Genomic DNA, 57671 nt, shown 5'->3' with positions numbered 1-57671 from the left:
GCGCCGCCGGGGCCGACAATGGTGACCAGTCGCGCATCGGACAGCAGCGCGGTCAGTTCCTTCAGCTCGTCGTCGCGGCCGATGAAGCCGGTCAAGCGCACCGGCAGTGCGCGAGCGGCGGGTTCCCTACGCGGAGCGGGGATTTCGAGTTCGCCGCGCAGCAGCGCCAGGTGCGTGTCGCGCAACGTGGCCGACGGGTCGATCCCGAGTTCCTCGTCGAGCCGGGCCCGCATCTCCTCGTATACGCCCAGCGCATCCGACTGTCGTCCCGCGGCCGCCAGCGCTCGCATGCGCAACGCGGCCAGCCGCTCGCTCAGCGGATTCTCCGCGGCCGCGATCTCGAGATCGGCGAGCACCTCGGCGTAGCGGCCCAGGTGAATCTCCGCCTCGCAGCGATCCTCGACCGCCGACGCCCGCAGCTCGTCCAACCGCGTCGCGGTGGCCTGCGCGAACGGCGCGTCCAGCACATCCCCGAGTGCGGGGCCCCGCCACAGCGCGAGCGCCTCACCGAGCAGCCGCGTGGCCGCCTCGGCACGCCCGGCCGCGAGCTCCGCGCGCCCCTGCCGCACCAACTCCTCGAACCGGTCGACATCGACGCTCACCCCGGGCAGCCGGTACCCGCCGGTCCCGAATTCCACCGCGCCCACCCCGCGCACGGCCTTGCGCAGCCGGGACACCAGCGCCTGCAACGCCCCCGCCGCATCCGCGGGCGGCTCCTCACCCCACAACCCGTCGATCAATGCCGTGACCGGCACGTCCCGCCCCGATTCCAGCGCCAAGCGCGCCAGCAGCATCCGCACCCGGAACCCCGGTATCTCGACCGGGCTTCCGTCCTCCGCATGGACCCGAACCGGCCCCAGCACACCAACCTGCACCGGCCGAGTCTGCCAGAACGGCAGGTTCCGGGTCGCGCACCGCGAAGTCGGTGCATTACCTGCCAGGTAATCGACTCTCGCCCGGCCATCGGGCACAGTCGATCTCATGACCGATATCGCCATCGACCCCGTGGCCACCCAGATGTTCGCGACCATGCCGTTCACCGAGGGACTCGGCGTCGAGGCCCTCGACTGCGGTCCCGAGCTGGTGCGCAGCCGCCTGGCGTGGCGCGAGAACCTGTGCACGCTGGGCGGATCCATGCACGGCGGCGTGCTCATGTCGCTGGCCGATGCGACGGCGGCCGTGTGCGCCTTCCTGAATCTGCCCGAGGGCGCGCAGGGTACGACCACGGTGGAGTCCAAGACGAATTTCGTGCGCGCCCTGCGCTCCGGTCACGCCACCGCCACGGCCACGCCGCTGCACAAGGGGCGCAGCTTCATCGTGGTGGAGACCGAGATCCGCGACGACGCGGGCAAACTCGTCGCCAAGGTGACCCAGACCCAGGCGGTCCTCTAGGCGTACAGCTCTTCGATGAGGTCCGCGTAGCGCGCGTGGATCGGCTTGCGGCGCGGCTTCATCGTGGGCGTGAGCAGTTCGCTGCCGGGAGCCCAGAACTCGGGCACGATGCGGAATTTCCGGATCTGCTCGACCCGCGACAGCTTGGCATTGGCGGCGGTGACGGCCGCGCTGATCAGGATCTCCATCTCGGGATCGGCGGCCAGTACGACGGGATCGGCTGCCAGCCCGTGCTTTTCGGCGAATCCGGCGACGGCGTCGGGATCGAGCGCGATGAGGGCGACATTGTATTTGCGGTTGTCCCCCACCGCGATCGCCTGCGCCACCATCGGGCTGAATGCCTTGACCCAGTTCTCGATGGTGGCCGGTGACATGTTCTTGCCGCCCGCGTTGATGATGAGTTCCTTCTTGCGGTCGACGATCCGGAGGTAGCCGTCGAAGTCGAGGTCCCCGATATCGCCGGTGTGCAGCCAGCCGTCGGCGTCGATGACCTCGGCGGTCTGCTCGGGCCGGTTGAGATAGCCCTTCATGACAATCGGCCCGCGCACCAGCACCTCGCCGTCGTCGGCGATCCGAACCTCCAAGCCCTCCAGGGGCTTTCCGACGGTGCCGAGCTTGATCCGCCCGGGCGGGCAGATGGAGCCCATCCCCGATACCTCGCTCATGCCCCAGGCGTCGCTGACCTCGATGCCGAAACCGTTGAACCAGCGCAGCAATTCGGGTGAGACGGGGGCCGCGCCGGAGATGGCGATCTTGAGGTCGTCGAGGCCCAGCGCGGTGCGTACCTTGGACAGCACCAGCCGATCGGCGATGGCATGCTGTGCCCGCAGCGCTGCGCCGATGTGGTCGCCGTCGAGTCGCAGATCCGAGTACCGGCGGCCCACGCCGACAGCCCATTTCGCGAGCGCGGCCTTGGCGCCGGTGGCCTCGCCCAGCTTCTCCTCGATGCCGGTGCGCAGCTTCTGCCAGACCTGCGGCACCGCGCCGAGCAGGGTCGGGCGGCAGTCCGCCAGTCCGGGCGCGAAGCCGGTGCGGTCGGCGACGGTGGTGATCGTATTGCCCACGCCCATACCCAGATACAGCGCCGACCAGCGATCGGCGATGTGCGCGGAGGGCAGGAACGACAGCACCCGCTCGTCGGGGGTGGCGTCGGCGAGGTGGATGCTGGCCTCGACCATGGCGACCATATTGGCGTGCGTGATCTGCACGCCCTTCGGGGATCCGGTGGTGCCGGAGGTGTAGATGAGGGTCAGCACATCGTCGGGTTCCACCGCGCGCCAGGCGGATTCGAAGTCGAAGTCGGGATCGGCCAGCGCGGCGAGTCCGTCCAGGTCCATATCGCCGCCACCATCGAGGCACACGATGGACCGCACCGCGGTGCCCTCGCGCCCCTTCTCGATGGCGGGCAGGAACTGCGATTCGCACACCACGACGGTGGCCCCGGAATCGCTCAGCAAATGGTTGATCTGCTCGGGCGAGGAGGTGTTGTACATCGAGAACGGCACTCCGCCGAGGTGCACCACCGCGGTATCCACGGGGTAGAACTCCGGGCGATTGGTCATCATGAGCGCGACCTTCGACTCGCGTCCGATGCCCAGTGCCGCGAAGCCTCCGGCCAGCGCCCGGGCCCGCGCGTTCCACTCCCCGAAGGTAAGGGTGACCCCGTCTCCCGCGGTGCGCACCGCGATCGCCCCCGGGTTTCGGGCCACGGTCGCCTGGAATGCCGCGCACATGGTTTCGGGTAGGGCTGTCATGACCTCGGTCGCTCCCTCGTTGGATCGAATCGCAAGGTCAGCATACTCACGGCAAACCTACGGTTACGTAGGGGTATTGCGGGTGAGATCCGGAACACTATCCCGCGATGATCGGCACCAGGTACTTGCGCGCGAATTCGCCCAGCTCATCCGGTGTTTCGAGATCGGCGGCACCGCCCTGTACCAGGATCAGCGAATGCACCACGCGGCAGCCGACTTCCGCGCGCGCCGCCAGATCGGCCGGAGCCTCGAATACCCCGGCCCGCGCCGCGCGGCCGAGGATCTCGACGGTGGCGGCGACGGACATGGCGAACACGGCCGCGCCATCGACGGTGAGCTTCACCAGGATTCGCTCGGGCTCGACCGCGAGCAGCCGCTCCACCAGCGGATGCGCACGCCAGCGGGTGATGACCGTCACGAAGACGTCGGCGACCAGTCCCTCGAGATCGGTGTGCCGCTCGGGCATGCTCGCCAGCTCGGCAAGCAGGGTCGCGACCTCGCGGCTGACGACGGCCTGCACGAGATCGTCGCGCGAGCCCAGCCGCCGGTAGACCGTCACCCGGTCGACCCCGGCCTGCTTGGCCACATCCTCGATGGTCGTCTTCTTGACCCCGACCTTCTGGAACTGCACCAGCGCCGCATCGAGAATGCGCGTCTCGATGTCATCGGTGCGCGTCTCGGCGTCACCGACGGCATCCGTGCGGGTCAGCGGCTTTTTCGAGGCGGTGGTCACCGGACCAACGCTAGCAGCAGACCCGCCGGATGCAACAATCTCGGACAATTTGTGGCTGCAACATTGCCATACATTTTGTTGCGCTGTACGGTTCGGTCATGGCTGACAAGGCTGGCGCAATGAAGCGTCACTACAGCGACGAGGCACACGCCATTGCCGCCCGCGATGTGCGATTCGACTTCGAATCCGTTCCACTGCACTACATTCCGGGCGAGGTGCTGGCCACCCACATCGTCGACGTCATGCACTTGGTGCTCCCCGAGGGCGAACGGGCCATGGCCCAGGCGCTTTCCGAGGCCCTCCCCTACATCGAGGACGAACGCCTGCGTGAGGAAGTCACCGGCTTCGTCGGGCAGGAGTCCATGCACGCGGCCAGCCACGAGGCGGCACGGCGGCACCTCCAGGAGCTCGGGCTCGACGTCGACTCGTACGTGAAAAGCGTTGCCTGGCTGGTGGATCGCATACTCGGCGATCACGGCCTGAGCGGACGAGCCAAGGAGCAATGGCTCAAGGAACGACTCGGCCTTTTCGCGGGCATGGAGCACTACACGGCCGTCCTCGGCGAATGGCTGCTCAACGCCGACATTCTGGAGGCCAAGGGCATGCACCCGGCCATGCTCGACCTGGTCCGCTGGCACGGCGCCGAGGAGGTCGAACACCGCAGCGTCGTCTACGACGCGTACATGTACCTGGACGGCGGCTACCTACGCAAAGCCCGCACCGGACTGCTGGCCAGCGCGACCCTGCTACCACTGTTCATCCTCTCGGCGGGCTACCTGTACCGAAAGGATCCATCACCGAACAAGGGCCGCTTCTGGGGCTGGCAGTTCCTGAACGCCACCCGGCGCGGCGTGATCCCGAGCTGGACCGTCTTCTTCACCGAGATCCCACGCTACCTGCGGCCGGGATTCCATCCCTCGCAACTGGGTCCGATGGATGTGGCGCTGCGGTACCTGGCGCACTCCCCGGCGGCCAGGGCGGCGGCCGAATGAGCACGGGCGCAGCCGCGGGCGGCCGTCCCACGCCCCCGTCCGCTCACGACCCCGGTCATTACCCCCGTCATTCCGGCGTGCGTTTGGCCGGAATCCACAATGGTGGGGTGGATCCCGGCCAAACGCACGCCGGGATGACGAGTGGGAGCCACCCGCCACTAGGCCTGCGGGTGCTGGGCGGCGTCATGGACGTCTACAAGCGGGTATTCACCGCCGGTGTCGCAGCTCCGGTACTGTCGCCACAGAATCCGGTGCGGCACAGTGGATTCGATCTCACGACGGTGGTCGAGAAGCTGGAGCGGCCGGTGCCCGATGTGCTCGCGATCACACTGCGGGCGGTTGGTGGGCGGGAGTTGCCGAGCTGGCAGCCGGGGGCGCATGTGGATGTGTTTCTGCCGTCGGGGCGGCAGCGGCAGTACTCGTTGTGCGGGGATCCGCGGGATCGGTTGCGGTATCGGATTGCGGTGCGGTTGATTCCGGATGGGGACGGCGGGTCGCGGGAGGTGCACGAGGGGTTGTGGGTCGGCGATCGGCTGCGGATTCGAGGGCCGCGCAACGCTTTTACGTTGGTGGATGCGCCGTCATATCTGTTTTTGGCGGGTGGGATCGGGATTACGCCGATACTGCCGATGGTGAAGGCGGCCGGGGCGCGCGGGCATCTGGTGTACTCGGGACGGTCTCGGGAGTCGATGCCGTTTCTGGATGAGCTGCCCGGGGCCGAGATTCGGCCCGACGACGAGTTCGGCGCACCGGAGGTGGCGGCGATCATCGCGCGCGCCGAGCCGGGCGCGGCCGTGTACGTGTGCGGGCCACCGGCGATGCTCGCGGCGGCGCAGCGCTGCCGGTTCGAGCTGGATCCGACGGGGTCGCTGCATACGGAACGTTTTTCGGCGTCGCCCGTGGTGGACGGGCGAGCATTCGACATCACGCTGGCACGCAGCGGGCGCACCCTACGCGTCGGCGCGGAGGAGACCACGCTGTCCGCCGTGCAACGCGTGCTACCGGATGTGAATTACTCCTGCCGCCAAGGCTTCTGCGGCACCTGCAAGGTCGGGGTGCGCGCCGGCGCGGTGGATCATCGCGATCGGCTGCTCACCGCGACCGATCGGGCCGACCGAATGCTGCTCTGCGTTTCCCGCGCCGCGGGTGACGCGCTCGTACTCGATCTCTGAACTCGGAAAGATTCATGTCGATTGAAGCGGAAACCACTGTGCCCGAACACGTCCGGATCGCCATTGTCGGCGCGGGGTTCGGGGGCATCGGCCTGGCGGTGAAGCTGCGCGAGGCCGGATTCGATGATCTGGTGATCCTGGAACGCGCGGCGGATCTCGGCGGGACCTGGCGGGCCAATACCTATCCCGGCTGCGCCTGCGATGTGCCGTCGCAGCTGTACAGCTACTCGTTCGCGCCGAACCCGGACTGGTCGCGCACCTACGGGCGGCAGCCGGAGATTCTGGAGTACCTGCGGCGGGTCGCTCGGGACCACGACGTGCTGCGGCACATTCGATTCGGCGCGGAGCTCCTGGACGCGCGGTGGGACGAGAACGAGGCGGTGTGGCGGGTCCAGACCACGGTGGGCGGGCTCAGCGCCGACGTCCTGATCTCGGCGGCGGGCATCTTCGCCGAGGCCAAGTACCCGGACCTGCCCGGTCTGGACCGGTTCGAGGGCACGGCTTTCCATTCCCTGCACTGGGATCACGACCACGACCTGACCGGTGAGCGGGTGGCGGTGATCGGCACCGGCGCGTCGGCGGTGCAGTTCGTGCCGGAGATCCAGCCGGTGGTCGACCGACTGCTGCTGTTCCAGCGGTCGGCGCCCTGGATCGTGCCGCGGATGGACCGGAACACTCTCGAGCTGGAGCGCGCACTGTTGCGACGGATCCCTCTGGCGCAAAAGGCGATACGCAGCGCGTGGTACGCGGCCATCGAGGGATTCGGCTTGATCTCCCTGGTGGACAAGCGCTTCCGACATCCCTACGAGGCACTCGGTCGGCTCCAACTGCTGCGTCAGGTGCGAAATCCCGCCCTGCGCAAGACACTCACACCCGATTACGTCATCGGCTGCAAGCGTGCCATCTTCTCCGACGCCTACCTGCCCGCCCTGGACCGCCCGAATGTCGAGGTCATCACCGAATCCATCGCCGAGATCCGCCCGCATTCGATCGTCCTGCGCGACGGCACCGAGCATCCCGTCGACACCCTCATCTTCGGCACCGGATTCACCTCCATTCCCTCGGCCTACCACCGCTACATCGGTCGCCACGGCCACTCCATCGCCGACCTGTATCACCGTGAGCCGCAAAGCTATCTGGGCGCGACCGTCGCCGGATTCCCCAACTTCTTCTGCACGCTGGGCCCCTTCGGCGCGGCCGGGAACCAGTCCGCCATCTACATGATCGAATCCCAGATCGCCTACATCGTGGATGCGCTGAAAACCATGCGCGACAACGCGATCGGCCGGATCGAGCTGCGCCCCGAGGTCCAGGACGACTTCCTCGACGAGATGGACCGCCGCAGCGCCGACAGCGTCTGGCTCACCGGCGGCTGCCAGAGCTACTACACCACCGCCGACGGCCGCAATGCCGGGCTGTACCCCAACTGGAGCTTCGAATACCGCTGGCGCACCCGGCGATTCGACGCCGAGTCCTACGAGATGAGCCGCTGATGTCGACACCGCGTTGTCTGCCGTGCCCGAGTCCGTTCCGGCCCGAGGGGCGGGTCGCCCTGATCACCGGTGCCGGGCAGGGCATCGGCCGGGAGCTGGCCGGGATCCTGTACCACCGGGGCGCCGCGGTGGCCGTCGTCGATGTCGATGCCCAGGCCGCCACCTCGGTGGCCGCGGCCCTGGGCGAGCGAGCGTTGCCGGTCATCGCCGATGTCTCCGACCGGGCCGCCATGGCCGAGGCCGTGCATCAGGTGGCCGGATACTTCGGGCACCTGGACATCGTGGTCGCGAACGCGGGTGTGGTGCCCAAGCCCGCGACCCTGCGAACCATCGCGCCCGCGGACTTCGACCGGGTGCTCGATATCAATCTGACCGGGGTGTTCAATACGATCCACCCGGCGCTCGACCACATCGTCACCGCGCGCGGTCATGTCGTGGTGGTGTCCTCGTGCGCGGCCTTCGCGCCGGGGATGGGCGGCGCGCCGTACATGATCAGCAAGGCGGCGGTCGAGCAGCTGGGCCGCGCGCTGCGGGTGGAGTTGGCACCGCACGGGGCGAGCGCGGGGATCGCGTATTTCGGGATCGTGGATACCGAGATGACCCACTCGACCCTCGATCGCGATGACCTGGGCCGCCGCATCGAGGCATTGCTGCCGTGGCCGCTCAGCGCCCGCATCACCGCCGAGCAGGCCGCGCGCGCCGTCGCCGACGCCATTGAACACCGTGCGTCACAATCGATTTCGCCCGGCCCGTGGATTCCCTATTCGTTGCTGCGCGGCATGATCAACCGGGTGCTGGATTTCGGGCTCACCAAGGATCCGCGCGTGCACGCGCTGCTGCGCGAGATCGAGCGGCGCAGCGTGGAAAAACCATCCTCAACAGTGTCTACGGCCATGGACACCGGCCGGGTTCAGGCGCATTATTGATCTCACATCCGGTGCCGTTCGTCGGGGGAACGTCAAAGGAAAACCCCGGACGGATGGGAAAAGGAAATGTTCACCAAGAAAATGATGGCGACGACAGTGTTCGCCATCGCAGCCACCGGAATAACCATGGCCACTGCACACGGTGAGGCGGGGCTCGCCGATGTCACGGTCAACGGAGTGGACGGCTCGGTCGGGTACACCACGACCCTCGCGGCCGATCACTCCAATGCTCTGATCAACCTGACCGCCGGCCACTTCGCACTCGCACCGGATTCGGTGCAGGTCGTCGCGGACGACGGCGCGGTCATCGGCGCGATACCGCTGACGCTCACCGCGGATACCGGTGCGGCGCTGCAGGTCACGCCGGTCCTGAACAGCGATACGTCGCTGACCCTCACTCCGGTGGGCGGTCCGACGGCGGCGGCTACCAGTTCACAGAATCTGCCCTTCATGCACAACGCCGGGTTCGACGTGGCGGCCGGGGTCTTCTTCGGCGCCGTGATCGGATGCGTCATCGGCATCATCATCGGCATCTGGTTCTTCCTGGTCGGTGCGATCGTCGGTTGCGCGGTCGGCGCGGTCATCGGGGCGTTCATCGGCGCGGCGCTCGCCTCGTAGCGAGCCGACGGATCCCGCCGCTCCGGGGCGCGGCGGGGTCAATTCCAGTGCAGGTCGGGTGAATACAGATCCAGCCAGGTACCGATGTCGATGGCACGGTCCAGGCCGATGCGGATCTGCGGGGCCATGCGGGCGGGATCCTGTTCCACCGCCCGCAGCAGCCACTCACGGTCGAGGAGGTCGAACAACGGCGAATCATTCTCTGCCAGACGTTCTTTCACCAATTGCTGCAGGTTGGCGGCGTAGCCCGGATCCTGCGTGGACGGGTACGGGCTCTTGACGCGCTCCGTGACCGATTGCGGGAGCACGGGTTTCGCCGCGCCGCGCAGCAGGCTCTTCTCACGGCCGTCGTAGGTCTTGAGCGACCACGGGGTGTTGTACACGTATTCGACGAGCCGGTGATCGCAGAACGGTACGCGCACTTCCAGTCCCACGGCCATGGACATGCGGTCCTTGCGGTCGAGGAGCTGGCGGACGAAGCGGGTCAGATGTAGATGGCAGACGGTGCGCATACGGGATTCGAGGTCGGATTCACCGGGCAGGTGATCGACCTCGGCGACCGCTGTCGCGTATTGGTCGGCCACGTACTCGGGTAGGCGGAGCTTCGGCCGGAGGTCGGGATTGATGAGCTCCCAGCGTGATTCGAGAGTGAGGGCCGGGCTGGCGGCCAGCCAGGGGAACGTCCCGGAGTGCAGGGCCGTTCCGTCGTGGAACCAGCGGTAGCCGCCGAACACCTCGTCGGCGGATTCGCCCGACAGGGCCACGGTCGAGCGTTCCCGGATCGCACGGAAGAGCAGGTACAGGGAGCTGTCCATATCGCCGAGGCCCAGGGGGATGTCGCGCGCGCCGATGACCGCGCGGCGCACCGCAGGGTCGGAGAGTTCGGCGGGATTCAGTACGACGTTCCGGTGGTCGGACCGCACCAGGCGCTGTACATCCCGTACGAACGGTGAATCCGGGGTCTCGTGCAGGTCGTCGGGGACGAAGTTCCGCTCCTGGTTGACGAAGTCCACCGAGAAGGTGCGTAATTGCTCGCGCTGCTGGGTGAGTTGCTGGGCCGCCAGGCCGGTGATCGCGCTGGAATCCAGTCCGCCGGAGAGCAATACGCAGCGTGGCACGTCCGCTATCAGTTGGCGGTCGACGATGTCGGTCAGCAGGTCGCGCACTTCGTACACCGTCTGCTCGGCGTCGGGCGCATGCTCCTGTGCCGTGAGCCGCCAGTAAGTGCGCTGCCGAATTCCCTTGCGGTCCACCGTCATCACTGTGCCGGGCAGTAGCTCGGACATGCCCTTCCACAGTGCCCAGCCCGGGGCCTTGGTGAACGCGAACAGCTCTCGCACGCCATCGGCGTCGACGACCGGGTGCACGTGGGGATTGGCCAGGATTGCCTTGGGTTCCGATCCGAACAGCACGCCGTCCGGTGTCGGGTACACGTAGAGCGGCTTGATTCCCAACCGATCGCGCACCAGTACGAGCTTCTCGTCGCGCCGGTCCCAGACCGCGAACGCGTACATTCCGTTCAGCCGGTCGACGACCCCTTCGCCCCATTGGACATAGCCCCGCAGCACCACCTCGGTGTCGCTGTCGGTGTGGAACGAATGCCCCAATCCCCTTAATTCACCGCGTAATTCGCGATAGTTGTACACCTCCCCCGAGTACACGATCGCCACCTCGCCTCCACCGGCCGCGGTCACCATGGGCTGCGCCCCGCCCGGCAGGTCGATCACCGCCAGCCGCCGATGCCCCAGCCCCACATGCTCCCGAACGAACGTCCCCCGGCCGTCCGGCCCCCGGCGCGCCATGGTCTCGGTCATCGCATCGATGACCTCCGAACGCCCCGTCAGATCCTGATCGAACGAAACCCACCCTGCAATCCCGCACATGCCGGGACCCCCTGATCGTTAGCAACGAAAACTACCGGCAATTCCGTTGTAACACACCGGAACCCGCCAGTACGTGCGGCCGGGCAACCTGTCCCAATCGAGACAGGTTGCCCGGCAATCGCTTTGCCCGTCAGCGGGTCACTGGATCAGCTTGTGGCGCAGCTGTTCGATGGTGTGGCCGTTGAGGCCCAGACCGTCCTTCAGGTACTTGTCCACCGAGCCGTAATCGGCGACCAGCTGGTCGATTCCGGCCTGCAGGTAGGCGCGGTCGACGCCCAACAGCGGCGCGTAGATGGCCGCGGCCGCCTCACCTTTGGCTGCCCTGATCTGCGCCAGGGTGGCGGCATTGCTTGCCGAGAGGTAGTCGTTGCTGAGCAGGTAGTCGCTCATGATGGTGGCGTCGTCGACGCGGGCGATGCTCTGCAGCAGATAGGCCGCCCAGCCGGTGCGATCCTTGCCGGCGGTGCAGTGGAACACGGCCGGGCCCTGCTGGTCGGCGAGCTGGGTGAGCAGGTCGGCAAACTTGCCGCGCTCACCGGCGTCGGTCACGAAGGACTTGTTGATGTCCTGCATGAATTTCCGCGCCTCATCGGGGGATTTGAACGCGGGCATACCGCTGGACAAATTCCCGGAGAAGATCGGGATATTGACGTAGGCCGCGCCCGCGGGAACCCGGTCCGCCTTCTGCGCGATTTCGTCCGCGCTGCGCAGATCGAACACCGAGCTCAGGTGCAGCGAATTCAGTGTCGCCAGGTCGGCGTCGTTGGGCGTCAACGCATTCGAACGGTAGAACACACCCTTGTTCAGCTGGTGGCTGCCCTGCGCCTGGTACCCCTGACCGGTCCCGGCCAGATCCCGGAAATTCACCACGCTCGCCAGGTGAGGAGCGTCCGCGGACTGCCCCTTATCGGGCTTCGCCGCCGCCGACGGCACCGACATCACCGAATGATCGGCGACCACGGAACCGAGGAATGGGGACGCGAGCAGGCCGGCGGAAATCATGACAACAATCCCGCTGCGCCGCACTGAAACTGACACCTGCAAACTCCTGTTCAAGTAGATCGCAGGAGGTATATCGATGCCGAATGAACCGGAGGCGATCAACGGGCGAACAGTGCGGCGACGCCCCGGCAACTACGGGGCGTCACCACACACGTTGCGGTGTCATATATGTCATGCGGCCGTCGCGTGGCCGATGACGACGTTACCGTAGGAGTTCTTCGCGTAGACGTGCACGGTGCCGCCGTTCTTCTGGCCGACCGGCAGCAGCTGGTTGTGCACCGCACCGTTACCGGCCTCGTGCTCCAGCACCGCCGCGCTACCCGCGCTGATCCCGACCACCAGATCGCCGGTGGCGGTCTCCAGCTTCAGCACCCCATCGACGGCCTCACCGATATGAATGTCCCCCTTGCTGGTCTTGGCACTCACCGACCCCAGCGGGCTCTCGACGACGATGTCACCGAAGGCCATCTCCAACTCGGCCTCGCCCAGCGCTCCCACACCGCGCAGCTGCCCCACCCCATCGGCGGCCTTCACCTGCGACCCGGCGGGCACCTCGATGGTCACCTCGATCGACGACTTCCCACCGAACGGCCGCCAATTCTTCGGCGTCCACACGCTCAGCACCCCGTCGACGAACTCGACCTGCACCTGCGCGGCGGCCTTCACATCAGCCTTCTTCGCCGGATCGGTCGGCAGAATCCCGACGACGGCGTCCTTGCGATCGGAGGCGATCACGGTGACATTGCCGACCAGCGAGTCGACGTTGACGAAGATCGGGCCGGAGGTCTGGAAGGTGTTCATGGCATTCTCCTAATTCTTGTGAATCATTCAGTGTCCGAACGCTTCTCGGTCCCGCTCTGTCGTGGTCCCGCGCTGTTCATGTGGACTACTCTCACCCCCGTCCCTGATACCGGGCTGACGCCTCCCTGACACCACCGCTGACACGCCTCCAGCGAGTTGGGATTTGGCCAATAATCCATTGCATGAGTACGGACCTGATGGGTTTGGGAGTCGCCGTCGTAGGCGTGCTGGGCACTGTGAGCGCGGCAGCCTTGACTCAGCTCGCCGCGCTGCGCGGCAAGCGCCTCGACGCCGAAATCCAACGCCTACAACGCAAAGACGAGCGACAAGAAGCCATCAGCCTGGCGACCCAGGAGCAGAAGCAGGCACTGTACGCCGAACTCAACACAGCAGCGCGGCACTACCGGACCATCGTCCGCGATCATCTCGCCGACCTGAAACGTGACAGCACGATCTCCATCCCCGACCAACTCGAACCGGCGCGCTCGACATATCGCGACTTGTTCTCGAAGGCCCAGATGGTTCTCCCCGAACCCGCTTTGGCCGTAGCCGTCGTACTGAACGACTGCCTCGGCCAGGGCTACAGCGCATTACGCGCCCTGCACGGCCCGGACAGCCCGGCCACCATCGACGAACTCTTCCACTGGTTCGACGGCCCGGTGTCGGCCGGCGTCTGGCTGCAACGCCGCGCCCTACGCACGGATCTCGGTGTGGTCCCCCATGATCCAGAAGCCGAAGCCCGCCTCCGAGAGCTCGAACAAGAGCGAATCGCCCAGTTCGGCAATTCGGTCCCGGTCGCTGATTGATCAACCTTCTCGCCGGCCTCGTCGCGAGCGTTCGTGAACGGCGTTGTGGTCATATCAGTACGAGACGACCGGGATCCAGTTGGCGACGCTGACCTGAGCGAGGTTCAGGTCGGGAACTGCTCTGCGGAGTTGGTCCATGTTCGTGATCTTCTTGGACACCAAGAGGTCTCGTGTGATCGCTACGGCCGGGAATTCGACGCTCGGCTTGTCGAGCTGTCCGGCGAGCTGCAGTGCCGCGGTGCGCACGACGGCCGCGCCGACCGCCGACGGGTCGGTTCCGGCGGTGCCCACCCACGGGCTGTTGTCGGCGGTGATGAGCTGGATGTCGGCGTTGGAGATATCCGCGCCGACCACCTTCACCTGGCCCTCCAGATGCCTGTTCTGGACCGCGAGCGTCGCGCCCTTGGCCAGCTCGTCATAGGGCGCGAAGATGCCCTTCACCTCCGGATGCTGGGCCAGCGCGGCATTGACCAGCGGCACGCTGTCCGTGGCGGTCGAAGCGGTCACCTTGCCGACCTTGAACACCTCGGTCCACTCGGCTGCCGTCTTGGTCTGCTGCCACACCGCGTCACGGCGATCCAGCGACGCGTATCCGGCCACGCTCACATAGCCGACCGGCACGTTCTTGCCGATCGCGGACTCCAGCGCACCGAGCGCGGCCTTGGCGATATCGGCGTCGCTCTGCTCGGTTCTGATCACCTTCGGATTACTGGTCTCGACGTCATAGGTGACAACCGTGATGCCCTTGGCGACAGCCTGATCGATCAGCGGCCCGACCGTGGCCGGGAACCCGTGATCGATGATGATCGCGCTCGCCCCCGAGTTGATGGCCTGCGTCAGGTCGGTGGCCTGCTTGGCGTTGTCGGCTTGCGCGTCGTACAGGGTCAGGTCGATCCCGAGCGCCTTCGCCTGCGCCTTCGCCCCGTTCCCCCACTGCTCGAAGTAGTCACCGGCGCCGCTCTGCACGACCAGAGCGATCTTGACCGGGCCGTTCGCGAAAGGTGCGGGCTTCGGCCCGCTGGCCTGCCCGACCGACGGCGTGGCGGTGGTGCCGCTCGAGCTCGAATTCGACTGCGAGCAGCCGGTTGTCAGCAATGCGCAGGACAGGACGGCAGCGGCCGCGACCGCGGTGAAACGGGGCATGGATGAACTCCAACGTGAAGTGAGGGAAAGACACGGCACCGGCCGCGACGGCGCGCACGAGCACCGCACAATCAAGCGAATTCCGGTTCAGCGACAGCCGGACGTGGTCACCTGGTGAAAATCCACGAACAGCCGACGCGTCAGCAACAACGTGGCCATACCCCGATCATGCCCACCCACCCGAACCCCCACCAAAATCACCCTGAATCTATCTCAGCCCGTGAGATCCCGCCGCCAAGCCCTACCACTTCGCCTGCACGCGTTCGAGTTTCGTCCCCGGACCATCCCGATCGTTCTGCATCTCGATGAGGCGGCGGGCCGCTGCACAGGGACCTGGAGTGGGGCGGGCGGGGCTCGAACCCGCGACCAATGGATTATGAGTCCACGGCTCTAACCGACTGAGCTACCGCCCCGGGCCGCGGCTTGCGCGGGCGTCGCGATGTTACCGCGAGCCACGGGGGAATGCCTACTTGGGCGCGGGGAACGCGGGGGTGTCCTGCCCCGGGGAAGGGGGCAGGACACTCGACGATCAGGCGTGGCGGTCTGCGATCTTGTTGAGTTCGAGCTGGTAGTAGAGGATGCCGAGGCCGAAGACGAAGTTGAGGAGGAAGCCGAGGACGGGGTTGCAGGTGCCCTCGAGGCCTGCGGCCTCTTGGGACTGGCGGATTCGGGTGCCGGTGCGCCAGAAGCTGATGATGGCGGCGATGCCGGTCCAGGAGAGGAGGAGCATGACCAGGAGGGGGCCGACTACCGGGGCCTCGGGGTCGCGGCGGAGTTCGGCCATTTCCTTGTGGATCTTGTAGTACCAGACGAGGAAGTAGATGCCGAGGGTGAGCAGGGGCCAGACCAGCCACACCAGGACCGGGTTGCGGGGTTTGATCGGGGTGGCGAGGGCGGTGGTCATGCTGGATGAATCCTTTTGTTGTGGTGCGAGTTTCGGAATCTCGGGCGCAATTGCCGGGAAACGTATCCACAGGATCGTGATCGAATCGTGAAGCGTTAATGTGGGCGGGGACCACAACCACAGGAGGCGGGCGATGGCGGGACTGTTCGTGAATGTGCTGAAAGCGCATCAGTGGCTCTACGAGAACAGCAACGGGGTGGTCGGGCATCGGCTGCTGTTCGGTAACCCGACGCTGTTGTTGCGGACGATCGGGCGGAAGACCGGTCAGGAGCGCACCAATGCGTTGACCTATGCCCGCGACGGTCAGGATTACTTGGTTACCGCGTCCAATGGCGGGTCGCCGCGGCCGCCGGGGTGGCTGGCGAATGTGAAGGCCAAGGGGGACTGCGAGATTCAGGTCGGGACCAAGCGGATTCTGGTCACCGCTACGGCCACCTATCCCGAGGATCCGGAGTACGCGCGGCGGTTCCAGCTCGTGGACAAGGTGAATCAGGGGCGGTACACGCAGTATCAGAAGATGACCTCGCGGCCGATTGCCGTGGTTGTGCTCACACCGCGCTGAGCCACGCGTGTCGGGTGGACTCAGCAGGTAAGGGTCGGCTACTCTGTCGGGCTAGAGGGGAGTACTTCCCAAAATCACTCCGGTCAGTACGGGTCGCGCCGCCGCGTCCCCCGGATGGTTGCCCATGGACAGGGTGAAGGAGACCTCGGCTGGTTTCCCATGCCCGAGGAGGTCCCATGAGTCCCACCCTGTCCGTTCTCGCCAGTTCCACCACCATCGATACCGTCGGTACGCCCTGGTTGTGGGGCGGAACCATCATCGCGGTGCTGGCGCTGCTGATTCTCGACTTCGCGCTCACCCGCCGCCCGCACGAGGTGTCCATGCGGGAGGCGATCGGCTGGACCGTCTTCTATATCGCGCTGCCGATCGCGTTCGGCGTGTTCCTCTGGTTCAACAACGGCGGCTCCCCCGCCATGGAGTTCTTCACCGGGTATCTGCTGGAGAAGTCGCTGTCGGTGGACAACCTGTTCATCTTCATGCTGCTGCTGTCGGCGTTCGCGGTCCCGGCCGCGCTGGCCCAGCGAGTGCTGCTCTACGGCATCGCCGGCGCGCTGGTGCTGCGCGGCATTTTCATCGCCCTCGGCGCGGCGGCCCTGGCCACGCTGGACTGGGCGTTCCTGCTGTTCGGCCTGATCCTGCTGGTCACCGCCGTGAAGCTGCTGGCCGACGCGCTCAGCGGGCACGAGCAGGACGTCGACATCTCCAGCATGAAGTCGGTCCGCCTGCTGCGCCGCTTCTGGCCCGTCACCGACGACTACCGCGGCACCAAAATGGTGGTCACCGAACCGGATCCGGCCCAGCCCTCGAGGCTGCGCCGCGCCCTGACCCCGCTGGCCCTGGTGGTCGGCGCGGTCATGGCCACCGACGTGGTCTTCGCCGTCGACTCGGTTCCCGCCGTCTACGGCGTCACCGGCGACCCGTTCCTGGTCTTCGCCACCAACGCCTTCGCCCTGCTCGGCCTGCGCGCACTGTATTTCGTCCTGCACGCCGCCCTCTCCCGCCTGGTCCACCTCGCCTACGGCCTGGCCGCCATCCTCGCCTTCATCGGCGTGAAGTTGGTCCTGCACTGGGCCCACGGCATCTGGAACGGCGTCCCCCAGATCCCGACCGTCGCTTCACTTCTCGTGATCGTGGTGGTCCTGGCCACGGTGACCGTCACCAGTCTCCGCGCGACCCGCGACCAGGAAGCCGATCTCGACGTAGCGTGAAACCATGCTGCTGAACCGTTCCCGGCGTCCACGACCCGAACAGATCAATCGGGCCGTGGACGCGCTGGTGTTGCCGGAGGCCGTGTTCAAGACCTGTCCGTGGGAGCCGCGGGAGCTGGTGGAGTCCGGGCTGCGGCAGTGGCTGCGGTGTTGTGGGGCCGCCATGCGGGACGGCAAGGTGATCGGGATGCCGTCGCATGCGGTGGACGAGGCTTGGCACGGACTCATCTTGTGCACCAAGCGGTATGCGGCGTTCTGCGAGAGCGCGTACGGCCGGTTTCTGCACCACTTCCCCGACGGGGAGGGCACGGGATCGGGTGGCCCGATGGCAGAGCAGTTGGGACGCACCGTGGTCGCCTGGTCGTTCGTGGCCCGGCCGGGCGAGCAGTGCGTGCTGTGGGATCTGGACAGCGTTGTGGGAGTGGACCATCCGTGGGGTGTCCCCGCGGATAGAGTCCACTCCATCGAGGCGGCGCTGCGGGCGGGTTAGCCGCCACCGCAGCCACCGCCACCGCACCCGCTGCCTCCGCCGCAACCGCTGTGTCCCCCGCCGCAGCCGTGGCCGTGACTACCGCCGGAGTCGGTCGAGCCGAAGCCGGTGAAGCCGATGGCTGAGCCGTAACCCCAGCTTTTGCTGCGGCTTCCGCGAGGGCGGCGTGGTCTGCCGCGCATGGACAGAATGCTGACGCCGCACAAGGCGAGCAGCACGATCGCGACACAGATGATTGCGGTAACCATCGCAGGTCTCCTCCCCCGTCCCGCGGCCATGGTGGCCGCGGGAGATAAGCGAAAAGCTACGCCGGGGAGAATCGATGCGACAAACCCATTTTCTGGGGTATTCGCCCGGAGTGTGAATACCCCTCGCCGTGGGTACCCGCTACGTCAGCTTGACGCGTGCCGCGAAGAATCGGGCGACAGCGGGCGCGAAACGGTTGAAACGGTATTGCATCCACGCTTCGGGTGTCACCGGAACGACATCGCGGCCTCGCTCGACCGCCTTGACGATTTGCGCGGCGACTTTTTCGGGACCGTAGCGGCGCGCGGCGTACAGCTTGTCGTAACGCTGCTGCTTGGCCGCCTCCTCTGCCTCCGAAACACCCGAGAAGCGGGTGGTGGCAACGATATTGGTGTGCACGATGCCGGGGCAGATCGTGTGTACGCCGATGCCCTGGCCCGACAGTTCGGCGCGCAGGCAGTCGGAGAACATGAACACCGCCGATTTGGAGGTGGAGTAGGCCGCGAATCCGCGTTGCGGCGTGTAAGCGGCCATCGAGGACAGATTGACGATATGGCCGCCCAGTCCGCGCTCGGCCATTGCTTTTCCGAAAGCACGGCAGCCATTGATTACGCCGTGCAGATTGATATTGAGCACCCGGTCGAATTCCTCGGCGGTGGTGTCGAAGAAATCACCGGCCGCGCCGACACCGGCATTGTTGATGAGGATGTCGGGCACGCCGTGTAGACCGATCACCTCGGCCGCGTGCGCGTTGACGGCCTCGGCGGAGGACACGTCGAGCTGGTAGGCGTGCGCCGTACCGCCCTCGTGCGCAATGAGTTCCGCGGTCTCCTTGGCCGAATCGAGGTTGATATCGGAGAGCACCACCTCGGCCCCGCCGCGCGCGAACGCCAGCGCGGTCTCGCGCCCGATCCCGCTGCCGCCGCCGGTGATCACCAGCAGCTGATTCTCGAAAGGCCGCTGCTGCGAACCGACTTCGGCGCGCTTGAGCGCACGCGAGGTCTCCCCCGTACGCAGCGAATCGATGAGCTCGACGGTCGAGGTGGCCAGCAGCTCCGGATGCGAGAACGGCAGCCAGTGCCCGCCGCCGACCTCACGCCGGTACAGGGTGGGCGCGTACTCCTGGGTGTCGGCATAACCCGCCGGCCGCACCGCCACATCGCGCCGCGCGATGATCAGCTGCACCGGCACCTCGGTGCGCCGCTCGCGCGGATCGGCCATGCGCTGCAGGATGTTGGCGCGATAGATCCGCATGCCGTCGAAGAAGTCGCGCCGGAATTCCGGCCCGAGCTTGATGTTCTCCGGCGAGGTCTCGTTCATCAGCCCGACGAACCGCGACCACATCTTCTCGGTCCCCAGCGGCTTCAACACCACCCGCGGCACGCCCGGCGTCATGAACAGCCCGGTGTACAGCGAGGACAGCAGCTGCGTGAACGGGCCCCACACCTTGCCTCGCGACAGATTCGACCGCGCCCACGCACCCAGGTGGTCCAGGTTGGGCCCGGACACCGAGGTGAACGAGGCGACCCGCCCGACCGCCTGCGGCTCGCACACGGCCTCCCACATCTCCACCGAACCCCAGTCGTGGGCCAGGATGTGCACTGGCGCATCGGGACTCACCGCATCGGCGACGGCGAAGAAGTCGGCCGCGAAGTGCTCGAGCCGGTAGTCCTCGGTGCGATCGGTCCGGGTGGACCGCCCGTGCCCGCGGGTGTCGTAGGTGACCACGTGGAAGCGGTCGGCCAGCAGCGGCACGACGCGATCCCAGAGGTGGTTGTCGTCGGGCCAACCATGCACCAGCACAATGGTTTCGGCCGACGGCGAGCCGTACTCGTACACGGCGATATCGAACTCACCGCTGCGCACCATGCGCTCCGCGGCGGGAATGACGGTGGGGTGATCGGTCACGATCGTCTCCTCGTTGAGATCGGTGCTAGATGTCCAGCACCAAACGGTCCCCGCCGCAACGGGATACACAGATCAGCATGTCGCCCGCCGCGCGTTCGGCGTCGGTGAGCACGGTGTCGCGATGCTCGACATCGCCGGAACGGACCCGCACCACGCAGGTGCGGCAGAACCCCTGACGGCACGAATACGCGCTGTCCGGACGGACTTTCAGCACTTCCTCGAGCACCGACTTGTCGGCGGGCACCTCGATGACCTCGCCGGTGCGGGCCAGCTCCACCTGGAAGGCGGTGCCGTTCACCACCGGCGGCGGCGAGAAACGCTCGGAATACAGTTCCACGCCGGGCATTTCGCGCACCCGATCGGCGATCAGCTGGGTCATCACGACCGGCCCGCAGCAGTAGACCGAGGTATCGGACCCGACCCCCGCCAGCAGATCGGCCCCGGTGGGAATCCCGTGCTCGTCATCGGTGCGCACGGTCACCCGCGACCCGAACGACTCCACCTCCGACAGGAACGGAATGGTGTCGCGGGACCGCCCCGCGTACACCATGCTCCACTCGACACCCAGCCGATCCGCCATCCGGATCATCGGCAGAATCGGCGTGATCCCGATACCGCCCGCCACGAAATGCACTCGCGCGGCGGAGGATCCGTATCCGGGCAGCACGAACGGAAACGCGTTGCGCGGCCCCCGCACGGTCAGCGCGGTACCGACGAGCAGCTCCTCGTGCACCTCCAGCGACCCGCCGTTGCCCTCCGGAATCCGCCGCACCGCAACGCGATACGCGTGCCGATCGGCCGGATCCCCGCACAGCGAGTACTGCCGCACCCGCCCCGACGGCAGCTCCAGATCCAGATGCGCACCGGGCCGCCACTCGGGCAGCGCCCGCCCGTCCGGCGCGGTCATGAGCAGGCTGATCACATCGGTGTCGTGCGCCTCGACCCGGCGTTCCACCACGACCAGCGGAATCCGCCAATCGTTCACCGGTGCGGCGGGCTCGTGCCGGTTCACGAAAGTGGTCCAGCGCAAACGGCTTTCGGCGATGAAGTCCAGCACGCGGGTGGCGCGGTCGGCGCGTCCCTTACCGAACAGATCCTGCGGCGGCGCGGTCGGGACGGGTCGGACCGCGCTCACGAGGCCATGGCCCGGGCAGCCGAGGACTGCGCCAGGTAGGCGACCGCCTGCGCGGTCGACCCGACATGCTCCGGGCTGTAGCCGGGCGTGAACGTGGACAGCGCGCTGATCAGCAGCGAAGGCACTCCGGGCACGGACCTGCGCCACATGGACGCGAAGATCCGCAGGATCAGCATCGGGTAGCGGTGGTTGGGCAGCGACGGGTCGGCATGCACCAGGAACTTGGTGCCGCGCAGCAGCAGCGCGATGAAGATCGGGAAGACCATCAGCATGAGGGCGCAGCGGCGGATGTAACCGACCTCGAAGTACTCGGCGACATCGTGCGCGACCATCCGGTGTTCGACCTCTTCGGCCCCGTGCCAGCGGAACAGGTCCAGCATCTGCGGGTCGGCGTCGAACTTCTCGAGGTCGGCATTGAGCACCCAGTCACCGAGCCAGGCGAAGAAGTGCTCGAGCGCCGCGATGACGCCGAGCCGCTCCACGAGTTGCTGCTGCTGTGCCGCCGCGGTCGCCATCTCCCGGGGGCCGAGTGTCTTGCGGAAGATGAATTCCGCCTGCCGCACATAGGGTTCGACATCGATCCCATGCGTGGCGAGTACCTCTTCGAGCGCACCGTGATGGCTCTCGGCGTGCATGGACTCCTGCCCGATGAAGCCGATCATGGCTTCCCGCAGCTTCTCGTCCTTCACCAGTTCGAGGGCCTCGCCGAAGGTCACCAGGAACATGCGCTCACCCTCGGGCAGGAGCATGCTCAGGGCATTCAGCACGTGCGAGGCGATCGGTTCCTTCTTCATCCAGACCGGTTCGGTCTTGGACCAATCGAACCGCACATTGCGGGCGTGCAGGGCTACCTCTCCGGGTTCCGTCACCGGTCGGCGGCCCAGTTTGGGAAGTAGCTTCATCGGTACTCCTGGTCTCATATCGCGTTTGCTGCGTGAGCGTAGCAATATTCTACCTGTGTATGAAACCAGGAGTTACACCTAGATTTTTGAGCCAGAATCAGCTATCGACGTGCACGTGCGGCCGCTGCGACCGGCGCGGGATGGCCCGGCGCAGGATCTCGCGGGTCACCGGCGCGACCTCACCCTCACCGAAGAACATGAACCGCATCAGGTTGACCAGCGGATTGCCCTCGGTCCATTCGAAGTACACGTGCGGGCACTCGCCGGTCCGATCTCGGATGGCGATCAGGATGGATGCGATGCAGTTCGGCACGGCCGCGGCCTCGACGGTGAGGATGTGGTAGTCCTCCACATCCACCTCGGTCACGTTCAGCGTGGTGGAGAACTCCGAGGGGTCCTTCACGATGACCTCGAGGAAGAGGATGGGCTCCTCGTCGGGAATGTGGCTCTCCCGGCGCTGATCGGCTTCCTTCTCCGCGTACTCCTCGGGTGAGCGCCCGTCGCTGATGTCATGGGTGACGATGCGGATCTCACCGCGTTCGGCCAGCTGATCGATCATGGCGCAGGCCTTCTCGTCGAAGACCACGTCGACCGCCCGCAACTCGAAGGCCCGGCGAACGCGGGAGGCGAACGACACCACCATGATCGCCACCACGAACAGGATGGCCAGATGCAGACCGGCCGGCTTCTCGATGATGTTGTCGATGGTGGTGTACACGAAGATCAGCGACACCACACCGAAGCCCACGACGCGGCTGTACTGCTGCTTACGCCAGGCCGAAATGGTCACGGCCACCGCCGCCGAGGTGATCAGCACCAACACACCGGTCGCGTACGCCGCACCCTGCGCGTCCACATTCGCGTCGAAGTACCAGGTGATCCCGAACGACACCAGCGCGAAAACCAGCACCAGCGGCCGAATCTGACGCGCCCACTCCGGAGCCATGCCGAAGCGGGGCAGATAGCGCGGCACCAGATTCAGCAGCCCCGCCATGGCCGACGCGCCCGCGAACCACAGGATCGCGATGGTGCTGATGTCGTAGACGCTGCCGAAGGCATTGCCCAGGTATTCATGCGCCAGATACGCCAGCGCGCGCCCGTTGGCCTTGCCGCCCTCCTCGAATTCCTGTTCCGGAATCAGGATGGTGGTGATGAAGCTGGTGACGATGAGGAATCCGCTCATGATGAGCGCCGCGGTGGTCAGCAGCTTGCGGGTGCCGATGATGCGGGTGCGCGGATAGTCCGGGGAGTCGGCCGGATTTCCCTTGATCTGCGGCATGACCGCCACACCGGTCTCGAATCCGGACAGGCCCAGCGCGAGTTTGGGGAACACCAGCAGCGCCACCCCGATCATGGCGAACACATTGCCGTGCTTGGCCGTCAGCAGATGCCCCCAGTCGGTCACCAGGTGCGGCGCCTGCGCCACCTTCACGATGCCGACCACGACCACGACCACGTTCAGCGCAAGGTAGGCACCGACCAGTCCGACCGCGATGCCGATGGCCTCACTGAATCCCTTGAGAAACACCGCCGCCAGCAGCGCCAGCAGGATGAGGGTGATGGTCATGTTCTGGTCGTGCAGGAACCCGGGCACATTCGGGTTCTCGACGATATGCGCCGCGCCGTCGGCCGCCGACAGCGTCATGGTGATGGTGAAGTCGGTGGCCGCGAAGCCCAGCAGCACCAGGATGAAGATCTTGCCCCACCAGTTCGGCAGGAAGTTGGCGAACATGGCGATCGAGCCGCCGCCGTTGAAGCTCTCCTTGGCCACCCGGCGATACACCGGCAGCGCGCCCAGCAGCGTCAGCGCGACCAGCACCAGCGTCGCCAGCGGCGACAGCACGCCCGCGGCGAGCGCGGCGATGCCCGGCTGATAGCCCAGCGTCGAGAAGTAATCGACGCCGGTGAGGCACATGACCTTCCACCAGCTGTGCTGATGCTCCTTGGGCGCCTTCTTGGCCATCGGCCCCTGAATCTGCGAGTGATTCTCACCCGCGTCCTCGAGTAGCCAATTCGCGAATCGCGAGCGCGGCTGTGCCTCGGTCGTGGTCAAGGAGTCCTCCCCGGAACGCTGCAGGTCCGGTTTCCCGAATAGTCCGTAAATGACGTGACGAATGTACTCACGGCGCACCGGGCGCGGACGCACCCCGCGCCGTGAGTCGTTCGGTCCGATGTGCTAGCCGAGATACCCGGCGATGGCGTTGGCGATGGCCTGCGCGAATCGGGCGCGGCCGTCCGGGGATTCGATGAGGGCGGCATCGCCCGGATCGCGCATATTGCCGCACTCGACGAGCGCGGACGGGCGCTCGGAGAAGTTGAGCCCGGCCAGATCCGGGCGCGGGTTCAAACCGTCGGAGCCGACGTAGGTGGAGGTGGCGAAGCCCGCCCCGGCCATGCCGTCGCGCAGCGCGGTGGCCAGCTGCACCGAGGGCCCGGCCTGGACGTCATTGAGCGCGGGCGAGGAGTAGGCGACATGGAATCCGTGCGCACCCGCGGGCGCGCCGTCGGCGTGGATGGAGACCACGGCCGCCGCGCCCACCCGGTTGCCGAGCGTGCCGCGATCGTTCACGCAGGGCCCGACGCCGTCGTCGCTGTCTCGGCTCATGATCACGTGGTAGCCGCGGGCGGTGAGGATGTCGCGGACCCGCTGGCCCACATCCCAATTGAATTCGTGCTCGGTGTATCCGTCATTGCCGCTGGTGCCGGTGGTGTTGCAGGGCTTCATGCCGCCGCGCCCGTCGGGCACCTGGGCGTTGATCTGATCCGGATGCGCCCCGCCACCGCCATTGTGGCCGGGATCGATGACCACGGTCTGACCCGGCGACGCCGAAACCGGTGTGGCGGTGAGGCTCTGCCCGCATCCCGCGATCAGCACTGCCGCGCCGAGGGCCGCCAAGGACTTCCACTGTCGGTGTCGCACGCGCCCAACGATAACGGTTCAATCACGAACGAGTAAGTCAGTGTTCGAGTTTGCGCAGGATCTCGTGCAGAGTGCGCAGGTCATCGGCCTCGAGGGCGGCCAACTCGGCGGGCACCGGATCGGGCGTGGCGAGCGCCTCGGCCACCATCTCCTGGCCCGCGCGGGTCAGCGAGATCAGCTTGCAGCGCCGGTTGGTCGGATCGATCTCGCGAGTCACCAGGCCGCGCGCCTCGAGGTCGTTCACCACGACCGTGGTGGCGGGCGCGTCCATGGCGGCCGCCGCCGCCAGCTGCTTGGCGGTCAACGGCCCCGGCAGCAGCCGCCGCAGGATGCGAGTCCGGCTGAAGGGCATGCCGGTTCGCTCCACCACGGCCCGCTTCCAACCGTCGCGGGTGTCCATGACCAGGTGGGTGAGCTGCTTCCAGACCTCATCGGTCGTGGGCGTGTCATCCGGCATGCGCGGGGACCTTCTGTTCGAGCAAGGGGGCGACGCGATCTCGCGAACGGTACGCCCAGTCGGTATTGGCGGCGACGCCCAGCGCGGTGACGGCGACGGCGAAACCGCTGATGGTCCACCACAATCCCGCGCCCGTGAGCGCACCACACAGTGCCACACCGAGACTCACGCCGACCTGACGGCTGGTGGAGGCCACCGCGGCCGCGGCGCCCGCGCGATCCAGCGGCATGCCGCTCACGGCGGTGGTGGTGATGGGCGCGTTCACCATGCCGAAGCCGATGCCGAAGACGGCGAAGGTGATGATCAGCTGCCAGATCGGGGTGTCGGCGTGCAGCACGGTGAGCCCGGCCGCGGCCAGCGTCATCAGCGATCCGGAGATGAGCAGCGACGGCTTGGTGCCGTGGCGGCCGACCAGCCGGCCCGACAGTGGGGAGAAGATCAGCACGCCCAGCGCCATCGGCAGGTAGAGCAGGCCGGTGTGCACGGCCGAGAAGTGCCGCGTGCCTTGCAGATACAGCGACATGTCGAACAGGAACGCGCCGAGCGCGGCGAACGAGCAGACCGCGATGACGGTGGCCGAGGAGAACGGGAAGCTGCGGAAGAAGCGCAGATCGATGAACGGCGACGGATGCCGCGACTCGTGCCAGAGGAATCCGGCGAAGGCCACCGCCGAGGCCACGAAGACGATCGGCTTGCCCTCGATCAGGCCGAACACCAAGGTGAACAGCACCGCGATGGCCAGCACCTGCCCGATCGGATCCATGCTGCGCGGATTGGCCGATTTCGACTCCGGCACATAGACGGTGGTGAGCACGAACGCGACCGCCACGATCGGCAGGTTGATCCAGAACACCGACTGCCAGCCGAGGCTGTCGATGAGCAGGCCGCCGACCATCGGGCCCAGCGCGGTCGAGATGCCGACCACCGCACCCCACACGCCGACCGCCCGCGCGCGTTCCACCCGGCCGGTGAAGACGGTCGTAATGATCGACATCGCAACGGGATTCAGCATGGAACCGCCGATGGCCTGCAGAAACCTTGCGCCGATGAGGATTTCGATGGTGGGCGCGACGCTGCACAGCAGCGAGCCGACGGCGAAGGTGAGCAGGCCGATGCGGAAGACCCGCTTGCGGCCGAAGCGATCGGCGGCCGCGCCGGAGAGCATGAGCAGGCTGGCGAGGGTGAGCGTGTAGACGTCGACGATCCACTGCAGCCTCGACAGCGGTGCGTCGAGATCGGTGCGAATGGTCGGGATCGCGACATTCACGATGGTCGCGTCCATGGACGAGATCAGGAGGCTCAGACAGCAGGTCACCAGAATGATCGTCTTCCGGCGCGCGCTCAGCCCTTCGACAGTTGTAAGCACACAACTATTGTGTGCTTACAACCATTCCGAATGCAAGCGTCCTTGCCGGTGGCACGGGTCACGTCGATGCCCGCGGGTCACGTCAGTGCCGGGGCGGCGTCATCTTCTCGATCACTCCCCACAGCACGCCCAGCACATCCTCGGTCTGCTGCTCGGGAGTGCCGTAGGTGTGGGCGGACACGGTGAAGCCCGGACCGAAGGAGGCCGAGGCGACCTCGGGATCGCCCACATCGGCCCAGCCCCATTTGGTGCCGAGGACGTGCGGCAGCCGGGCGGTCCCCCAGTCCTGCCGGGTCCCGTCGGCGGCCTTGTCGGCGGGCTCCTCCATCCAGGCGAGGATCGGGCTGTCCGGTTCGTCGCGCACCTTGGCGGCCAGGAAGTCCGCGACATCGGCGGTGCTGGTGGTCGAGAACTCCCAGCCGCCGGTGCCGTGGGTGGCGATGAGGCCGTATTCGGCGGCGACGGCGTCGATGGCCTTGGGGTACTTGGCCTCGAGCCGGTCGGCCGCGGCGTCGTCGGATTTGCGGATCATGCGCTCGCACAGCTCGCGGTCGGAATCCGAGCCGTCGCCGTGCCGCAGCGCGTAGTCGGCGATGAAGAGCTTCGAAATCGACAGGGCCGCACGCTCTTCGGTCTCGTTGTCGGTGCCCCAGCCCACGCCCGGCACGATCGAGCGCACCGAGATGGAGGTGCGGCCGGGCACCTGCAGCGGCTCGATATCGGTGGGCCGCGGCTGGCTCGCGGCCGCGATGCCGCTCAGGGCCGCGCTCGCGGCCCCGGCCAGGAACACCCCGGCGATCAGTGCCCCGATCACGCCGCTCCGCAAGCCCATCGCTACCTCCGTATCGCGTTCCGCCCAGTCCACTGTGCGTCCGGAGACTGGGCGGTTGTTCACGACACGCCGAACTCGGTCAGACCGTGAGGATGGTGCGGCCGACGGCGGCGCGGGATCCGATGGCGGCGTGCGCGGCGGCGGCCTGATCCAGGGGGAAGGTCTGGCCGACGACCACTTCGAGACGTCCGGCCGCGGCCTCGGCCTGAGCACGATTGTGCAGGGCGAGCCAGTCGGTATCGGGGGTGGCGATCTCGAACAGGGGGACGACGGTGATACCCTGCGCCGCAACGACTTCCGCATCGACCGCGGCGAATCCGCCCGCCGAATTGCCGTACGCGATGAGCAACCCGCCGGGCGTCAGCGCCGACAGCGCAGCGCGCCCGATCTCCCCGCCCGCGCCGTCGAGGACCACCTGAACGCCGCCGGTCCGCTCCCGGACCTGATCCGCCCAGTCGGCCCGCGAGTAGTCGACGACCTCGTCCGCGCCGAGCCGTTGCGCCAGTGCGAGTTTCGCCTCGCCGCGCGCCGCGGCGACGACCCGGGCACCGGCCGCACGGGCCAATTGAATGAACAGCGTGCCCAGTCCGCCCGCGGCCGCGGTGACCAGCACCCACTGGCCGGGCTCGATCGCCGCCCGATCGGTGACGGCCAGCGCGGTGCGCCCGTCGTGCGAGAGGGCCGCGGCCTGCACGAAACTCAGCCCGTCCGGGATGACGGACAGGGTGTCGACCTTGGCCAGCGCCTTCTCCGCGTAGCCGCCGACCGGCAGTCCGCCGCCGATGCCACTCGCGGCCGTCGGCGTCGCCACCCGCTTGCCGATCCAACTCGGGTCCACGTCCGCCCCGACCGATTCGACGGTCCCGGCCACCGCGCCGCCGGGCACGAACGGCGGCTCGACCGGGAAGAAGTTCGCGGCCCAGCCGCTGCGCAGCGTGGTGTCCAGGAACATCACGTCCGCGGCCGCGACGGCCACCACCACCTCGCCCGGCCCGGCGACCGGATCCGGCGCCTCGTTCACCGCCAGCACCTCGGGCCCGCCGAATTCCTTGGCTTCCACCACTCGCATGTCGTTGACTCCCTGTCGCTTTCGATGAACCGTTGCTGCCTCCAGCCTCGAACCTCGACTTACGTTGAGGTCAAGCGCGGCCGCGCGGATTCCTCTCCGAGCGAACGTGGCATGAGTCATTTTCGAGGCAAGCAGCCTTGACTCCGACTCACCCCGCCGCCTAGGTTGGATGCCGGTGGCGAGACCCGCCACCCATCCGGGGACAACGAAAGGTGCCTCCATGCCGACCCCGCTCCTGGACGAGCTCCGCGAAGCCACCCGTGCCCGCGAGGCCGCCAAACAGGCCGCGCAGGCCGCCGACGCCCGCTGGCGCGACAAGATCAAGAACGCCACCGCGGCCGGCGAGCGCGTCTTCCTCATCGCCAAGGCCGCGGGCGACATCACCACGTCGCGGGTGTACCAGATCCGAGACGGCGTCCGCACCGGTAGCCGCTAGCTCTCCGGGGCCCGCGCACCCCAACTCTGAACTTGCGCGCCGTGCCCCGAACCTGGTTCGGCCCGTGCGAGAATCATCGGCGTGCATGATCAGCTGAAACAATGGATCGAGGAGCTGACCGGTGGGGACAGCACTCGGGCCATGGCGGTGGTGACCGGAATTCCGCAGGCCACCCTGGCGCGGCATCTGGCCCTGCCGACCCCGCCGGTGGAGACGCTGATCGAGATCGCCCGGGCCTACAGCGCGAATCCGGTGGAGGTGCAGGTGGTCGCGGGGATCATCACCGAATCCGAAGCGCAGCGCGCCGGATCCGGCAGCGCCATCCGGCAAGCGTCGACCCGGCAACTGCTCACCGAATTGCTGCGCCGGGAGAAAGAGGCCGAGGACACGCCGCGCGGAAAACCCACTCGCGGGGAGGCCGGCGCGAGGCTGTTCAGGTGAGCAATATCCTCCCGATCCTGGCGGCCCTGCTCTGCCTCGCCGCGGCGGCGGCCCGGCTGCCGCGGTGGAAGACCCCCGAATCGCGGCCGTTCACCATCGGCATGGTGCTGCTCGCGGTGTGGGCGGTGCTGCGCACCCCGGCGATCAATGGCTCGGCCAATGAGATGGCGCTGCCGAGCGGGCATTTCGAGGGCTTCCCGGGATTGGTCGCGGATCTGTCGCTGGTCGGGGCCGGTGCCCTGATCGGGGTGACGGTGGCCGACGCGTGGGGGCGGATCCTGCTCAGGCGCGCGTTCTACATCGGCCTGGCCGCGGTCGAGGCGGCGATGCTGCTCACCTACTCCCCCGTGCGGCCCTCGCACGTGACCCTGCAAACCCACAACTGGCTGCTGGCGCTGTCGGGACTCGCGGTGAACGCCGCGGTGCTGACGGCCTCGGTGCTGAGCTATCGCAGTGTGCCCGTGCGATTCCGATTACCGTTGGCGCTGTTCATGTTCGGCGGCCTCAGCGGTCTCACGCTGGCTGTGATCCGGGTGGTGACGCTGCTGCGACCGGCAGGGCCGCAGGTGAATTCGTGGTCGCCGATCGTGAGCATCCCGATCTTCGGCTTCGCACTGGGTTCACTCATCGCCAGCCGGCGCATGCGCGCGCAGGAGCGCGAAGATATCGACGCCTGACGGCGCAATTTCGGACAATTCGGATAATGCAGGCATGCAGCACCCCGAAGTACTTACCGCCGAACCTGACTCACGCCTGACCGACACCACCCGCGTGGAAGCTTTCAGCGACGGCGTCATGGCCATCGCGATCACCCTGCTGGTCCTCGAGATTCGGCTCCCCGAGACCGAGGGCGGCGATCTCTGGCACGAGCTGACCGGCCTGTGGCCGAGCTATATCGCCTATGCCGGTTCGTTTCTCACCGTCGGCGTGATCTGGCTGTGCCATCACCGCTTCTTCGGGCGCATCCGGAGGATGAACGGGCTGCTGCACTGCGGCAATCTGCTGCTGTTGTTCGCGGTGGCGTTCCTGCCGTTCCCCACCGCGGTGCTGGCCCATCACCTCGAGGACGGCGGCTGGAATGCCAAGGTGGCCACCGCCTTCTATGGTGTGGTGGGTGCGTTGCAGGCGGCGGCCTGGTTCGTGATGTGGATTGCGCTGCGCCGCAATCCGGAGCTGTTCGAGCCCGGCTACGACGCCGCCTACGCCCGGCGCGAGAGCCTGCAGGCCGTCATCGGTTTCGTCGTGCTCGACGCGATCGCGGCGATCGGCCTGCTGGCGCCCGCGGCGGCGCTGCTGCTGTATCTGGTCGCGGTGCTGGGCTACGGCTACACCAGCACCCGCACGCACGTCCTCTCCCGCACCTGAACCGGGTTCCCGGCCACCGGGACCTGCGTTTGCCAGCGGCTTCTCGCTCGGGTAGCGCGGCCCGGCGGGTGGGCATATGCTCGTGCCCGCAGATCCGAATCCGCTTGCCGATCCACGTATTTGGCGTGGTCCCGCACGCGGGCACGGTCGGGGGCATCGGGGCGGTCGCCCCGGTGGATTAGTGCGGAAGTGCGGAGCGTGTCGGAATCAGTGAATCCGCCGAGCGGGGAGCCACAGGCCGCTCGGAGTCAGCGTCCGGCTCTTCCGATGCCGGCGGGTGCACTGGCACTGCTGGCGGGTTCATCGGCGTTGACCGCGGTCGTCGTGGCGACCGCGGTCTTCTTCGCTCCGGACGAGTTCCGGATACCGCTGGCGGCCGGTGCGAGCGCGGCAGCGCTCGCGCTGACGGCGGCACTCACCGCGGCGGCCTACTACCGGAGCCGCGTGAACCAGGCAAGGCACGAGGCGCTGGGATACAAAGTCCAGGCCGACGCCCACGTGGCCGCCACCATCTCCACCGCGCAATCGCGAATCGCGGAGTCGGAAGCCAGAATTCACGCCCTCCAAGAGCAGGCGGCCGAGCAGGCCCGCGCCGCCAAGGAGAACGAGAACCGCCGCGCCGCCGCCATGGCCGCGTTCGCCGGGGCGGCGGGCCGCATGCAGGCGATGAGCACCAGCATGCTGGCCGAACTGCGCGAGATGGAGCACCGGCACGCCGACCCCAAGGTCCTCGCCGATCTACTCGAGCTCGACCACCGCACCGCGCAAGCGGGCCGCCTGGCCGACAGCATCGCCGTCCTGAGCGGTGCGCGCTCGGGCCGCCGCTGGGCCAAACCCATTGCCATGGAATCGATCCTGCGCGGGGCCATGGGCCGGGTCGCGGGTTATCAGCGGGTCCGGCTGCGCGCCGTCACCGAGATCGCCATCGCCGGGCACGCCGCCGAGGGCATCATGCACGCGCTGGCCGAACTGCTCGACAATGCCTGCAACTTCTCTCCGCCCACCACCGAGGTGCACGTCTACGCCGCCGAGGTGCCGGCCGGCGTGGTGATCACCATCGAGGACAGCGGCCTGGTCATGAGCGAATCCGCCCTGCGCCGAGCCGAATCCGCGGTCTCGCGCGACCGGAGCGCCGCCGACCTCTCCTCCCTCTCCGGCACCCGCCTCGGCCTGGCCGTCGTCGGCCACCTGGCCCGCAAACACGACCTCACTGTCAGCTACCGGCCCTCGGCCATCGGCGGCACCGCGGTTGTCGTGGTGGTCCCGCGTGAACTCACTACCCGCCTGGAACGCCACACCGGCACCCTGAGCCGCATCACACCGGTGAACACCGGCTCGTCGCCGATCGTGCTCCCGGCGGCTACCGAGCAGGACCGCGAACTCCCCACGCGATCCGGCGTACCGGCGGCCGAGATCGCGGCAAGCTCGGCGAATTCGAGCGCGACCGCGATCGCGGCGAACCCCTTCGGCGAGCCGCTGCCCCGTACCGCGCCCACACCGGCGGTGAGCGAGCCGTCCGCCGCCCCCGCCAGCCTCGATGAAATCGCCCAGCGCGCAGCGGCTTCCGGCAATCTGCCCAAGCGCCGCCGCGGCAGCACCCTCGCGGCGGTGCACCCGGACGGCCTCGCCGCGCCGACCACCCCTCCCGCGCCACGCCCACCGTCCTCGCCGAACTCGCTGGCCGCGTTCCAGCGCGCGGTCAACGGGCGTGGCGACAGCGGCGCGCCCGAGGTCGCGTCTCTAACCAATCTCGGATCGACACCCGCCACACCCGCCGCGCCGACGCCGCCCGGCCCTATGCCAACCGCGCCCGCACGGTACGACTCCACGCCCGCCGCGACCGCGCCATCCGCCTCGACGCCCGGCGGCAGCCCCTTTCCCTCTGCCACCCAGCCGATCTCGCATCCGGCCGACAACGCGACCCTGCTCCCGTCCTCGCTGTTGGACGCGGTCCGGCGCGGCGAGTTCCGCGAGAAGGCCAGGGCCGCAAACTATTCGACCGGCGAGCACCGCATCGTGCCGCCCGGCCGCAACCCTGGCCGTGACTACGACACCGACTCCCGCCCCGCCCCTACTGCCCCTTCGGAGACCGATCGATGACAGCGTCCGCGACACACTTGGGTTGGCTGTTGGAGCAATTGCTGGTGCGCACGCCGCGCGCCCGGCACGCGCTGCTGCTGTCGGGGGACGGGCTGAAGATCTGTCATACGCCCGGACTCGGCACGGACAGCGCGGATCAGCTGGCGGCCATTGCCGCTGGGATGCAAAGCCTTTCGCACGGCGCCTCGGTGGAGTTCGGTGACGGTCGCGGCGGGGTCCGCCAGTCCATGACCGAGTTCTACGGGGGCATCCTGTTCATCGTGGAGGCGGGCGTGGGCGCGCACATCGCGGTGGTGGCCGCGGAGGACGCCGACGCCGGGCTGGTGGGCCACAATATGCGCGAGCTGGTCGAGCAGCTCGGCGAACATCTGGCCGCCGCGCCCCGGGTCCGGGGAGCGAGCGTGCCGTGACCAGGCCAGACGAGGATCCGGATCGGCTGTACACGCTGACCGGCGGCCGCAGCCAACCGGATTCGGACGCCTTCGATCTGGTGACCCTGGTCGTCAGCGAATGCGATCCGGTGCGCGGCATGCAATCCGAGCACGCCGCCATCCTCGATATGTGCCGCGCCCCGACCGCGGTGGTGGAGATCGCCGCCGAGCTGCGGCTGCCGGTCGGCATCACCACCATTCTGCTGTCGGACCTGCTGCACGCGGGCAAGATCACGGTGCGTCATCCGGATCATGCTTCGCGGCAATGGAATTGGGTGCCCGACACCTCCACCCTCGAAAAGGTGCTCGTTGGACTCCGCAAGCTTTGACACCCGCCCGGCACGCGCCGACGCCCCGCTGCACGCCGATGCCCGGCAGGGTCTCAAGATCGTGATCGTGGGCGGCTTCGGCGTCGGCAAGACCACCATGGTCCGCTCGGTCTCCGAGATCCGCCCGCTCGACACCGAGGCCACCATGACCCAGGTCGGTCACGGCGTCGACGATCCCACCCCGGTTCCCGGAAAGTCCACCACCACTGTGGCTTTCGACTTCGGCCGCATCACCATCGACACCGAGCACGTGCTCTACCTGTTCGGAGCCCCCGGCCAGGAACGCTTCTGGTTCCTCTGGGACCGCCTGTTCACCGGCGCACTCGGCGCGATCGTGCTGGTCGATCAACGCCGCATCGCCGACTCCTGGTACGCCATCGACCGCCTGGAACACCAGCGCACGCCGTTCATCGTGGCGTGCAACAACTTCGGGCCCGGCTCGGCCCTGTCCGACGTGCGCGACGCCCTGGATCTGGACCCGCACATCCCGCTGATCGAATGCGATGCCCGCGACCGCGACTCCTGCAAGAACATCCTGATCACCCTGGTCGAGTACCTCTACCATCCGGAGACAGTGCAATGACCTCGCCCGCAGGCGCCTGCCCCGTCGTCCCGCTCAGCGGTCCCCGCTTCCACACCGACCCGCACGCCCTCTATCGCGAGATGCGCCGCGACCACGGCGCGGTCGCCGCGGTCGAGCTGCTCGGCGGCATCCCCGCCTGGCTGGTGCTCGGCTACCGCGAGATGCACCAGGTCACCAACTCTCCCGAGCTGTTCCCCCGCGATGTCAGCCTGTGGAACCAGTGGCCCAATATCCCCGCCGACTGGCCGCTGCTGCCCATGGTCGGCCCGCCCATGCCCTCGATCTACTTCACCGCGGGCGCGGAGCACCGCCGCCACCTGACCATGGTGGAACCGGCGCTGGAATCGGTGGACCCCTTCGAATTGCGCCGGGTCTGTGAGGGTTTGGCGGACCGGCTGATCGACGCCTTCTGCGGTCGCGGCGAGGCCGACCTGGTGGCGGACTTCGCCGAACCGCTGCCGGTGCTGGTCCTGGCCTGGCTGCTCGGCTTCCCCGACTCCGAGGGCCCCGGCCTGGCCCGCACCATCAAGGCGCTGGCCGACGGCGGCGCGGACGCCATTGCGGCACACTGCCGGTTCATGCAGTACATGCAGCACCTGCTGGCCATGAAAAGGGCTGCGCCGGGCGATGATCTGACCACCCGCATGCTCTCGTACCCCGCCGCGTTCACCGACGAGGAGTACGTCAACGACCTGATGGCCATCACCGCCGCCGGTCACCTGCCCACCGCAGACTGGCTGATCAACTCGGTCCGCCTGATGCTGACCGACGACCGCTTCGCCGCGGCCCTGGGCGGTGGCCGCCGCAGCGTCGATCAGGCCATGAACGAGGTGCTGTGGGAGGACGCCCCCACCTCGATCCTGGCCGGGCGCTGGGCCGCGCGCGATACCCGCCTGGCGGACAAGACGATTCGCGCCGGCGACATGCTGCTGCTGGGCCTGGCCGCCGCCAATACCGATCCGCACGTGCGCCAGGCGGTCGGCGATGCCGCCACCCACACCGGCAACAGCGCCCATTTCGCGTTCAGCCACGGTGAATACCGCTGTCCCTTCCCGGCGCAGCAGATCGCTGAGACAATTGCCAGGACCGGTATCGAGGTGCTGCTGGACCGGCTGCCCGATATCGATCTGGCGGTGCCCGCGCACCATCTGGTGCGGCGACCTTCGCCGTTCCTGCGTGGAATGACTTCTCTCCCTGTTGTTTTCACACCTGTTCGCGCTCTCGGAGGTTTCCAGTGAGTTCCGCATGCCCACACGCCATCAGTATCGATCCGATGGTCGGAGACCTGGCGGGTGAGACCGCCCGCCTGCGCGCGGCCGGTGCGATCACCCGGATCGAGCTGCTCGGCGTCCCCGCCTGGACCGTCACCGATCACACCGTCGCCCGCCAATTGCTCACCGACACACGGCTTGTCAAGGACATCAACGCCTGGAAGCTGTGGACCGACGGCGTGGTCACCCGCCAGTGGCCGCTGATCGGCATGATCGACGCGGGCCGCTCCATGTTCACCGTCGACGGTCCCGAGCACCGCCGCCTGCGCATCAAGACCACCCAGGCGCTGACCCCGCGCCGCCTGGAAGAGCTGCGCCCCAATATCGAACGGCTCACCAAGGAACTGCTCGACGATCTGGACGAGGCGGGCGTCGACGGCGCGCCCGTGGACCTCAAGGCGGTCTTCGCCTATCCGCTGCCCATGCGGGTGATCTCCGAGCTCATGGGTGTCCCGCGCAGCGATCACGCCATGCTGCTGGACTGGTACAAGAAGTTCTTCTCCATGGTGACCCCGCAGGACGAGCGGCTGCGGATCATCGGGGACATGGACGTCTATTTCACCGAGATGGTCCGCCGCAAGACCGCCGAGCCCGGCGACGATCTCACCAGCGCGCTCATCCTGGCCGACGAGGGCGGCGAGCCGCTCACCGAGGAGGAGGTGGTCGGCAATCTCAAGGCGCTGGTCGCCGCCGGGCACGAGACCACGGTCAGCCTGATCCTGAATGCGGTGCGCGCCTTGCTGACTCGCCCCGAGCAGCTGGCCCGGGTGCGCGCCGAGGAGGTGGAGTGGAAGCAGGTGATCGAGGAGACGCTGCGCTGGGACGGCCCGGTCACGCACCTGCTCATGCGCTTCGCCACCGAGGACATCACCGTCGGCGACACGGTGATCGAGCAGGGTGCGGGCGTGGTCATGTCCTACCGCGCCATCGGCCGCGACACCGCGGTCTTCGGCGAGGATGCCGACGAGTTCGACATCACCCGTCCGACCGCGCACCGCAATATCTCCTTCGGCTACGGCCCGCACATCTGCCCCGGCGCGGCGCTGGCCCGGCTCGAGGCATCCATCGGCCTGCCCGCCCTGTTCGACCGTTTCCCGGGCCTGAGTCTGGCGACCCCGGTAGAGGAGATCGTGAATCTTCCGGTCATGACCCAGAACGACATCGCCGGAATGCCGGTACATCTGGTCTGATCGCGGCGAGCCGCTCATGCGGTCGACCGGCAACTGCTGGCAAACTCTGGCGGGTGACGACCAAGGGAGTGCTGTTGTCGGCGACCGCGTGCGCGGTCCTGCTGATCACGGGGTGCGGGGGAAGCAATGATTCGTCCGAGTCGAAGGGCGCGCCGAGCACGCCGCGCGATCAGCTGGTGCTGAGCGAGTCCGAATTCCCGGCGGGCGCCCGGAAAATGGATGTGCCGCAGGAGAAGCTGCAGTCGAGCCTGGCGGATATGGAAGGCATCATGGCGGGCGCGACCGTCACCCCGGACCAATGCCGGTCGCCGCAGGTCGATCTGGCGGCCGCCGCCAAGCACGTGCTGGCCAGTTCGTCCTTCGCGCTCGCGACCTCCGAGGACATGACCAGCTATGTCGACTATGTCGCCAACGAGGTCATGGACCTCACGGCCCTGGCCGACAACCACGCGAAATGCCCCGAGGTGACGGTCACCTCGACGGCCAATGGCGACAAGATCGTGACCACCACCAAGCTGGAGAAGCTGACCGTCCCGTCGGCGATCTCCGGCACCGGCGCGATCGCCTACCGCTCCACGGCCACCAGTCAGCTCGGCGACGACAAGCCGATCACGCAGACCACCTACGAGGGGTACGCGACGCTGCGCGGCATGACCGTCGGGGTGCGCGCGTCCGCCTTCTCCGAGACGCCGGACCAGCCGGTGTTCGACACCTTCTTCACGACCGCCGTGCAGAAGGTCCAGAACGCCAAGTAAATCCGGAGCAACCTACCCCGGGCAATTCACACTGAACCGAAACTGATACGTTTGAAACCGGTCGCGGTTCAGGTGCACGGGGAAAGGGTTGGCGCAGCAATGTCAGGGCAACACAGGCGGTCCGTTTCGAATCCGGCTCTGCGGCGGGTGCTGATCCTGGTGGCCGTTCCATTGAGCCTGGCGCTGGCCATGATGATCGGCGTCGCGTTGGGGACCCTGCTGGGCGTCTACGCCCCGGGCTCGCTGCCCCTGCCGAACTGACCCTCAGCCGTGGAAGCCGAGGCGGCGTGAGATCGCCCCGGCGGAAGCCACCGCCTCCTGCGCGACTTCCGAAAACCGTTCGGCCGGAAGACGATACGTCGGTCCGGAGACGCTCAACGCGGCGATGATCCGCCCGTCGCTGTCGCGAATCGGCGCGGACACCGCATTGAGCCCGATCTCCAATTCCTCCTCGCACGAGGCCCAGCCCTGCTCCCGGATGGTCCGCAACTGCGCCCGCAGCACCGCGAGATCGGTAATGGTGTTGGGCGCGAACGATTCCAGCCGCTTGCGTAGCCGGGACCGCAGATCGGCGTCCGGCAGCTCGGCCAGCAGCACCTTCCCGCTGGAGGTGGCATGCACCGGGCAACTCTGCCCGACCCAGGTGCGCAGGGCGATGCCCGCCGACCCGACGGCCTCGGCGACATTGATGATGCGGTCGTTGTCGAGAATGGCGATATTCGTGGTCTCGCCCACGCGCGCGGCCAGTTCATCGCAGATGTCCTGGCTCTGCCGCGGCAGATCCATGTGCGCGCTGGTGGATCCGGCCAGCCGCACCACCGTGAACCCGAGCCGGTACTTCCCGCGCTCGGAGAGCTGCTCGACGTACCCGCGCGCCTCGAGCACCGCCATCAGCCGCGACACCGTGGATTTGTGCACGCCGAGTTCGGCCGCGATCTCGGTGATCCCGGCCGAACCCAGCTTGGCCACGATTTCCAGTGCGGTCAGCGCCCGATCCACCGACTGGACGGGGATGCCGGACTCCGGTTGTTTCGCCATAACACATCCAGTCTATGCGGCACAGGCCTTTCCGCAGGCCGGTGATCAGGGCACGGCGGCCCGGACCAGGTCGGCGCACTTCTCGCCCATGGCCATGATGGTGATATTGGGATTCACCGCGGGCAGTTTGGGCATGGCCGAGGCGTCCACCACGCGCAGCCCGCGCACACCCTTGACCCGGAGTTCGGGGTCCAGCACCGCCATCGAATCGTCGAGCGCGCCCATGCGGGCGGTCGCGGCCGGGTGGTAGACGGTGTTGTGGGTGCGGTGCATGTACTCGATCAGCTCGTCGTCACTCACCGCATCCGGACCCGGGGCCAATTCCCTTGCCACCCAGTCGGATAGCGGCGACTGCTCCGCGATGCGACGGGCCAACCGGATGCCGTGCAGCATGACCCGCTCGTCGTGCCCGTCCGGATCGCTGAAGTACCGCGGATCCACCCGCGGCTTGTCCCGGAAGTCCCGGGACCGCAGCCGCACGGTGCCGCGCGAATGCCCTTGCGTCACATTGGGTGTGAGGCAGAAGCCGTTCTCGGTGGTCGGATATCCCCAGCGCACGGTGTTCATATCGAACGGCACGCTGCCGTAGTGCATCATCAGATCCGGTTGGGTCAGGCCGGGTTCGGTGGTGGTGAACAGGCCGATCTCCCACCATTGGGTGGAGCTGGTGACCATGGGCCGCGTGGATTCCCAGAACACCAGGCCCTCGACGTGGTCGTCGAGGTTGGAGCCGACGCCCGGCGAATCGACGCGAACCGGAATCCCCATGTCCCGCAAATGATCCGCGGGACCGATCCCCGAGAGCATGAGCAGCTTGGGCGTATCGATCGCACCCGTGCTGATGATCACCTCCCGCCGGGCCGTCACCGTATCGAATCCGGTCAGATCCGGCCGCCGATACCGAGCCCCGGTCGCCTTGTTCGTCTCGTCGAAAACGATCTCACTGACCCAGCACCCGGTGCGAACCTCCAGATTCGCCCGCTCCCCCATGATCGGATGCAGATACGCGTGCGACGACGACATCCGCACGTTGTCCGCATCCGCATTGATCTGGAACCATCCCGCGCCGTTGGCCACGGTCGCGCCGCGATTGAACTGCACCGTCGGCAGTCCCACCGCGGCGGCCGCCGTCAGCACCGCGTCCCCGCACGGATCCTTGGGCGGGATGTCCCGGATCTCCACGGTCCGTTCGAGTTTCGGCAGATACGGCAGCAGCCCGTCGGGTCCCCAGCCGGTCGCGCCCATGGCCTCCCATTCCGCCAGCCCCTCAGCCGGCGGATGGAACGCGATGCACGAGTTGTGCGAGGAGCACCCGCCCAGCACCTTGGCCCGCGCGTGGCGCAGGAAGCTGTTGCCGCTGGCCTGCGGTTCGACCGGATAGTCCCAGTCGTAACCGGATTCGAGCAGCAGCATCCAGTCCTCGAGCCGGAGGATGGCTTGATCACCGACATCGGACGGCCCGGCCTCGATCAGGCAGACGGTGACCGAGGGGTCCTCGCTGAGCCGGGCGGCCACTACGCATCCGGCCGAACCGCCGCCGACTATGACGTAGTCGAAGGTGTCGCTCATGTCGCGGGCACCTCCGCGGCGTGGGAGGCGAGGATGCCGATCACGCGAGTTCCCCTGGCCCAGTACCAGATCAGGCCGACCAAAGCGATGGCGCCGATGTAGATGAACGCGCCCCAGGTGTTGTACCAGGGCCCGCCGTAGACGGCTGTGCGCGGCCAGGCCAGGTTGATGGCCATCCCGAGCCCCCACACCACGGCGACGATGTTCACCGGCAGTCCCCAGCGGCCCATCGAGAAGTAGCCCTCGGCCGCAAGCTCCTCGGGCCGCCAGCCGCCCTTGATCCGCTGCCACAGCATGGGCGCGGTGACCAGCAGGTACGCCAGGTAGATCATGATCACCGCGATGGATGTCAGCACCGTGAACACCTGCGGCTGACCGATATTGACCACCAGGATGAGCACCGACAGCACCCCGATCACGATGGCCGGAATGACCGGCGCGCTGTGCTTCACGCTCAGCTTGGCCAGCTTCTCCCCGAACGGCAGCGCGTTGTCGCGGGCCATGGCGAAGGTGAGCCGGATGGCGGCGGTGTGCACGGCCAGCGCGCACACGGTCACCGCGATCACGATGCAGACCAGGAACACCTTGCCCAGCCAGCCCCACATCACCTGCTCGACGATGTACTGCAGGCCGCCGTCGGCGGTACCCAGCTTCTCGTCGCCCAGGTTCGGCGCGGACATGACCGCGAACACCAGGATCGCGCCGCCGATCACGAAGGATGCCAACAGGGCTCGCAGAATCGCCTTGGGCGCGGTGCGTCGCGGTTCGACGGTCTCCTCGCCGAGCGAGCTGGCGGTGTCGAAGCCGTACATGACGTACCCGGAGGCCAGCGAGGCGACCAGGAAGGCGCTCAGATAGCCGCCGCTCTGCCCGGCACCGTAGCCATTGGTGGAGAAGAACACGCTCGGCCCGCGGGTAACGTGCACGCCGAGAATGATCGCGATGAGAACGGCAGCGATGAGTTCGATGAAGACGCCGGCACTGTTGATCATGGCCATGAGCCGCACGCCGAAGGCATTGACGACGGTCGTGAAGACAATGAGCACCGTGCCGAGAATGACGGCGTTGGTCGCGTAATCCTTACTGCCGGTACCGTCTCCGATTATCTGGAATCCGCTCCAGAGTTTCGGCAGATTCAGCTGATACGCGAGCACCACGGCCGACAGCGTGACGATCGACGCGGTGAGCATGAGCCAACCCGCCGACCAGCCCACCGCCCGGCTGCCGAGTTTCTTGGCCCAGTTGTAGACCGAGCCCGCGACGGGATACTTCGCGGACAATTCCATGAAGCACAGGGCGACGGCGAGCTGCCCCACGAAGACCAGCGGCCAGGACCACAGGTAGCCGGGCCCGGCGGTGCCGTAACCGAAATAGAACATCTGGAAGGTGCCGGTGAGGATGGAGATATAGCTGACGCCGGCGGCGAAACTCGAGAATTTCCCGATACTGCGGCTCAGGGATTCCTTGTAGCCGAATTCCGCCATGCCGTGGTCATGGGTCGGGGCGCTGGTTGGTGCGGGGGGACGGGTGGTCGTCATGACGGCCCAACTTTCGAAAATGAACGCTAAAACCTTATTCAGTTGTGGGTGTGAACCAGCCGCCGACCGCGGGTGCGGTGTTGTGCCAGATGTGTTTGGTCTCTTGGTATTCCGCCAGGCCACTGGGGCCGAGTTCGCGGCCGATGCCGGAGCGGCCGAAGCCGCCCCATTCCGCGGCGGGGGTGTAGTAGCCGAAGTCGTTGAGCCAGACGGTGCCGTGGCGCAGGGCGCGGGCGAAGCGTTCGGCACGGGCGGTGTCGGCGGTGCGGACGCCGGCGGCCAGGCCGTAGGCGGTGTCGTTGGCGAGCATCAGGGCCTGGGCATCCGTGGTGAAGCGTTCAACGGTCAGAATGGGGCCGAAGGTCTCTTCCTGGACGATGCGCATGTCACGATGACAGTGGTCGAAAATGGTTGGGAGGTAGTAGCTTCCGGCTGCGAGCGCGGGATCGTCGGGCCGTTTGCCGCCGGTCACGAGCCGCGCGCCGCCAGCAATTCCCAGCGCCACATACGCTTCCACTTTCGCGCGATGCGTTTCGGATACGAGTGGACCGGTCTCGCTACTGGGATCAAGTCCGGGCCCGACGCGTATCTTGCGCGCGCGTTCCGCCAACGCCGTCACGAAGTCATCGGCGATCGACTCGTGGACGATCAATCTCGTTCCCGCCGAACAGACTTGGCCCGAGTGCAGGAACGCCCCGGTCAATACCGCGTCCACCGCACTGTCGAAATCCGCGTCCGGGAACACGATGTGCGGATTCTTCCCACCGAGTTCTAACGCCACCCTGGTGATATGCCTGGCGGCATTGCTCGCGATCGCCTCGCCGGTCGCCGCCCCGCCCGTGAACGAGATCAGATCCACGTCCGGCGTGTCGGTGAGCGCGGAACCCACTGTGGCCCCGCTGCTCTGGATCAGATTGACCACACCCGCGGGTACGCCCGCCCGGTCGATCAGCCGGACCAGTGCGATGGTGCTCAGCGGCGTGACCTCGCTGGGCTTGGCCACCATGGTGCATCCGGCCGCCAGGGCGGGCGCGATCTTCCACGACATCTGCAGCAGCGGATAGTTCCAGGGTGCGATGAGCGCGCAGACGCCGATGGGCTGGCGCACGACGCGGCTGATCACGGCCGGGTTGCCGGTGTCGACGAGTCGGTCCGCGCCGGTCGCGGCCAGTTGCGCGTAGTACCGGAACACCGCCGCCACGTCATCGACGTCGATGTAGCTCTCGCGCAGGGTCTTTCCGGTGTCGAGGGTCTCGATCCGGGCCAGATGATCTCGCTCGGCATCGAGCAGCTCGGCGATCCGCATCAGGTACCCGACCCGTTCGGCCACCGTCGTCTCCGGCCATCCGCCGGTGTCGAACGCGGCCCGCGCCGCCGCGACCGCCGCCACCGCATCGGCCCGATCCGCCTCGTCCACGGTCGCGATGACCGTCCCGTCGGCCGGATTCAAAATTTCCCGAGTGCCACCGCCCAGCGCATTGACCCATTTACCGTCGATGTAAAGGTTAGGCGGACAACAGAGTTCGTCCTCGCTCAACATTGCGGATCCTCGATCCGTCCCTTGGCCCAGGCATGAAACTCAGCGATATGGTGCTCGGCCGGAACCAGTACCCCGCCCTTCCGATAAGCCCGCGAGGACATGGCCGGCTGGGTGCGTTCGCAGGCCGCGAAATCCTGTTCGTTCACCCGATGGAACAGTTCCACGGAATGATCGAGCACACCGCCGGATTGGATGACATCGGGCGCGTAGAGCCAATCGCATTCGACGACGGTGCGGTCGTGCGCCATCGGGTACATGCGATGGAAGATGACGTGGTCAGGGACCAGGTTCACGAAGACGGTGGGCTTGATGGTGACGGCGAAGTACTTGCGGTCCTGCTCGGGCGCCAGGCCCGGCAAAGCCTCGAACCCGGCCCGGCCGTCCACGGTGAAGCCGTCGACCCGCTCCCCGAATTCGGCACCGTGCCCGACGTAGTATTGCGCCGCATAGCCTTTCGCGAATTCGGGAAGCACCTCGACCAGTTCCGGGTGGATGGTCGCGCAGTGGTAGCACTCCATGAAGTTCTCGACGATCAGCTTCCAGTTGGCGGCCACGTCGTAGACGACGCGTTTGCCGACGGCAAGCCGTTCCATGCCGTAGTGGTCGATGGCGGCCGGATCGCCCAGCCGCCCGGTGACCGCGCCCATGACATCGGTCTCGAACGAGGGCGGCTCGTCGGCCAGGCACACCCAGGCATATCCGAGCCATTCCCGCAGCGCGACCGGAACCAGGCCGTACGCCTCGCGATCAATCGGCGCACCCGAATCATCCCGCAGCGTAGCCATATTCGGCGCCGCGACCAGCTTGCCGTCGAGCGCGTAGGTCCACGCGTGATACGGGCACCGCAGCGTACGCCGCACCTGGCCCTCGTTCTCGGTGCAGATCAGCGCGCCACGGTGGCGGCACACGTTCAGGAAGGCGCGCAGCTCGCCGTCATGCCCGCGTACCACGAGCACGCTTTCCCGGCCGACCTGTACGCGACGGAAGGCTCCCGGATCGGCCAGGTCTCCGGCACGTGCGGCGCAGAACCACATCTTCTCGAAGATGTGTTCTTGCTCTTTGGTGAAAATCGCCGGGTCGCAGTAGTACTCGCCGCCGAGGGTGGGGATCAATGCCGAACTCACAGGGATACCAGCCTTTGCGGGGCGAACAGGTCGATGGGGTGGCGGGTGGTGCCGGTGGTCGCCAGCTCGGCCAGGATCTCGCCGACCACCGGCACGAATTTGAAGCCGTGCCCGGAGAACCCGCAGGCCACGGTGACCGCGGTGTGCGCCGGATGCTGGGCGATGACGAAATGCTGGTCGGCGGTATTGGAGTACATGCAGGTGGCGGTATCGATGGCCCGGCCGACCAGGGCGGGCAGCAATTCGCGCACCCGCGTGCGCATTTCGGTGATCTCCTCGGGATGCACCTGGCGATCGATGGTCTCGGGCGTGCAGCGGATGCCCTTGCGGAAGAAGGCGGTCTTCACCCCGCCGTCCTGGCCGTCGATGGCGGGGAAGCCGTATATCTGTGCGCCGGAATCGTTTTCGGCGATGTAGATCGGATCGCCTTCGAACCTGCGGCTCCCGACGACCGGATCGAACCAGTACATGACCTGGCGTTCGATCTCGATCTCGACGCCCAGATCGGCGAGCAGTTCCGGGGCCCAGGCACCGGGGCAGATCACCAGGCGGCCCGCCGAGTAGGTACCCGAGGCGGTGGTGACGGTGACGCCCGAACCCGAGTCGCGCCACGATTCGACCGTCTCGCCATACCGCAGGGTCGCACCGTGCGCGGCAGCCAGATCCAAATGAGCCGCCACCGTCCGCTCCGGCCGGGCGAATCCAGCCATGTCCTCGTAGAGCCCGACGAAATGCGGCTCCGGCGTGAAATTCGGGAACCTGGCTCGGATTTCGCTCGCATCCAGCAGATCGTGCGGCAGCGACCATTCGCGGCTGGCGCGGATACTGCCCGCGACGGTCAGACTCTCCGGCGGACCCACGTACAGCCCGCCGGTCAGCCGGTAAACCTCGTCCCCGGAATCCTTGGCCAGCTGTTCCCACAGCTCGTAGGACCGCAGCAGCAACGGCACATAGGCCGGATCCTCGAAATACGACTGCCGGATGATGCGCGACCCGCCGTGACTGGACCCGCGATCATGAGCGGGCGTGAAGCGTTCCAGGCCCAGCACCCGTTGCCCGCCACGGGCCAGGTGATACGCGGCCGCACTTCCCATGCCGCCCAGGCCGATGACTATGACGTCGTAGGTTTCGGTCATGACGGTTACCTCCGAATCCGTGCCATCTCGGGATCGACCACCGGCTCGGTACGTACCCGGCCGGTGAATCGTTCTGTCAGATAGGAGATTTCGACTTCATCGCCGGGTCCGACCGGGGCTGGGAGCCAGGCGTAGCAGAGGGTCCGCCCGACGGTGGCGGAATAGCCCGCGCTGGTGACGTACCCGGCGACCTCGCCATTGACGAAAACCGGTTCCTTGCCGAGCACCACGGCGGCCGGGTCATCCAGCATCACCGTGCGCAGCACCCGGCCGGGCGGCTCGGCCGATTCGAGCACCTTCTTGCCGAGAAACTCCGGCTTGCTCATCCGGACGGCGAATCCGAGCCCGGCGGCCTCGGGAGTGTGCTCTGTGGTCATATCGGTCCCCCAGGACCGATAGCCCTTCTCGATCCGCAGGCTGTTGAAGGCAATGCGCCCGGCAGCGATGACCCGGTGTTCGCGACCGGCCTCCCACAGCAGATCCCACAGTGCCGCACCATGTTCCGCGCTCGTGTAGATCTCCCAGCCGAGTTCACCGACGTATGAGACCCGCATCATGGTGACCGGGATGCTGCCGAGATAAGTCCGCTTGGCCTTGAAGTAACCGAAGCCCTTGTGCGACAGATTATCCGGACACACCGGCTGAACCATCTCCCGCGCGCTCGGCCCCCACACGCCGACACAGCAGGTGCCGCCGGTGATATCGCGCAGGGCGACGCTCCCGTCGCCGGGCAGGTGGCGGGTGAACCAGTCGAAGTCGAGCGGGCCGTTCGCGCCTACTTGGAAGAGGTTCTCCTCCAGCCGGGCAACGGTCAGATCACTACGCACGCCCCCATTGGCGTCCAGCAGGAGCGTGTACGTAACCGACCCGGGTTTCTTCGCCACATCGTTCGTGGTCAGCTCCTGCAAGAACGCCGCCGCTCCCGCCCCCGACACCTCGTAGCGCGTCAACGGCGTCATATCGAACATTGCGACATGCGTTCGCGTCCACGCGGCTTCGGCAATCGAGATAGGCGAGTAGAAGGCCCCCGACCAGCTGTCCCGCTCCGGAAAGGCCACACCCTGCGCGGCCACCTCGTCCATCAACGGCGCATTGGCCTCGTACCAGGCCGGCCGCTCCCACAGCGCGCCCTCGTAGAAGAACGCCCCCAGCTCCCGCTGCCGCGCATGAAACGGACTCGTCCGGACATCCCGTGGCTCACTGCGGTACTGGTGCGGATGGATGATGTCGTACACCTCGACGAACGCCTGCACGCTGGTGCGCCGAATGAACTCCGGACTGCGCGCCGCCTCCTCGAACCGGTACAGATCCGCCTCGTGCAGGTCGATATCGGTGCTGCCGTCGACGATCCACCGCGCCACCGCCCGTGCCACGCCCGCCGAATGGGTCACCCAGACGGCCTCGGCCACCCAGAATCCGGCCAGGTCGCGATGCTCGCCGAGGATGGGGAAACCGTCGGGGGTGAAGGAGAAGATGCCGTCGAAAGCTTCATCAATGGCGGTGTCGCCGAGTGCGGGCAGTAGCTCCAGGCTCGCGGCCCAGGCCGGTTCGAATTCGGCAGGCGTGAACGGCAGCATCGACGGCATCGCCTCACCGGCCGTATCACGCAGCAGGTTCTCCATATCGACGGGACGCGGTGTGTGCCCGTAATACCCGATCCCGATGCGGTCGCCGAAGGTCCGGTAGTACAGATCCGCGTCCTGATGCCGAAGAATGGGCAGCCGCTCATCGCCATCGAGCGCAGGCACCGCCCCGGTCTTGACGAACTGGTGCGCCATCGGCACCAGCGGCACCGTAAGCCCCACGCCCCGACCCAATTCCGCACCCCAGAATCCGGCCGCACTCACCACGATATCGGCGGGCAACTCCTGCCCGTCCCGCGTCCGCACCCCGGTGACCCGCCCGTGCGCCGAAAGCACCTCGACCACTTCGCAATACCCGATGAACCGCGCCCCACGATCCGCCGCGGCATCGGCCTGCCGCTCGGCGGCCCGCACGGCCGCGGCCAAACCATCGGTGGGAGTGTGCAATCCGCCGAGTATCCGGTCCGCATCGAGCATGGGATGCAGCTCCACGCATGCCGCAGGATCCAGAATCTCCGCCTCGATCCCCCAGGCTTGCGCCCACCCGCGCCGCCGATGCAGCTCGGTCCAGCGTTCCGGCGTGGTCGCCACCTCCAGCCCGCCGACGGTGTCGAACGCATCCAGCGCACCGAACTTCTCCACGGTGTACCGCGCCAGCTCCGCCATGGTCTTCGACGAGTTGGTCTGGAACACCAAACCCGGTGCGTGCGAAGTGGATCCGCCGGTCCGGAACAACGGACCGCGATCCAGCACGGTGACCTCGGTCCACCCGAGCCGGGTGATTTCGTCGGCCAGGGCGGTACCCACGATTCCCGCACCGATGATGACGACTCGCGGCTGCATACCGAGCCTCCAGAGTGTTGCGTATTGCGCACCATGTGCCGTAATACGCAACTATGCTCCGCCGGGCGGAGACACCTGTCAACCGGAATGGAATTATTCGTATTCCGTTTGTTTCCCGAGGATTTCACACAGGTAAGGCCCGGCAGCACACCACGCGCTACCGGGCCTGGACCGCCCCGACGGAACCGCTCAGGGCCGCATGCCGGACTCCGCCCAGCGCCGGAACACCTCGACCTTCTCGGCCGACCAGGCACCGTCGCACGGCATGGTCCCGGCATTCAGCCGGTCGAGGATCTCGGCGGCATGCTTGGTGACATCGTCGAGGGACCACAGATCGAAGACGAAGCTCATCGACCGCTGATCCTTTTCCCGGAACAGGGGTTTGATGTGCGCGGCGAAGCCCACCGACTCGTCGAGTCCCGGCAGCACCGGCTCGGCAGACTCGTCAGCCTGCTTCGACTCGTACGTCGGCGGCCCGAGCGGACCCCAATCCCAGTCCGGTGGCGCACCATCGGCGACCGATGCCCATTCCGCGAAAGCCGCCAGCGCGGAACGGAATTCACGATCTATCGGCAGCCCGCTCTCCGTAGCTGCCCGTAAACACAACTGCACCCAGCGCTCGCGCTGCTCCTCGGTGAGAATCGGCCGCGCCACCGATGGCTCGGTTTCCCGGGGTGCCCCGAACGCCACCGCCATCCACTCGGCCTCCCGTCGCGCCCGATCCGCATCGGCATCGCCGAACACCGCCGCCAGCATAGGATCGTCGGGAATCAACTTCTCGTAGAGCAGCGCCGTCATCCGATTCAACGCCGGATAGCCACCCGCCCACTCGAACAGCGTCGGCTCCTGCCCCGGCGCGAGCTCCGGATGCTGGAACCCGACATACCAATGCATTCCGCTGCAGAACGGCTTGTTCCGAGACTGCCCGCAACGACACAGCGCATAGTGCTCGGCCGACGCCCCTTGCGCCCGCTCGACCTCGCTCCCGTCGGCTCCGGCCAGCGGAATCCCGCCCCGAACCCGGTACGGCCCATCCTTGGTCACCTCGATCACGGGTTCGCGCGTGCCACTCCAATCGGTCAGCTCCCGAGCCTCGATCCCGTCGAAGGCCATGCCGAGCGCTCCCGACGGGCAGGCTCGCACGGCCCGCACGATCTCGTCCATGCGTCCGCCGTTGGGTGCGACGAAAGGCTCTGTCCCGGCGCGGAATACCGTCGCGAGCCGGTCGGTGCACAGCCCGGAATGCTGGCAGATGCCACGATTGTCGAACACGGTGATCTGCTCGCCCGGATAGCTATCGCGCTGGTCGGCCACCCGCTCCGGATCCTTCGCCTCATTGAATCCGATCCGCGTATGACTGCCATCGCACAGCGGCTTGAGCGCCGACGCACCGCACCGGCAAAGAGCGGCCGTCGGACCGATCTCGAGCGGCAGGCCGAGATGGTCGATCAGGGCGGCGTTCGTAACCAGGTACGGACCGTTCTTGGCCGCGCGAATAGATCGCGGCAGATCCGCCTGCAAATGCACGAATTCCGCACGCAGCCGGGCACGTTCGCCCGGCGGCCTGACCGCGCACGCAAGATCCTGCAACGCGGCGGTGGCTTCGGTGAGTTCGGGCGATCCGGCGTTCCCGCGTAATTGAGTGGCCGCGACCGCCAGCGCCCAGAGCTGATCGGGAAGGCTCCAATCGGGCCGGGGATCAAAGGCCTTCTCCGGTTCGGCCGCCGCCTCGGGTGGTGCCGAGCCGTTGGGCCCCGCCACCGCCCCCGCGGCCCCGAGCCCCCGCCGCACCAGGGCTTCCGACAACGGCCGTAAGACGCTGTCGGCCAACCGGGGCAGCACACTCGCCGGTGCGGGCTGCCGCGTCACCGCGTACGCCGCGTCGAACAACTCGGCCAGCTCCCCACCACCCGCGATCCCGCTCACCCGGCTCGCGAACTCGTCGGCCCGCTGCCGCGCCGCGGCCTGTACCGCCGGATCGATCCCCAAGATCTCGGCCCGGGCGTGCGCGTTCCAGCTGGGAAAGTGCGCGGCCAGCGTCGCCTGAATATCCGCGAACGCCTTGCCAACCGGCCCCAGCCGCTCCGCCACCGATGCCGGGAGATCGGCCCGAATATCGTCGGCCAGCACCACCGCTTCGCCGAGCCGCTCGGCAAGCAGCGTCCACGCCGCTTCGCGATGCGGCATCAAATAGTCGGTCTCGTAGAACAATTCGAAGCTCGGCCCCACTGTCCGTCCGGGATGGTCCGGCCCGGCAGGCAGGGTAGTGATCAACTCCCCCAACGGCCTGATGATCCCGAACATGAGCGAGACCGTCGCATCGGCCAGCGTCTGCAACTGCGCGTCGGTTTCCTCGGTATGCGCGAAGAACCGCTCGAAGATCTGCAGCAGGATCTCGTAGCCAACGTTGAAAAGGTCGGTGACCCGCGCGGTATCGGGATCACTGATCAACGGCACCGGGATATCCCGTTCGGGCGCACGAACATTCGCCGCCAGCACGGGTCGCACCGGATCGAACTCGGGATTCGCCGCGAGAGCCTGCTCGTACTCGTCGAGAATCTTGACGAACTGCCCGAAATGAGCGTCCCGCCAATCCCCCCGAGCCCCCTCCCCCTGCTCCAGAATGGTGTCGATGGCCAGCCTGGCCGACGCCACATCCGTCACCGCCACCAATTCCGGCCACCGGAAATACTTTTCGGTAGCCTGCGCCCGCCGCGGCCCGACGAACAACCACCGCTCGCCGTATTTGTCGGCCAGATGCTGAATCCCGTTCTCGATGGACCGGTACAGATGCCCGACCGTCGCGAAATCCTGCAGCCGAGGCACGATCTCGCCCTGCTCCATATGCGCCGCCGCCCGCCCGACATTCACGATCCCCTCGGCGTCGGCGAGGTCCATCCCCTCCGGCCGCTCCAGAAACATGAAGTGCCGCAAGGCCTGTTCCCCGAACGGCAGCAACGCCAACTGCACCCCCGCCGGATAGTGCGCCGCCGGCAACGGCAGATTCGGCCGCGACATGTGCGGTGCGGCCCCGATGGCGGACAGCAGATTGTGCACCAGCGACAGATGCAGCATCTCCTGAGTAGCCACGTGCGACACCAGCTTCCGCCAGCGCGTGACCTTCTCCAGCTCGTCCGCGCTGAGTCCCTCGTCCGCGGAGGTCTTGAGCGAGAACGCCGCGAACAGGTACTGGCACATGATGCCGTGCTCGAGCTCGGCGGCCTGACAGAGCATGTAGATGAGCGCCTCACGGTGCTCGATCACGAACGGCGCCTCCGGGGCCGCCAGCCCGCCGCGCGCCGCGATTGTTCGGGCCAGAGCGCCCTGACCGCTGAGGGGAGGTGGGGTTTCCATGGGTCACCGCCGTAACGAAGTCGTCCGGAGTCCATCATCGCCCCGAAATCAGTGCGTCGACGAGTGTTTCGCTGCCCGAGAAACCGTTAATCCCGAGACCGAGTAGCCGGACCGCCCGACCACGCTGATGTATTGCGACACGCTCATCGGTGCGGGCAGCCCTGTTACCTTCAACAATGCGGTACCTCAAGGCAAGGAGCATGCCATGGGCATCATCACGATGATCATCATCGGCCTCATAGCGGGCGCGATCGCCCGCCTCCTGGTCCCCGGCAAGGAGGACTTCGGCATCATCTGGACCATCGTCCTCGGCATCGTCGGCGGCTATGTCGGCGGCACCCTCGGCAGCCTCGTCTTCTCCCCCCACCACTTCGAACTCCAACCACCGGTGAAGCACGCCTTCATCGGCGCCATCATCGGAGCGATCATCATCCTCGTCATCTACAAGTGGATCAGAGCCCGAGTCTGACCCACCCCACGCACCACAAGGGCGGAGCCGCTGACCAGCGACTCCGCCCTAGGTGTGTCGGCGGTCTTGCACGCGATGAGGGTCCGCACAATTCCCGCCAACACGACGCCGGTCCCACGGCGTCCTCAGCCGCAGGTGGTCCGCGGCCGGAGTTCGGTTTCTACGTACCTACTAAGTAGATACGTAGAACATACCCGACACCCGTACGATCGCACAACCACCACACCCACCTGCGAATTTCGCGTCGACGTGTCGTGGAAAGAGAAGAAAAGACAAAAGATGCCAGGAGGAGGGAGAGAGGCTGGCCGGGTTGGGCACCTCGGCGGGGGCCCCAGCCTCCTCGAGGCTCGGGCGCGCAGCGGCCCGGGGAACAACACTCAAAAACGCCCGCCGCGTGTCCGATTCGCCCGGTTGCTGTCATCGAGCGGCACATTTTGGAGGCGGGATTAGGGAGGAACCGGACAAACACCCTCCAGGATGTGCCGCTCGGCGAACGGGGAGCCGGGCGAGGGGATGACGGGGAGGGGTTTCGGGTCTTCGTCCCTTTGGTTTTGTCCCTTTGGGTTTGTCCTGGAAGGTGATCCGTGCAGTCCGTGGGCCGGGATCGCCGGGTGACGGCTCCCAACCCGGCGTCAGCGAAAGTCCGGTAGGGCAGGCGACGCAACCACACTGCCTGGCGCATGTCAGAGCGAGCAATCCGATCGGCAGTGATCCGCGCGAGGAGTCTTCCCCCGGGTTACCTGGCCTCACGCCGCTGAATCACATGTTGCGGCCACGGGTCCGCCAGTACGCCTTGCGCTGAGAAGGCGTGCAGTACACGTGCATCATCTCCATCAGGCCGTCGATCACCGGCCCCGCATCGATGAACGGGGAAATGGTTTCCGCATCGGGGACACCGGCGGCGGTGACCGGTGGCACGGGTTCTGTCGGGAACAGGAATGGTGTGCCTTCGGGGGTGGTGGTGATCGAATCGCCGGTGGGCGTGGTCCATTGCACCTCCCGATCCGGGAGATGATCGACCTTCCAACCGTTGCGGTGATTGTCGGCGAGGGTCTTGAGCCGGTGATGGCGTCGACACCGCGCACCCAGATTATGTTCGCTGGTGCGACCACCGTTGTCGGGATTGTCGTGGTCGAAGCGGTCTTGGTGGTCGAGGTCGGTGTCGGCGGCGGGCACCTGGCAGCCCGGGGCGCGGCAGATGCCATCGAGAGCACGCACCCGGGCGGCAACCCGGGCGGTGGGCCGGTAGGTCAATTCCTTGACCCCACTGCCCTTCTCCGCCGCGACGAGAACGGCAGCGCCGGATGCGGCAGCGCCGGAAGCGGCAGCGCCGGAAGCGGCGGCGTCGAGAGCAGCAGCGCCAGACGCGGCAGCGCCGGAGACGACGGTATCGGAAGCGTCGGCGGCCAGAGCGGCAGTGCTGGGAGCTGCGGTGTCGCTGTCGGTGATGATTTGGAAGCGGGCGTAGCGCGCGATCTGACGCGCGAGATCGGCGTCGATCGCACCGAAACCAGCCAGCAGCGCCGGGTTGTCCTGCAGCCCCGCAAGCGTTTCCGCTGACACACCCACCTGCACCAACGCCTTACGCGCCACCGGAGCAACCGCATCGAAGGGGGCACGCGGGCAGTCCTCGCGACCACACTGACAGGTGAGACGGCCGGTGCCATCGGCGAGGGCCACCAAAGCGTCTGCGCGGCGCTGGTTCTGGGTACGCGGATCCTCGCTGCACACCTGAGTGCAGGCCATCTCCCGCAACTTCTCGAACAGGGTGCGCCCACCGACAGCAGGCAGGACCGCGTCCACGACGGTGGTGCCGTTGTCGGCCGCATTGACGCTCACATAGCGTCCGGCCTCGGCGTCCTTGCGACGCTTCGCTTGACCTTCGGGGTCGGCCTCGGTGATCCAGCGGCGCGCGGTACGCCGAACCCGCTGCGGGTCCGCGTTTTCCGCATACGCGGCAATCTTCGGCTCCAACTCCGTGAGCAGATCCTCGGGCACGTTGGTCAGCGTTTCGCGGATCGCGCGCACCTGCGCCAGGTCGATACGCCCGGCAGCGAAGGCTCGCGCCGTGGTCGGGTAGCGGTGCTCAAGGTCCAGCCCGATATTGATCAGGTTATCCGCGGAACGCTGCGACATCTTCAACGCGACACCGATTTCGGTGGCCGCGCTCTCCCCCGCGTACAGCTGCCCGACCCCCACCTCGAGCTGCTGCGCACGCCGGGCCTCGTACAGCCGTGTCATCAACGCCGTTTCTTCGGCCTGCAGCGCAGCTATCCGTGAGTGCACAACGCGAAGCTGTTCCACCACCTCGAAGGTGTTGGCCCAGTCATCAGCGAATTCACCCATACCATCGATCATAGTTTCGAATCCCGCGACACGACACCATGATCGAAGCAACACACCCTGTAAATTCCCAGCTATCCAGGGACATTCGCCCCCGAATCCCCATAATCCGAATCACACACCAATTCGATGCATTACAGCACACTTTGCCCACCGCGTTTTGTCCGTGAAAGCTTTTACTGCGCACCCGAATTCATCCCTCAGTAGGAGCAGGAATATGGTCGAAACCCCGTTCGCCGCTCAATCCGACATCGAGATTCCACCGAGCACCACGCTCATGGACCTCATCGACCAGCGGGTCGCGGCGCACGGGGACGACGTCGTGTACCGGTACGCCGACTATTCGCGAGCAGTCGACGGCGAATACCGCGAGCTGACCTGGTCGGCATTCCAGCTGCGCGTGTACGCGGTAGCGGCGCGTATCCAGCAGGTCGGCGCTCCCGGTGACCGCGTCGCGGTGCTGTGCCCGCACGGATTGGATTACGTCGTCTCGTTTTTCGCGGCGATCGCGGCAGGCACCATCGCGGTACCACTGTTCACACCCGACGAGCCCGGCCACACCGATCGCCTGCACGCGGTCCTCGCCGACAGCACCCCCACGGTGATCCTGACGACAGTCGCCGCAGCGGCCGGAGTACGCGACTTCTACGGCCGTCGCCCGGGCGTGACTCGCCCCCGGATCATCGCCGTCGACGCGGTCCCCGACACCCTGGAAACGCGCTGGCGGCGACCGGAAAGCACCGCCGATTCCATTGCGTACCTGCAATACACGTCCGGCTCGACCCGCACCCCCGCCGGTGTGGAAATCACCCACCGCGCCGTCGCCACCAACCTGCTGCAACTGTGCGACGCCCTGGGCCTCGACGCCGACTGCCGAGGCGTGAGCTGGCTCCCGCTGTTCCACGACATGGGATTGCTCTGCGCCATCCTCCCGATGATGTGCGGCCGCTACCTGACCCTGCTGTCGCCGAGCGCCTTCATCCGCCGCCCCTACCGGTGGATCAAGGAACTAGCCGCAACGGACGGCGACCGCGGAATCTTCTCCGCGGCACCGAATTTCGCCTTCGAGTACGCGGCCGCCCGTGGACGTCCCCCGGCCGGTGCGCAACCGGATCTGTCGAAGGTGATCGGCCTGATCAACGGCAGCGAGCCAGTGACGGTGCCCGCCATGCGCAAATTCACCGAGGCGTTCGCGCCGTTCGGCCTGCCGGACAACGCCATCAAGCCCTGCTACGGCATGGCCGAGGCCACCGTCTTCGTCTCCGCCACCCAGGCCGAGGTCGCGCCGCAGGTCGTGCACGTGGACCGCGATCGACTCAATGCCGGTCGCATGGTGCGAGTAGCCTCCGAGCGGGAAAACGCTGTGGCACAGGTCAGTTGCGGCCACCTGGCACGCTCCCAGTGGGCGGTCATCGCCGATCCCGACACCGGCCGCGAACGCCCCGACGGCACCGTCGGCGAAATCTGGCTGCACGGCGACAATCTCGGCATCGGCTACTGGAATCGACCGCACGAGACCGTGAAGACCTTCCGAAACAGGCTGGTGCACAGGCTGGTCCGCGACAGTCACGCCGACGGCGTCGCGACCGACGCACAGTGGCTGCGCACCGGCGATTTCGGCGCTTATTTCGGCGGGCAGCTGTACGTCACCGGCCGCGTCAAGGACCTGGTGATCATCGACGGCCGCAACCACTACCCGCAGGACCTCGAAGGCACCGCCCAGGAAGCCAGTACGGCCCTGCGGCCCGGCTATGTCGCGGCCTTCTCGGCTCCGGATCCCCAGAACGGCTCCGACCGTCTGGTCATCGTGGCCGAACGTGCCGCGGGCATCGGCAAACTCGATCCGGACCTGGTCGCGTCCCTGGTCCGTGGCGCGCTCTCCCGCCGCCACGGCGTCCTCGTGCACGATCTACTGCTCGTGCCGGCCGGAACCATCCCCCGCACCTCCAGCGGCAAGATCGCCCGGCGCGCCTGCCGCGCGGCCTACCTGGACGGCACCCTCGCCCGGATGTCCCACCACGTCTGACTATCCGACCAGCCGCGCGGTCGTCCGGTAGGCGGCCGGGGTCATGCCCGTCTCGATGCGAAAGGCGCGATAGAACTGCCGCTCGGTGGCAAAGCCGCTGGCGTGAGCGACCGCTACCACCGGCAGATCCTTTCGCGCGGTGAGCAATCCGCAAGCGAGCTCGACTCGCATGCGGCGCAGCAGTGTCGCGGGTCCGTCCTCGAATTGATCGAGCAGGCGGTACAGCGTCCGGCGCGAGACGCCGCAACCGGCGGCGATGCCGTCGACCGAGAGCCCGCTGTCGGTGCAGTGACGGCGCATGAACTCCATCACGCGGCGGCGGGTCAGGGTTTCGGCGGCCTCTCCCGTGACCGCACGACCGGCGGTCAGCGTGATCGCCGAGGCGAGCAGGTCGACCGCCGAAGCGGCCAGCAAGGCAGCCTGTTCGGGCTTGGTGTTCTGCAGCACGGCCAGATCCCGCAGGTAACCGGCCACCAATCCGGCCGGGCTGCCGGTTGCCACCGTGACCGCGGTCGGTATGTCGCTCCCGGTAAGGCCCGCGCGGTCACGCAGGCGAGTCGAGGTGACCTGGACCGAGGCCATCTCCCAATCGCCCTCGAATTCCCAGTGATACGGCCGGGTGCTGTCGTAGAAGACCATCTCGCCCGGGCCGACCTCGGCGACCCGGCCGTCCTGGTGCAGCCAGCCGCGGCCGGACATCTGGATGGTGGTGTGCAGCAGTTCGATGTCGGTGCGGGAGATGAGGCTCTTGGTCCGATGCACCTGCTGGCGGCTCGCACCCAGGGTGGACAGCTCGCAATCCTTGTACTTGCCCAGGGCGATCCAGCCGCTGAATTCTCCCTCGCCGCTGGGTGAGACCGCCAGCGGGACATAGGCCTCGCTCAGCCCCGCCTCCCAGCGCTCGAACACGTGCGTCGAGCGTTCCCCCTCCGCTGCGCGGATATCGATCCGCTGAACCCCCGACAAACCAACCACTCCGAACTCAAGATCAAGATCAAAACTATGTACCCCAGTGTGTCACGGCGGCACAAAGCCGCAGGATACGGACATCGGTGAGATCGGCGCAGAGTAGACGAGACGGATCACGCCGCGGACGTCTCGGCTATGGAGTCGGCCTGACGGCGGGCCGAATCGGCGAGGGCGGCCCAGTGATCGGCCTGGCGGCGGGCGAGTTCGGCGATAAGTGCGGCGGAATGCGGGGAGAGGTCCTCGGACACCGCCGACCAGACCGCCGGGTCCCAGGGCAGCGACTCGAATGCGAGTAGGAGTTGGCGGGCCGCCGCTGTGGCGGCGAGGGCCGGATCCGTGCGCAGTGCCTGCAGCGCGGGAGGCTGGTCCAGCCGGATGCGCCGGGGATTCACCGACCGCCGCTTCCGGACGCCCGCGATCGCCCGCTCGGACAGGCCGACAGCCTCGGCCAGCGTCCGATTGGACCACTCCGGGAAGAACGACATGGCCTGTTCGGCGGCGGCCCTGCGGTCGGCAGCGGACAA

General features: G+C 67.2%; 53 protein-coding genes and 1 tRNA gene (2 of these 54 cut by a window edge). 24 read left to right on the top strand and 30 right to left on the bottom strand.

Annotated elements, in window-relative coordinates; translation table 11 throughout:
* Positions 1-875 carry the beginning of an AfsR/SARP family transcriptional regulator gene (locus tag ON43_RS04940; RefSeq protein WP_040803988.1) on the bottom strand. The gene continues 2344 nt to the left of window position 1, outside the view, so only the first 875 of its 3219 coding nucleotides appear in the window; the start codon lies at positions 873-875; its stop codon lies beyond the left edge, outside the window.
* A gap of 106 nt (positions 876-981) precedes the next feature.
* On the opposite strand from ON43_RS04940, the gene ON43_RS04935 reads away from it, so the two are divergent.
* Positions 982-1392, top strand: a complete 411-nt coding sequence (locus ON43_RS04935) for a PaaI family thioesterase (RefSeq protein WP_040803986.1) — start codon at positions 982-984, stop codon at positions 1390-1392.
* Here the strand turns inward: ON43_RS04935 and ON43_RS04930 are convergent.
* Together ON43_RS04930 and ON43_RS04925 are read right to left on the bottom strand one after the other, a co-directional pair.
* The gene (locus ON43_RS04930) at positions 1389-3146 is read right to left on the bottom strand and encodes an AMP-dependent synthetase/ligase (RefSeq protein ID WP_040803984.1); all 1758 of its coding nucleotides are present in this window, start codon (positions 3144-3146) and stop codon (positions 1389-1391) included. The genes ON43_RS04935 and ON43_RS04930 overlap by 4 nt on opposite strands.
* A 97-nt stretch (positions 3147-3243) precedes the next feature.
* Positions 3244-3879 carry a TetR/AcrR family transcriptional regulator gene (locus ON43_RS04925; RefSeq protein ID WP_245568472.1) on the bottom strand — a complete coding sequence of 212 codons (636 nt, stop codon included), beginning with the start codon at positions 3877-3879 and terminating at the stop codon, positions 3244-3246.
* Between the two features lie 98 nt (positions 3880-3977).
* Here ON43_RS04925 and ON43_RS04920 point away from each other — a divergent pair, with 98 nt between their 5' ends.
* The 5 genes from ON43_RS04920 (at position 3978) to ON43_RS04900 (ending at position 9080) form a co-directional block, all read left to right on the top strand.
* Positions 3978-4871 carry a metal-dependent hydrolase gene (locus tag ON43_RS04920; protein WP_040803982.1) on the top strand — a complete coding sequence of 298 codons (894 nt, stop codon included), beginning with the start codon at positions 3978-3980 and terminating at the stop codon, positions 4869-4871.
* Positions 4872-5005: 134 nt separating this feature from the next.
* Positions 5006-6043: a PDR/VanB family oxidoreductase gene (locus ON43_RS04915; protein WP_040804114.1), complete on the top strand. Its 1038-nt coding sequence runs from the start codon at positions 5006-5008 to the stop codon at positions 6041-6043.
* 14 nt (positions 6044-6057) lie between these two features.
* Entirely contained in the window at positions 6058-7536 is a 1479-nt protein-coding gene (locus tag ON43_RS04910) for a flavin-containing monooxygenase (RefSeq protein ID WP_040803980.1), read from the top strand.
* Positions 7536-8462 carry a short-chain dehydrogenase/reductase gene (locus tag ON43_RS04905; RefSeq protein ID WP_051177906.1) on the top strand — a complete coding sequence of 309 codons (927 nt, stop codon included), beginning with the start codon at positions 7536-7538 and terminating at the stop codon, positions 8460-8462. Before ON43_RS04910 ends, ON43_RS04905 begins: the two co-directional genes overlap by 1 nt.
* Positions 8463-8528: 66 nt before the next feature.
* Positions 8529-9080: a DUF8020 domain-containing protein gene (locus ON43_RS04900; protein WP_040803978.1), complete on the top strand. Its 552-nt coding sequence runs from the start codon at positions 8529-8531 to the stop codon at positions 9078-9080.
* Between the two features lie 38 nt (positions 9081-9118).
* Here ON43_RS04900 and asnB read toward each other — a convergent pair whose 3' ends face one another.
* The 3 genes from asnB to ON43_RS04885 all read right to left on the bottom strand — a co-directional run bounded on the left by asnB (position 9119) and on the right by ON43_RS04885 (position 12766).
* Positions 9119-10963 carry an asparagine synthase (glutamine-hydrolyzing) gene (asnB, locus tag ON43_RS04895; protein ID WP_040803976.1) on the bottom strand — a complete coding sequence of 615 codons (1845 nt, stop codon included), beginning with the start codon at positions 10961-10963 and terminating at the stop codon, positions 9119-9121.
* A gap of 138 nt (positions 10964-11101) precedes the next feature.
* Entirely contained in the window at positions 11102-11965 is an 864-nt protein-coding gene (locus tag ON43_RS04890; protein ID WP_051177905.1) for a tyrosine-protein phosphatase, read from the bottom strand.
* A 171-nt stretch (positions 11966-12136) separates the two neighbouring features.
* Entirely contained in the window at positions 12137-12766 is a 630-nt protein-coding gene (locus tag ON43_RS04885) for a DUF4097 family beta strand repeat-containing protein (RefSeq protein WP_040803972.1), read from the bottom strand.
* A gap of 182 nt (positions 12767-12948) precedes the next feature.
* On the opposite strand from ON43_RS04885, the gene ON43_RS42145 reads away from it, so the two are divergent.
* Positions 12949-13572: a hypothetical protein gene (locus tag ON43_RS42145; protein ID WP_157513902.1), complete on the top strand. Its 624-nt coding sequence runs from the start codon at positions 12949-12951 to the stop codon at positions 13570-13572.
* A 54-nt stretch (positions 13573-13626) separates the two neighbouring features.
* On the opposite strand, the gene ON43_RS04875 is transcribed toward ON43_RS42145, so the two are convergent.
* The 3 genes from ON43_RS04875 to ON43_RS04865 form a co-directional block, all read right to left on the bottom strand.
* Positions 13627-14715 (bottom strand): substrate-binding domain-containing protein, encoded by a 1089-nt coding sequence (locus ON43_RS04875; protein WP_040803970.1) that lies wholly within the window; start codon positions 14713-14715, stop codon positions 13627-13629.
* Positions 14716-15054: 339 nt separating this feature from the next.
* A tRNA-Ile gene (locus ON43_RS04870) sits at positions 15055-15128 on the bottom strand.
* 116 nt (positions 15129-15244) lie between these two features.
* Complete coding sequence (locus ON43_RS04865; protein ID WP_040803968.1) at positions 15245-15619, bottom strand: DUF4234 domain-containing protein; 375 nt, start codon at positions 15617-15619, stop codon at positions 15245-15247.
* 133 nt (positions 15620-15752) lie between these two features.
* Between ON43_RS04865 and ON43_RS04860 the strand changes: the two genes are divergently transcribed.
* The 3 genes from ON43_RS04860 (at position 15753) to ON43_RS04850 (ending at position 17879) form a co-directional block, all read left to right on the top strand.
* Complete coding sequence (locus ON43_RS04860) at positions 15753-16181, top strand: nitroreductase family deazaflavin-dependent oxidoreductase (RefSeq protein ID WP_040804108.1); 429 nt, start codon at positions 15753-15755, stop codon at positions 16179-16181.
* Positions 16182-16357: 176 nt separating this feature from the next.
* Positions 16358-17389, top strand: coding sequence for a TerC/Alx family metal homeostasis membrane protein (locus ON43_RS04855; RefSeq protein WP_051177903.1), 1032 nt, complete (start codon positions 16358-16360; stop codon positions 17387-17389).
* Between the two features lie 4 nt (positions 17390-17393).
* Positions 17394-17879, top strand: a complete 486-nt coding sequence (locus ON43_RS04850) for a UCP032817 domain-containing protein (protein WP_051177902.1) — start codon at positions 17394-17396, stop codon at positions 17877-17879.
* Here the strand turns inward: ON43_RS04850 and ON43_RS43490 are convergent.
* The 10 genes from ON43_RS43490 to ON43_RS04805 all read right to left on the bottom strand — a co-directional run bounded on the left by ON43_RS43490 (position 17876) and on the right by ON43_RS04805 (position 28714).
* Positions 17876-18127 (bottom strand): hypothetical protein, encoded by a 252-nt coding sequence (locus ON43_RS43490; protein ID WP_083913162.1) that lies wholly within the window; start codon positions 18125-18127, stop codon positions 17876-17878. The two genes, ON43_RS04850 and ON43_RS43490, sit on opposite strands and share 4 nt — an antisense overlap.
* Positions 18128-18266: 139 nt before the next feature.
* A complete protein-coding gene (locus tag ON43_RS04845; RefSeq protein ID WP_051177925.1) occupies positions 18267-19994 on the bottom strand; it encodes an SDR family oxidoreductase in 1728 nt (575 codons plus the stop codon).
* Between the two features lie 64 nt (positions 19995-20058).
* Positions 20059-21168 (bottom strand): PDR/VanB family oxidoreductase, encoded by a 1110-nt coding sequence (locus ON43_RS04840; protein ID WP_040803963.1) that lies wholly within the window; start codon positions 21166-21168, stop codon positions 20059-20061.
* Entirely contained in the window at positions 21165-22070 is a 906-nt protein-coding gene (locus ON43_RS04835; RefSeq protein WP_040803962.1) for a metal-dependent hydrolase, read from the bottom strand. The genes ON43_RS04840 and ON43_RS04835 overlap by 4 nt, the downstream gene beginning before the upstream one ends.
* 97 nt (positions 22071-22167) lie before the next feature.
* Entirely contained in the window at positions 22168-24123 is a 1956-nt protein-coding gene (locus ON43_RS04830) for an APC family permease (RefSeq protein WP_040804102.1), read from the bottom strand.
* 123 nt (positions 24124-24246) lie between these two features.
* A complete protein-coding gene (locus ON43_RS04825; RefSeq protein ID WP_167333411.1) occupies positions 24247-24990 on the bottom strand; it encodes an N-acetylmuramoyl-L-alanine amidase in 744 nt (247 codons plus the stop codon).
* 37 nt (positions 24991-25027) lie between these two features.
* Positions 25028-25447 (bottom strand): MarR family winged helix-turn-helix transcriptional regulator, encoded by a 420-nt coding sequence (locus tag ON43_RS04820; protein ID WP_040803959.1) that lies wholly within the window; start codon positions 25445-25447, stop codon positions 25028-25030.
* Positions 25437-26813, bottom strand: coding sequence for an MFS transporter (locus ON43_RS04815; protein ID WP_245568471.1), 1377 nt, complete (start codon positions 26811-26813; stop codon positions 25437-25439). The genes ON43_RS04820 and ON43_RS04815 overlap by 11 nt, the downstream gene beginning before the upstream one ends.
* An 82-nt stretch (positions 26814-26895) precedes the next feature.
* On the bottom strand, positions 26896-27645 hold the full coding sequence (locus ON43_RS04810; protein WP_040804096.1) for a serine hydrolase: 750 nt from the start codon (positions 27643-27645) through the stop codon (positions 26896-26898).
* Positions 27646-27724: 79 nt separating this feature from the next.
* The gene (locus ON43_RS04805) at positions 27725-28714 is read right to left on the bottom strand and encodes a zinc-binding dehydrogenase (RefSeq protein ID WP_040803956.1); all 990 of its coding nucleotides are present in this window, start codon (positions 28712-28714) and stop codon (positions 27725-27727) included.
* 220 nt (positions 28715-28934) lie between these two features.
* Between ON43_RS04805 and ON43_RS04800 the strand changes: the two genes are divergently transcribed.
* The 12 genes from ON43_RS04800 (at position 28935) to ON43_RS44615 (ending at position 37876) form a co-directional block, all read left to right on the top strand.
* A complete protein-coding gene (locus ON43_RS04800) occupies positions 28935-29150 on the top strand; it encodes a hypothetical protein (RefSeq protein WP_040803953.1) in 216 nt (71 codons plus the stop codon).
* 81 nt (positions 29151-29231) lie between these two features.
* Positions 29232-29591, top strand: coding sequence for a hypothetical protein (locus ON43_RS04795; RefSeq protein WP_051177901.1), 360 nt, complete (start codon positions 29232-29234; stop codon positions 29589-29591).
* Positions 29588-30268: a hypothetical protein gene (locus ON43_RS04790; protein ID WP_040803951.1), complete on the top strand. Its 681-nt coding sequence runs from the start codon at positions 29588-29590 to the stop codon at positions 30266-30268. Before ON43_RS04795 ends, ON43_RS04790 begins: the two co-directional genes overlap by 4 nt.
* A gap of 34 nt (positions 30269-30302) precedes the next feature.
* Positions 30303-30956: a TMEM175 family protein gene (locus tag ON43_RS04785; RefSeq protein ID WP_051177900.1), complete on the top strand. Its 654-nt coding sequence runs from the start codon at positions 30303-30305 to the stop codon at positions 30954-30956.
* Positions 30957-31223: 267 nt separating this feature from the next.
* Positions 31224-33056 carry a sensor histidine kinase gene (locus ON43_RS04780; RefSeq protein WP_063712483.1) on the top strand — a complete coding sequence of 611 codons (1833 nt, stop codon included), beginning with the start codon at positions 31224-31226 and terminating at the stop codon, positions 33054-33056.
* Positions 33053-33466, top strand: a complete 414-nt coding sequence (locus ON43_RS04775) for a roadblock/LC7 domain-containing protein (protein ID WP_040803949.1) — start codon at positions 33053-33055, stop codon at positions 33464-33466. The genes ON43_RS04780 and ON43_RS04775 overlap by 4 nt, the downstream gene beginning before the upstream one ends.
* Positions 33463-33816, top strand: a complete 354-nt coding sequence (locus tag ON43_RS04770) for a DUF742 domain-containing protein (protein ID WP_040803947.1) — start codon at positions 33463-33465, stop codon at positions 33814-33816. The genes ON43_RS04775 and ON43_RS04770 overlap by 4 nt, the downstream gene beginning before the upstream one ends.
* A complete protein-coding gene (locus ON43_RS04765) occupies positions 33797-34399 on the top strand; it encodes a GTP-binding protein (protein ID WP_040803945.1) in 603 nt (200 codons plus the stop codon). The genes ON43_RS04770 and ON43_RS04765 overlap by 20 nt, the downstream gene beginning before the upstream one ends.
* Complete coding sequence (locus ON43_RS04760) at positions 34396-35637, top strand: cytochrome P450 (RefSeq protein ID WP_040803944.1); 1242 nt, start codon at positions 34396-34398, stop codon at positions 35635-35637. Before ON43_RS04765 ends, ON43_RS04760 begins: the two co-directional genes overlap by 4 nt.
* Before the next feature lie 35 nt (positions 35638-35672).
* Complete coding sequence (locus ON43_RS04755) at positions 35673-36860, top strand: cytochrome P450 family protein (RefSeq protein ID WP_083913160.1); 1188 nt, start codon at positions 35673-35675, stop codon at positions 36858-36860.
* A gap of 53 nt (positions 36861-36913) precedes the next feature.
* A complete protein-coding gene (locus tag ON43_RS04750) occupies positions 36914-37615 on the top strand; it encodes a hypothetical protein (RefSeq protein WP_040803940.1) in 702 nt (233 codons plus the stop codon).
* Positions 37616-37714: 99 nt separating this feature from the next.
* Positions 37715-37876: a hypothetical protein gene (locus tag ON43_RS44615; RefSeq protein ID WP_157513901.1), complete on the top strand. Its 162-nt coding sequence runs from the start codon at positions 37715-37717 to the stop codon at positions 37874-37876.
* Positions 37877-37879: 3 nt separating this feature from the next.
* Here the strand turns inward: ON43_RS44615 and ON43_RS04745 are convergent, their stop codons facing one another.
* From ON43_RS04745 to ON43_RS42140, 8 genes are all read right to left on the bottom strand, one after another.
* Complete coding sequence (locus tag ON43_RS04745; protein ID WP_040803938.1) at positions 37880-38653, bottom strand: IclR family transcriptional regulator; 774 nt, start codon at positions 38651-38653, stop codon at positions 37880-37882.
* A gap of 45 nt (positions 38654-38698) precedes the next feature.
* Positions 38699-40222, bottom strand: a complete 1524-nt coding sequence (locus ON43_RS04740; RefSeq protein WP_040803936.1) for a GMC family oxidoreductase — start codon at positions 40220-40222, stop codon at positions 38699-38701.
* Positions 40219-41760, bottom strand: a complete 1542-nt coding sequence (locus tag ON43_RS04735; protein ID WP_040803933.1) for an APC family permease — start codon at positions 41758-41760, stop codon at positions 40219-40221. The genes ON43_RS04740 and ON43_RS04735 overlap by 4 nt, the downstream gene beginning before the upstream one ends.
* A 34-nt stretch (positions 41761-41794) precedes the next feature.
* Complete coding sequence (locus ON43_RS04730) at positions 41795-43300, bottom strand: aldehyde dehydrogenase family protein (RefSeq protein ID WP_040803930.1); 1506 nt, start codon at positions 43298-43300, stop codon at positions 41795-41797.
* The gene (locus ON43_RS04725; RefSeq protein WP_040804089.1) at positions 43294-44430 is read right to left on the bottom strand and encodes an aromatic ring-hydroxylating oxygenase subunit alpha; all 1137 of its coding nucleotides are present in this window, start codon (positions 44428-44430) and stop codon (positions 43294-43296) included. The genes ON43_RS04730 and ON43_RS04725 overlap by 7 nt, the downstream gene beginning before the upstream one ends.
* A complete protein-coding gene (gene solA / locus ON43_RS04720; RefSeq protein ID WP_040803928.1) occupies positions 44421-45560 on the bottom strand; it encodes an N-methyl-L-tryptophan oxidase in 1140 nt (379 codons plus the stop codon). The genes ON43_RS04725 and solA overlap by 10 nt, the downstream gene beginning before the upstream one ends.
* Before the next feature lie 5 nt (positions 45561-45565).
* Positions 45566-47986, bottom strand: coding sequence for a GcvT family protein (locus tag ON43_RS04715; protein WP_040803925.1), 2421 nt, complete (start codon positions 47984-47986; stop codon positions 45566-45568).
* Between the two features lie 189 nt (positions 47987-48175).
* Positions 48176-51340, bottom strand: coding sequence for a ferritin-like domain-containing protein (locus tag ON43_RS42140; protein ID WP_051177899.1), 3165 nt, complete (start codon positions 51338-51340; stop codon positions 48176-48178).
* Positions 51341-51545: 205 nt separating this feature from the next.
* Between ON43_RS42140 and ON43_RS04705 the strand changes: the two genes are divergently transcribed.
* Positions 51546-51809: a GlsB/YeaQ/YmgE family stress response membrane protein gene (locus tag ON43_RS04705; RefSeq protein WP_040804086.1), complete on the top strand. Its 264-nt coding sequence runs from the start codon at positions 51546-51548 to the stop codon at positions 51807-51809.
* Between the two features lie 759 nt (positions 51810-52568).
* On the opposite strand, the gene ON43_RS04700 is transcribed toward ON43_RS04705, so the two are convergent.
* A complete protein-coding gene (locus tag ON43_RS04700; protein ID WP_167333410.1) occupies positions 52569-54155 on the bottom strand; it encodes an HNH endonuclease signature motif containing protein in 1587 nt (528 codons plus the stop codon).
* 214 nt (positions 54156-54369) lie between these two features.
* Here ON43_RS04700 and ON43_RS04695 point away from each other — a divergent pair, with 214 nt between their 5' ends.
* Positions 54370-56178 carry an AMP-binding protein gene (locus ON43_RS04695; RefSeq protein WP_040803921.1) on the top strand — a complete coding sequence of 603 codons (1809 nt, stop codon included), beginning with the start codon at positions 54370-54372 and terminating at the stop codon, positions 56176-56178.
* Here the strand turns inward: ON43_RS04695 and ON43_RS04690 are convergent, their stop codons facing one another.
* Positions 56179-57087, bottom strand: coding sequence for a helix-turn-helix domain-containing protein (locus tag ON43_RS04690; protein ID WP_051177898.1), 909 nt, complete (start codon positions 57085-57087; stop codon positions 56179-56181).
* Positions 57088-57260: 173 nt separating this feature from the next.
* Positions 57261-57671, bottom strand: partial view of a ParB/RepB/Spo0J family partition protein gene (locus ON43_RS42135; RefSeq protein WP_051177897.1) — the final stretch only. It continues 435 nt past the right edge of the window; 411 of the gene's 846 nt are visible here — the last part of the coding sequence; its start codon lies off the right edge, out of view; the stop codon is at positions 57261-57263.

It is taken from the genome of Nocardia concava NBRC 100430 (assembly GCF_000308815.1).
GTDB lineage: Bacteria > Actinomycetota > Actinomycetes > Mycobacteriales > Mycobacteriaceae > Nocardia > Nocardia concava.
The sequence above is the reverse complement of the archived record's forward strand: the minus strand, read 5'-3'. Positions and strand labels throughout refer to the sequence as shown.

Coding starts and splice junctions, on each gene's coding strand:
- ON43_RS04935 (WP_040803986.1), top strand. CDS start 982: ATGACCGATATCGCCATCGACCCCGTGGCCACCCAGATGTTCGCGACC.
- ON43_RS04930 (WP_040803984.1), bottom strand. CDS start 3,146: ATGACAGCCCTACCCGAAACCATGTGCGCGGCATTCCAGGCGACCGTG.
- ON43_RS04920 (WP_040803982.1), top strand. CDS start 3,978: ATGGCTGACAAGGCTGGCGCAATGAAGCGTCACTACAGCGACGAGGCA.
- ON43_RS04915 (WP_040804114.1), top strand. CDS start 5,006: ATGACGAGTGGGAGCCACCCGCCACTAGGCCTGCGGGTGCTGGGCGGC.
- ON43_RS04910 (WP_040803980.1), top strand. CDS start 6,058: ATGTCGATTGAAGCGGAAACCACTGTGCCCGAACACGTCCGGATCGCC.
- ON43_RS04905 (WP_051177906.1), top strand. CDS start 7,536: ATGTCGACACCGCGTTGTCTGCCGTGCCCGAGTCCGTTCCGGCCCGAG.
- ON43_RS04900 (WP_040803978.1), top strand. CDS start 8,529: ATGTTCACCAAGAAAATGATGGCGACGACAGTGTTCGCCATCGCAGCC.
- asnB (WP_040803976.1), bottom strand. CDS start 10,963: ATGTGCGGGATTGCAGGGTGGGTTTCGTTCGATCAGGATCTGACGGGG.
- ON43_RS04890 (WP_051177905.1), bottom strand. CDS start 11,965: ATGATTTCCGCCGGCCTGCTCGCGTCCCCATTCCTCGGTTCCGTGGTC.
- ON43_RS04885 (WP_040803972.1), bottom strand. CDS start 12,766: ATGAACACCTTCCAGACCTCCGGCCCGATCTTCGTCAACGTCGACTCG.
- ON43_RS42145 (WP_157513902.1), top strand. CDS start 12,949: ATGAGTACGGACCTGATGGGTTTGGGAGTCGCCGTCGTAGGCGTGCTG.
- ON43_RS04875 (WP_040803970.1), bottom strand. CDS start 14,715: ATGCCCCGTTTCACCGCGGTCGCGGCCGCTGCCGTCCTGTCCTGCGCA.
- ON43_RS04865 (WP_040803968.1), bottom strand. CDS start 15,619: ATGACCACCGCCCTCGCCACCCCGATCAAACCCCGCAACCCGGTCCTG.
- ON43_RS04860 (WP_040804108.1), top strand. CDS start 15,753: ATGGCGGGACTGTTCGTGAATGTGCTGAAAGCGCATCAGTGGCTCTAC.
- ON43_RS04855 (WP_051177903.1), top strand. CDS start 16,358: ATGAGTCCCACCCTGTCCGTTCTCGCCAGTTCCACCACCATCGATACC.
- ON43_RS04850 (WP_051177902.1), top strand. CDS start 17,394: ATGCTGCTGAACCGTTCCCGGCGTCCACGACCCGAACAGATCAATCGG.
- ON43_RS43490 (WP_083913162.1), bottom strand. CDS start 18,127: ATGGTTACCGCAATCATCTGTGTCGCGATCGTGCTGCTCGCCTTGTGC.
- ON43_RS04845 (WP_051177925.1), bottom strand. CDS start 19,994: ATGGTGCGCAGCGGTGAGTTCGATATCGCCGTGTACGAGTACGGCTCG.
- ON43_RS04835 (WP_040803962.1), bottom strand. CDS start 22,070: ATGAAGCTACTTCCCAAACTGGGCCGCCGACCGGTGACGGAACCCGGA.
- ON43_RS04820 (WP_040803959.1), bottom strand. CDS start 25,447: ATGCCGGATGACACGCCCACGACCGATGAGGTCTGGAAGCAGCTCACC.
- ON43_RS04810 (WP_040804096.1), bottom strand. CDS start 27,645: ATGGGCTTGCGGAGCGGCGTGATCGGGGCACTGATCGCCGGGGTGTTC.
- ON43_RS04805 (WP_040803956.1), bottom strand. CDS start 28,714: ATGCGAGTGGTGGAAGCCAAGGAATTCGGCGGGCCCGAGGTGCTGGCG.
- ON43_RS04800 (WP_040803953.1), top strand. CDS start 28,935: ATGCCGACCCCGCTCCTGGACGAGCTCCGCGAAGCCACCCGTGCCCGC.
- ON43_RS04785 (WP_051177900.1), top strand. CDS start 30,303: ATGCAGCACCCCGAAGTACTTACCGCCGAACCTGACTCACGCCTGACC.
- ON43_RS04780 (WP_063712483.1), top strand. CDS start 31,224: ATGCCGGCGGGTGCACTGGCACTGCTGGCGGGTTCATCGGCGTTGACC.
- ON43_RS04775 (WP_040803949.1), top strand. CDS start 33,053: ATGACAGCGTCCGCGACACACTTGGGTTGGCTGTTGGAGCAATTGCTG.
- ON43_RS04760 (WP_040803944.1), top strand. CDS start 34,396: ATGACCTCGCCCGCAGGCGCCTGCCCCGTCGTCCCGCTCAGCGGTCCC.
- ON43_RS04755 (WP_083913160.1), top strand. CDS start 35,673: ATGGTCGGAGACCTGGCGGGTGAGACCGCCCGCCTGCGCGCGGCCGGT.
- ON43_RS44615 (WP_157513901.1), top strand. CDS start 37,715: ATGTCAGGGCAACACAGGCGGTCCGTTTCGAATCCGGCTCTGCGGCGG.
- ON43_RS04745 (WP_040803938.1), bottom strand. CDS start 38,653: ATGGCGAAACAACCGGAGTCCGGCATCCCCGTCCAGTCGGTGGATCGG.
- ON43_RS04740 (WP_040803936.1), bottom strand. CDS start 40,222: ATGAGCGACACCTTCGACTACGTCATAGTCGGCGGCGGTTCGGCCGGA.
- ON43_RS04735 (WP_040803933.1), bottom strand. CDS start 41,760: ATGACGACCACCCGTCCCCCCGCACCAACCAGCGCCCCGACCCATGAC.
- ON43_RS04730 (WP_040803930.1), bottom strand. CDS start 43,300: ATGTTGAGCGAGGACGAACTCTGTTGTCCGCCTAACCTTTACATCGAC.
- solA (WP_040803928.1), bottom strand. CDS start 45,560: ATGACCGAAACCTACGACGTCATAGTCATCGGCCTGGGCGGCATGGGA.
- ON43_RS04715 (WP_040803925.1), bottom strand. CDS start 47,986: ATGCAGCCGCGAGTCGTCATCATCGGTGCGGGAATCGTGGGTACCGCC.
- ON43_RS42140 (WP_051177899.1), bottom strand. CDS start 51,340: ATGGAAACCCCACCTCCCCTCAGCGGTCAGGGCGCTCTGGCCCGAACA.
- ON43_RS04705 (WP_040804086.1), top strand. CDS start 51,546: ATGGGCATCATCACGATGATCATCATCGGCCTCATAGCGGGCGCGATC.
- ON43_RS04700 (WP_167333410.1), bottom strand. CDS start 54,155: ATGGGTGAATTCGCTGATGACTGGGCCAACACCTTCGAGGTGGTGGAA.
- ON43_RS04695 (WP_040803921.1), top strand. CDS start 54,370: ATGGTCGAAACCCCGTTCGCCGCTCAATCCGACATCGAGATTCCACCG.